This window comes from Brevibacillus sp. FW301-21C12A, assembly GCF_058788915.1.
The window spans coordinates 1-55,357 of record NZ_JBYTBG010000022.1; the positions used below are offsets into that span (position 1 = coordinate 1).

Genomic DNA, 55,357 nt, shown 5'->3' on the forward strand with positions numbered 1-55,357 from the left:
TCCAAATTGGGGTGAAGTCCCTTTTTTATCCCTAGAAATCCTTGTGTCTCAAGGGCTCAGATTTCTGCAAAATGCTCTGGTATGAAAAGATTAATGCAACGCTAGTGAAACAGGACATAAAAAAAGAATTTCGATCACAGCCACACCAATTCCCCCTATAGGAATAGGTACGGTATGGGGAGGAAATGGTTTCAAAAAGAGGGACGACCGCAACAGAGGCGGCCAAACATACGCTACACTTTCCCATGTGGCGCTTTGACAGCCTGTAGGATACAATGAGAGTGAATCTTGTTGAACCCCTTTGTCATTCAGGAGGAGAACCGGTTGAAGTACAAAAGCGTATTTGATATCATCGGCCCGATCATGGTTGGACCATCCAGCTCCCATACGGCTGGCGCTGCCCGGATTGGCCGGGTGGCACGCAAGCTGTTCGGACGGCAGCCTAAGCGGGCAGACATTACTTTTTACGGCTCATTTGCGAAAACGTATCAGGGTCATGGCTCCGACGTGGCAACGGTGGCCGGGATTCTCGACTTCGATACGTCCGATTTGCGCCTGAAGCACTCGCTCTCGCTTGCGGAACAAGCAGGAATCGAAGTGGTGCTGACGACATCGGACGTGTTGACCGAGCATCCGAACACGGCACGGATCAGGCTGTCCGACGATCAAAAACAGGTGGAACTGGTCGGCGTGTCGATCGGCGGCGGAAAGATCGAGGTGCTGGAGTTAAACGGATTTTCGTTCCAGCTCGGCTTCGATACGCCGACGCTCCTCGTTTTGCATGAAGACCGTTTCGGGATGATTGCTGCCGTGGCCAAAGTGCTGACGGAGCATCGGATCAATGTCGGGTTCATGGAAGTGTCCAGGCACGAGCGCGGCTCGCGGGCCTTGATGGCGATTGAGACGGACTCGACGGTATCCCCGGAAGTGCTGGAGAAAATTCGTCAGATCCCCCATATTTTTGATGTTTCCCTGCTTTCGCTCTAGCTTGTCTTTCAGCCAGATGCGCGAAAAAAGCAGGAGCAGAGGAGTGAATCAACCAGATGTTTCGTAACGTAGCTGAACTGGTAGAATTGGCCGAATCCCAGGGCAAAAAAATCTCCCAGGTGATGATTGAAGCGGAAATGGAAGTGTCCCAGCGGACGAAAGACGCGATTATGCAAGATATGTACGCCAATCTTGACGTGATGGAAAAAGCCGTGCATCGCGGGCTTACCGAAGACATTCGCTCCCATAGCGGACTGACGGGCGGCGATGCGAAAAAGCTGCAAGACTATATGAAGAACAAGCCTTTCCTGTCCGGCCCGACGCTGCTCAACGCCGTTTCGATGTCGGTTGCGGTCAACGAAGTAAACGCGGCGATGGGAACGATCGTGGCGACGCCGACAGCAGGTGCCTGTGGGATTGTGCCGGGAACGCTGTTTGCTGTCTCGGACAAGCTGAAGCCGACGCGCGAGCAGATGGTCAACTACTTGTTCACCGCAGGCGCGATTGGCTATTGCATCGCCAATAACGCGTTCATCTCCGGCGCTGCGGGCGGCTGCCAGGCAGAGGTCGGCTCGGCGACAGCGATGGCGGCGGCCGCGATTGTCGAGATGGCGGGGGGTACCCCGGAGGAATCCGCGCAGGCAGTCGCGATTGCGCTGAAAAATATGCTCGGTCTGGTCTGTGACCCCGTAGCCGGACTGGTGGAAGTGCCGTGTGTCAAACGAAATGCGATGGGAGCCGCGATTGCGACAGTCGCAGCCGACATGGCGCTGGCGGGCATCAAGAGCGTGATCCCGACAGACGAAGTGATTGACGCGATGTATCGGATTGGCTGCTCCATGCCGACTGCGCTCAAGGAAACGGCGCAGGGCGGACTGGCGGCTACCCAGACGGGCCGTATGATCGAAGCGAAAGTATTCGGCGTACGGCTGGAGAAGTAAATGGCCGGGGTGTATCAGTCGCCTGTCTCCCTTTTGCACGGGGTAGGGGAGGAACGGGCGAAGGCATTTGCGGGACTCGGAATTCACAGCATCGGCGACTTGCTGGAGTACTTTCCTTCCCGCTATGAAGACTACCGCGTGCGCGATTTGACAGAAGTAAAAGACGGAGAGAGGGTCACGCTGGCGGGCACGGTGTACGGCGAACCCTCTGTTCGTTTTTATGGAAAACGAAAATCGCGCCTCTCCGTCAAAATGGTCATGGATCGCGTAGTGGTGACGGCGGTCTGGTTCAACCAGACGTTTGTGAAAAGCAGGCTATCGCCCGGCAAGGAAATTCTCGTGACCGGAAAATGGGACAAGCACAAGCTCCAGATTACGGTCAGCGAGATGACCGAGGTCGATTCGGAGCGGGCGACCAAACGCGGCGAGCTGGCTCCGGTCTATCCGCTTGGCGGCGATATGACGCACACGCTGCTGCGCAAGTCGATCCAGCAGGCGCTGCGGCAATACGGCAAGGACATTCCGGAAATTTTGCCGCCGGATATCGTGGAACGCTACCGGCTGATGCCGCGCGTGGCGGCGTTTCATTCGATTCACTTTCCGGAAAACGCCGAGGACGGGCGGCAGGCGCGGCGCCGGATCATGTTCGAGGAACTGTTTTTATTTCAGTTGAAAATCCAGACGCTGCGCCGCATCAATCGGCAGCAGTCGGAAGGCGTGGCCCTCGCCATTCCGATGGACGAGGTGCGGCAGTTTGTCAAAGGGCTGCCGTTTCCGCTGACCGATGCGCAAAAGCGGGTCGTCAAGGAAATACTGGACGACATGCGCGCCCCGCATGCGATGAATCGGCTGTTGCAGGGAGACGTCGGCTCAGGGAAAACCGTAGTGGCTGCGATTGCGCTTTTGGCTGCCGTGAAGGCTGGCTATCAGGGAGCATTGATGGTGCCGACCGAGATTCTCGCCGAGCAGCATGTGCAGTCGCTGACGAAGCTGTTGGCGGACTACGGCATCGAGGTCGCCTTGCTGTCCGGTTCCTTGACGGCCAAGCGCAGACGGGAGGTCATCGGCTCGCTGCAAATGGGGCTGATCGACGTCGTCGTGGGGACGCACGCGCTCATTCAGGAGGACGTGTTCTTTTCGCGGCTGGGACTGGTGATTACAGACGAGCAGCACCGCTTCGGCGTCGAGCAGCGGCGCATTTTGCGCAACAAGGGACTCACTCCCGACGTCCTGTTCATGACCGCCACGCCGATTCCCCGCACGTTGGCGATTACGGCGTTTGGCGATATGGACGTCTCGACGATCGACCAGATGCCGGCAGGCCGCAAGCCGATTGAGACGACGTGGAAAAAGCACGACCAGTTCCCGGCTGTCCTCGAGCAAATGCGCAACGAGCTGCGCAAAGGGCGGCAGGCGTACGTCATTTGCGCGCTCATCGAAGAATCGGAAAAGCTCGACGTGCAAAACGCGATTGATGTTCACGCGCAGCTTTCCCACGTCTTCCCGGAGTTCGGCGTCGGGCTCATGCACGGCCGCCTGCCTGCGAAGGAAAAAGATGCGGTGATGCAAGCTTTTCTCGCCGGGGAGCACGCCGTTCTCGTCTCGACGACGGTGGTCGAGGTCGGCGTCAACGTGCCGAACGCTACCTACATGGTCATTTACGACGCGGAGCGGTTCGGGCTTGCCCAGTTGCACCAGTTGCGCGGGCGGGTCGGGCGCGGCTCGGAGCAGTCGTACTGCGTCCTGATTGCCGATCCGAAGTCCGAGATCGGCAAAGAGCGGATGCGCGTCATGTGCGAGACGACGGACGGCTTTGAGCTGTCGCAGCGCGATTTGGAATTGCGCGGACCGGGTGACTTTTTCGGCACGAAGCAGAGCGGCTTGCCCGAGTTCAAAGTCGCTGACCTGTTGTCCGACTACAAGGCGCTGGAGGTTGCCAGACAGGAGACGGCGCGGCTGGTGGCCGACGACTCGTTTTGGCGAGACCCGGCGTACCAGTGGTTGCGCGACTATTTGCAGCGCGAAGGCGTACTCGATGGCATCGTGTTCGATTAAGGCAGCATCGAGAGGGACCTCTTGCCGCACCTGTGTGTGCGAAGGAGGTCTTTTCGCTTTTTTGTGCAAAACGACCCTCGAAAAAACGTGACGAAACGACAGCGAAAAACGTCTTTCTTCTATCAGGATGGAAAAAATTACTGGGAGAGAGGCGAGTTTTGTGTTTTTGCGAAATCTTCGAGGAATGAGCATCGCGTTGGGCTTCTCTTTGCTTGTCATGTCAGGCTGCAGCACCGCTGCAGCCGCTTCGGGAGAAAAACAAACAGGCGCAGGGCAGGCCGTGCGCGCTGCGTCCGGTCAGATTGCACCAGCGAGCGCGTCGACGAAGGCAGCGAGTGACTGGAAGCAGCCGGAGCGGCCTTTTGACTATGCGGCCATGAAAGAAGACGTGGTCATTCAACTGAACGAGGAGCCGCGCCTGCAGTCGCCACTGCGTACAGTCGTCGGCGCTGCTCCGCAAGCGTACACGCTGTTTTTCCGCGAGGAGATGGACCGGGGAAGCGTAGAGGCGGCGATTCGCAAGCATGCGAAGGAAGAAGCGGCGAGAGAGGGCCTCGGCTTCATCGAGCCAGCGTTCGCTTTTCATTGGGCGAGCAACCGCCAACTGCAAGTTCTGGTGACGCTTCCGGAACAGGAGACAAAGGAGCGGGACTGGACGGAATACGTGCTTAGCGCGGCCGGAGCCAAGTCGGCAAAAGGCGCGGTCGTCGGCGATTCCAACGCCTTTCACGCCGTCGTGCTGCCGCCTGCGCAAATTTGGCGCGTTTCCGTAGACGGCAAAGTGCGCGAAAAGCTGACTGACTTTTCCGTCATGACCAATATGGAGCTGCTCGACCGCGAGCAACGGTACGTGCTGCAGAGCCGCTTTACGAAGTATTGCGAGTGCGACGCCCGCTATCCGATGCTCTACTCGATTTACGATACGAAAACAAAGCAGCGGACTCCGTATCCGGTCGAGCTGACAGACAACTACCGCGGAGAGGGCGTATTTTTTGCCGATCGGCGCGGGTTCTTTTACGCCCAGCCGGAGCAAGGAACAACCGTTCCGAACAGCGACAGCGTCACCCGTGTCCAGGTGCAAGGGTATGTGCACGGAGCCAGCTTTAGCCACGATCAGAATCAGTTGCTGATGGCGGTGGGGCGAGCGGACCAGAAAAAAGACCTGGATCTGGTCGTGTACGACTTGGGAAAAGGAACAGAGAAGCGGATTGCCGGGGCGATCAAAGGCTGGATTCCGACGAGCGAGTTCAACGGGGAAGTGCTGCCTGTCTCCTTCCATGACGACGGCCGCTACGCCACGTTTGCCATGAGAAGCGAGGAAGCGGGCTTTGTGGAGATTCGCCAGCGCTACGACTGGAAGAGCGGCAAGGTCATCGACTGGCATCCCCCGGTTCCGGCTGATTTCTGGTCCGGGTATGTCCAGTCGACAGACGGGGAGTACCAAATGTACTGGAATGCAGGGCTGTTCAAGGGCAACGTGCAGTTGATGGACATGCGCGGCCAGGGCCTGTGGCTGCCTGGCACGCACCGCTATTTGTTTACCGAATGGGAAAAAGCCGCGCAGGAAACCGACTTGAAGCAGTCGCTGTACTTGTTTGACGCCGATACGAAGCAGCAGTCTGTGCTCGTGTCGGGCCTTCCTGCGGGGCTTTCCCTCCTGGGAGCGAGCGCGGACGGCAAATGGCTGTACGTGATGACGGATCGGACGCTGGCTTTCTAGCTTGTGACGGCTGGCCAGACCTGACGCTAGGCTTCGTACTCGTCGGCCAGCATGGATAAAACAACCAGCGATTCGTAAGTGTCCCCTGTTTTCAGGCAGTCGCGCAAGATTCCTTCTTCGCGGAAGCCTTCGGACAGGTAGAGCGCGCGGGCTACGCCGTTTGTTTCCTTGACGTCCAGCCACAGCCGATGGGCTTTTTGTTCGCGAAAAGCCCACTCTTTAATCTGGCGCAGGACACGACGGCCGTAGCCGTGCCTTTTTACTGCCATCGTAATGCGCAAGAGCTCAATCGAATGGTGCGGACTGGCCAGCCCGGCGATGATGACGTAGCCGACGGGGTGGCCTGTTTCTGTTTTCTCGGCGATCATGTGCAAGATGTCGGGATCATCCAAAGCCTCGCGGTGGCGCTCTTCCGGCCACGGAAGGATGAACGGGGCATTTTCTGGCGCTTGCTCCACGTCGCAGACGAACGGGAGGTCTGTCGGTACAGTCAGTCGCAGGCGGACGGTCATGCGGGTCACCTCTTCTTTTTTGCTAACATTTGGCTGCCATCAACGCATTTCCGTCGGGATCTTTGAAGGTGAACCAGTGCCCGTGCTGGATGGGGCTGGTCAGCTCCACGCCAAGCTCCTCCAGAAAGCGATAAGCGGCGTCGATGTCGCGGACAGCGACGAAAATGCCTCCGATTTCGGCGTGCAAGGGAGAAGCGGTCATGGGCAACAATCCCTTTCGGTGCGGTATGGTATGCTTGTTAGGAATGCCAGCCGAAGCGAGCCTGCATAATCGGGCACGAAATGTCGGATGGCTTCGTTTGGCGTCTGCTATTCTGTGGTGGTGAGGGAGGTCGTTTTCATGGATTTGCTGCAAAAGCTGAATGAAGCTTTGGACTACATCGAGGAACATCTCGCTGGCGAGATCGACTTCAAGGAAGTCGCCCGGGTGGCGTGCTGCTCGGAATACCACTTCAAAAGAATGTTCTCGTCCTTGGCGGGCATTCCGCTCTCGGAGTACATCCGGCGCAGGCGCATTACACTCGCGGCTTTCGACCTGAAAGACAGCAAGCTGAAGGTGATCGACATCGCCGTCAAGTACGGGTACAACTCGCCTGACTCGTTCGCTCGCGCCTTTGCCCAGATGCACGGGGTGACGCCCAGCGAAGCGAGAGCCAGCGGGCAGTCCTTGAAAGCCTATCCGCGAATGACCTTTCATCTATCCATCAAAGGAGGCAGTGCCATGAATTACCGCATGGAAGAAAAAGAGGCATTTCGCATCGTCGGCTTGAAGAAAAGGGTTCCGCTGATCTACAACGGGGTGAATCCCGAGATTGCCGCCATGTGGGCGTCACTCGACGCCGAGAAGATCCGCCTGCTCAAGTCGCTTTCCAATGTAGAGCCGCTCGGGATGTTGAGCGCATCCACGAACTTTTCCGACGGCCGCCTGGACAACGGCGAGCTGGACCATTACATCGGAGTGGCGACTACGCTGGACTGCCCGGAGAGCCTGGCGAAGCTGGAAGTCCCGGCCTCTACGTGGGCCGTCTTCGAAGCCGTAGGGCCTTTTCCGGATACGCTGCAGGACGTCTGGGGGCGCATCTACTCCGAGTGGTTTTTGTCTTCCGGCTACGAGCTGGCCGAAGGGCCGGAGATGCTGTGGAATGCTGACAAAGACACGACATCGCCGACGTTTCGCAGTGAAATCTGGATTCCGGTTGTCAAAAAATAACATATCATATGGGATTCGCACACGCTCGGCCAAACACCTGCCAGCGTGTGCTTGTCTTTGCAGAAATAATTACCATGTTTTTTTTCGGAGGGACAGGTATAAAAACGAACATACGTTTGCTATAATGAGAACAAAGTTCATATAGGAACACAAGTTCTTGTTCAGGGGATGATGGTGATGCCTAATGCGGGCAAACGGATTGTTTTTTTGATCGATATGCAAAGCTTTTATGCCAGCATTGAAAAAGCGGCGAATCCGGCGCTGCGCAATCAGCCGATCGTGGTCGCCGGCGATCCGCAGCGGCGCAGTGGAGTGGTGCTGGCCGCGTGTCCGATTGCGAAATCATACGGAGTGATAACGGCAGAAGCGCTGTGGCAAGCGCAACAAAAATGTCGACAGCTCGTGGTAGTGCGCCCGCGCATGGAGCACTACCTTCAGGTGTCGATGCAGATCACGCGCATCTTCCAGTCGTTTACCGATCAGGTGGAGCCGTACTCGGTCGACGAGCAGTTTCTCGATGTGACAGGCAGCGTCCACTTGTTTGGCGATCCGCTGGAGCTGGCTGCCCAGATTCGGCAGCGCGTCTGGCTGGAGACGGGAGTCAACTGCCGGGTCGGAATTGGAGAGAATAAGGTCCTCGCGAAAATGGCCTGTGACAACTTCGCCAAAAAGCAGGAAAGCGGGATATTTTGGCTCAAGCGGGCAGAGCTGGCCGACACGCTGTGGCGGCTGCCCATCGAAAAACTGTTCGGGGTAGGCTCGCGCATGAAGCGCCATTTTCACCGGATGGGCGTCTATCAGATCGGCCAGCTCGCTGCGCTCAGCCCCGCCGTGCTCATCCGCCACTGGGGCGTGAATGGCGAGGTGCTGTGGCGCACAGCGCACGGCCTGGACGACTCGCCGGTTTCGTTGAACGAATACGGGACACAAAAAGGGATCGGCCACCATATGACGTTGCCGCGCGATTACCATACGGCAAAAGAAATCAAGGTCGTGCTGTTGGAATTGTGCGAGGAAGTGTGCCGACGGGCGCGGCAAAAAGAACGGATGGGCTCGGTGCTCTCCATCGGCTGTCGCGGCGCGAATCTGGCGGCTGGCGAAGGTTTTGGCCGCCAGATGAAGCTTGCGGAAGCGACGAATGACGCCATGGCGCTGTACGAAGCGGCTTGTCGCCTGTTTGAGCGGCACTGGACAGGGGGGCCTGTGCGCAGCATTGGCGTCACGCTAGGGCAGCTCGTGCCTGATAATATCGTGCAACTGAATTTGTTTACAGACACGCACAAGCGCCGCTCGCTTGCCCAGGCGATGGACGACATTCGGGCGCGCTTTGGCCAGGATGCGATTTTGCGAGCGGCCTCAGCCTTGGAGGCGGGGCAGGCCAAGGAGCGTGCCCGCAAGATCGGAGGGCATTACAAGTGACAGAGCCGATGCCGTCAGGAGAAGCGAGGGAGCAAGAGCTGGTGCGTCAATATATTTTGTTTGGCATCCTGTTTCACGCGGTGATGGCGGATGCGGGGCAGATGGGAGTTGTACCGCTGAAGCTGTCTTATCAGGACGTGTTCCAGGAGCTCTCCCGCTGGGCAGAGCGTAAGCATCAGCAATTGCGCCGTCATTTGCGGCAACTCGGATGCACGATTGTCAGCGCTCGCCGCGAGGATTATGCGTACGTGGTTCATTACCGGCAGCGCGGGTACTTGCGGGAAGCGAGCTATATCATTGAGGTGTTGCGCGCCGAGTGCCAGGAGCTTGTCGGCGCATGGGTACGAGATCATCACCAAGGAGAGAAGCGAGCATGAGAGAGACACGCGTATCCAAAAAGGAAAATTTGTTCGTCTCGAGCCGGTTTGTGTTGCCGGAGCATCGGGAAATGTACGTGCGCATGAAGGAAGAGGAGCGCCGCTACGTGCCGCCCGAGCTGGACCAGGAGCAACTGGGAGCGCTAAGCGAGCTGGTGTGGCAGGCGTTCCAGACAAAGAGCGTTTTGACGTTGACGTACTATGACGGGCAGGCGCCGCGCCGCTTGTCGGCACAGGTCGTGCACATAGATCAGGCAGCGCGGCGATTGAAGCTGCGGGCCGGCTCCGAGATGCACTGGCTTTCGTTTGCCCGCTTGCTGCATGCGGAGCTGGCAGCGCCTTTCTAAAACTAACCATTCATGCGCGACTGTCTGGCCGGGCCACCCTGTGGGTAAAAGACAAAGGAGTGGCGTGAACGTTGAGTTGGGCAAGGAACATTACATGGGCAGCCGCGTTTGCCATGCTGGCGGGCTGCACACTTCCGCAGGAACAGGCGGACCCGGCACGTGACCCTGTCGCGCCCGCGCGTGTGCAGCAGGAGAAGCTGTTCGACCTGTCGCCGCAGCAAGCACCGCGACCAGCCAAAATGATGCTGGATGTCCCGATTATTAGCCAGAAGCCGGAGCTGCACAACGGCTGTGAAGTAACGAGCCTGGCGATGCTGCTGAGGCATGCCGGACAAAACGTCGACAAACGGGTGCTGGCCGAGCAAGTGCCCAAAGATCCTGAGCCGTTGGTGAAGGAACAAGGGGACATCAAGGAATGGGGAGATCCGAACATCGGGTTTGTCGGCGACATGACAGGGGTGCGCAAAGGCTTCGCCGTTTACAACAAGCCGCTGGAAAAGCTGCTGCGCCGCTACATGGGCGAGCGGACGGTCAATTTGACCGGGGCATCCTACCAGGCGCTTTTGGACCAGGTGGCAGCGGGGCGTCCGGTCGTGATCTGGGCGACCGGAGATTTTCAACTGCCTACCGAGTGGGAGAGCTGGTACAAGGACGGGAAAAAAGTGGTAGCTCCTTTTGACGAGCACGCTGTCTTGCTGGTGGGCTATGACGAGACTTACGCGTACGTCAACGATCCGCTTACGGGAGCAAAGCAGCAGAAGGTCGCGCACAAGGCTTTGGAGTCGAGCTGGACAGCGCTGGGCAAACAGGCGATCAGCTATCAATGAAGCAAAAAAGGGCTCTTGGCAAAAAGGCAAGCCGCAAAAAACAGCGTGCCGCGCTGAAACGGTGTGTGTGAAGAAGATGCGGGATTCCTGAAACGAAAAGCGGTCAAAAACAACCGTTTTTCGTCTTTTTTTGGCCGAAACGCTTTTTGCCAGAACGGACTGTTTCCCTGTATTGTTAGGATATCTTTTTTGAAGCAGATATCTGATGGATAGGACAAAGGAGATTTTACATGCTAGCACAAGAAATGGGTGTCATGTTCACCAAGCATGCCGATCAAATTACTTCCAAACGTTGGGGGGATTTTATTCAGCAGTTGGAGGAAAAAGGCTTGTACGTGCTTATCGAGACGGACACGATCGGACGGGTAATGAGCCCTTTGGGCGGATTGATGCCCATGCCCTGTAAGAGCGAAACGCTCCACATTGTGACAGCGGATGAGCTGGAACAGCGCGGTTTGCCGCTCGGTCACCACATCGTGACCAAGCCAAAAGAAAAAACAACGACTGCGTAATTGTAAAGCGAACGGACGAAACCTTTTCTGCCCGGTGAATTTCTGGGCGGCAAAGGTTTTTTTGTGCATGCCGATTAGTGGCAAAGAAGCGAATTTCATTGATAATGAGAATCAAAATCAATATAATGGAAGAAAATGTGCAAGCCAGCGACGGTTGTTCGCTTACCATACATGCCGGACTAAAAAGAGGATGGGACAGATGCGTATTCAAGCCGAATTTTCACAGTTTACGGAGTCGGCTGGAAAAGGCCAAGCTGCTCCTGGAAAGAGAGCGGATCAGCGTCAGCGAGGCGGCGTTGCTCGTGGGCTACAGCAATTTCAGCCATTTTGCCTCGATTTTTCGCAAAACGTACGGCATCAACCCGAGCTGTACGGCAAACGGGTCGAGAAACGATAAACCAGCGAGAAAGGCGCTCTGTTGCATGTTGCAGGGCGTCTTTTTTGTACAGACAAGAAGGGAGAAGATTCTGAGCAGTATAAGGGCGACATCGCGAGGCTGCGAACAAAGGGAGAAAGCGAGACTTGTGTCCTTTGCCATTTGGGGACGAAAAGCTCGCAGCCCAGTGTTCTAGTGAATGGGGCGCGGCGTTTTGCCCCGAAAAACAGGGCCGACTGCTTGCGTTGCGCGCAACTCACCGTCAGCGCATGACCGTGAGAAATGGGCAATTTCTCCGTCCAGGGGCAGCGTCTCTCCGTGAAATGGCGGTAAAGGCCAGGGCCTTCCCCTTATGATGAAGAGGGAAAACAGAAAGCAGCAAGCGCTAGAGAGGGGAACCCAATGAAAACAGGCTTGGAGAAGGCGGGACGCGTCCAGCGATATTGGAGGACAAAGGACCTGCTGATGGCAGGACTGCTCGGTGTCGTCTTTGCCATCGTCATCATTGGCGTGAATTACGTTTACATGCTGGCGGCATGGCTCTCCCGGGCGTTGTGCCACGCGCTTTTGCAGGCAGGCTTGCTCGCGGACTATCGCGTGAACCTGGCGAACCGGACAGGACGGTAGCCGATGGTAAGCGGCGTACTGGAAGCGCGGAATGTCTGCTTTGGCTACGACGACGCGGAGCAGCTTGTCATCCGCAACGTGACTTTTCGCGTGCAAACAGGCGAGCTGCTGCTCGTCATAGGAGCATCGGGCGCGGGCAAAAGCACGCTGGTTCTCGCGCTGAACGGCTTGATTCCCCACGCGCTCCAAGGCAGCTATGACGGCGAGGTCCGGGTCGCCGGGCGAAACACGCGGGAGGCGACAGTAGGCGAGCTGGCGATGCACGTCGGGATGGTGTTTCAGGACCCGGAAGCCCAACTGGTTGCGTTTACGGTGGAGGACGAGGTGGCGTTCGGTCTGGAAAACCTGTGCCTGGAGCGGGCAGAGATGGAGCAGCGCATCACGCGGGCCTTGCGCGAAGTCGGGCTTGCCGACCAGCGGCAAAAAGCAGAAAAGTGAATTTCACCGGGCAGACTGGCAGTTTATCCTGCTGCACTGGCTGTTGTCCGGGCTGCTGGTTGTCGGGCTTGCCGCATCCGGTTTGCTCGGGGACATCTCGTTTCTCAAAATGTTTGCATAGGCCTGCTTGCTTGCCAAAAAAGCAGGCCGCATAACTTCGCTGGAAAGGAGTGGAGTAGGATGAGCGAGAAAAAAGGAGTGCTTCGTCTGTTGGAAATCGCAGACGAAAAACGCAGCCTGCTGGTTGTCTCGGGGATTTTGTCGTCCTTGAGCGCGATCTGCATGCTGATTCCTTACGCATCCGTCTATTTTATTTTGCAGGAGCTATTGCTCCATGCCTCGGCTCCGGCGAATGCCGACGGGGCGTACATGGTCCGCTGGGGAGTGAGCGCGCTGGCCGGACTGGTCGGCAGTCTCATTCTGATGTACGCAGGCGGGATGGTTTCGCATATCGCTGCTTTTCGCATTTTGTACGGCTTGCGCGTCAAGCTGGCTTCGCATATTGGCCGACTGCCGCTGGGCTGGCTGAACGGAACGTCGACGGGGGCCGTGAAAAAGACGCTGGAGCAAAACGTGGAAAAAGTAGAGACGTTTGTCGCGCACCAATTGCCCGATCTGGTGCAGGTGATCGTGACGACGGTTGTGATGATCGGCGTCATGTTTTACCTGAATGTGTGGCTGGCGCTCGCCTGCGTAGTGCCAATCGTCCTCGCGCTGCTGGTGCAGGTCCTGTCGTTTGCCAGTACGAGAACAAAAGAAAATGTCAGGAAGTACTACGACTCGCTGGAGCGGATGAACGGATCGGCCGTCCAGTACGTGCGTGGCATGCCGGCGATTAAAGTGTTCGGGCAAACCGTTCACTCTTTTCGGCGTTTTTACGCGGACATGATTGCGTATCGAGACTACTGTGTCAAGCATACGAACGCTTTTCAAACCGGCTATTTGACGTTCAAGGTGATTTTGGGCTCGTTCGCCGCCTTCATTTTGCCTGTGGGCGTGTTTTTGTTGAGCCGCGACCCGCAAAACGTCGCTTTTGCGTCTGTCCTGCTCTTTTTCCTCGTCATGGCGCCCGGCATTTCCGCGCCGATGTTCAAGATCATGTTTTTGACCTCGACTTTGCGCGACATTGGCGAAGGGGTGGAGCGGATGGATCGGATTTTCGCCGAGCCGCCTGTCGCCGAGCCGCTTGCTTCCAGGCAGCCCGAGCATTTTGATGTGCAGTTTGACGACGTCTCGTTTGCTTACTCCACGGAGGGCGAGGCAGGCAAAGAAGCTCTTTCCCGCGTGTCCTTTCTCGCTCGCCACGGGCAGGTGACGGCGCTCGTCGGTCCGTCCGGGGCAGGCAAGTCTACGGTGGCGAACCTCATCCCGCGCTTTTGGGATGTGCAGGAAGGGGCAATCCGCATCGGCGGCGTAGACACTCGGGAAATGTCCAGCTCTGATTTGATGAATACCGTCGCGTTTGTGTTCCAGGAGACGTTTTTGTTTTACGACACGGTGTACAACAACATCGCGGTCGGGATGCCGGACGCGGCGCCCGAGGCGGTCTATACCGCAGCCAAGGCCGCGCAGTGCCACGCGTTTATTCAAAAGCTCCCGCAAGGCTACGACACGCTGATCGGGGAAGACGGCGTCTATTTGTCGGGAGGAGAGGAGCAGCGCGTGGCGGTAGCCCGGGCGATTTTGAAAAACGCTCCGATTCTCGTGCTCGATGAAGCGACCGCTTTTGCCGACCCGGAAAACGAGTACGAAATGCAGTTGGCGCTGGCCGAGCTGGTAAAAGGCAAAACCGTCATCGTCATTGCGCACCGTCTGTCGACGATCCGCGAGGCCGACCAGATTTTGGTCATGCAAAAAGGCAAGGTCGTCGAGCAAGGACGGCACGAAGCGCTGCTTCAGGCAAACGGCTTGTACGCGCGGATGTGGGCGGCGTACACAGATGCCCAGAACTGGCAGATCGGGAAACAGAGAGGGAGGGTGGATACCGATGAGCATGCTCAGCAATATTACAGCCGGTAAACCGCGGGCGCTGCTAAAGCCGGTTATCTATACGACGCTGGCCAACCTCGCAAGCATTGTGCCGTTTGCCTTGCTGGTCGAGGCGACGCGCCTGGTTTTCGAGCCGTTTGTCCATCCGGACGCGCCGCTTGACACGACGAGGCAATGGTGGGTATGCGTTTGGCTCGTCGTCTCGCTATTGCTTTTGTTTGCGGCGGAGATGCCCGCTTACCGCACGCAGTTTCGCGGTGCCTACAGCGTGGCGGCAGAAGGGCGGGCCAGGCTCGCCGAGCATTTGCGCAAGCTGTCGCTCGGCTATTTGAACAAACGCGACCCGGGCGATTTGGCGAACATGATGATGGGCGATTTCACGATGGTCGAGCACGGGATTTCCCACCTCGTGCCGCAAATGATCGGGGCGCTGCTCATGCCTGTCATCGCCATTACCGGGCTGTCCTTTATCGACTGGCGCATGGCGCTGGCCTTGTTTGCTGCCTTTCCAGTCGCGATCCTGCTCGTGCTCGCGACGTCCGGGCTGCAGCGAAAGCTGGGCGCCCAGCATATGCGGGCCAAAATCGACGCAGCCAACCGCTTGCAGGAATATTTGAACGGCATCCGCGTCATCAAGGCGTACAACTTGACGGGTGAGCGCTTCGTGCGGCTGGAGCGGTCGTTTCGCGAGTTCATGCGGCAAAGCATTCGCATCGAAGGCTTGCTCGGCCCGATTGTGCTCTGTGCTATCGCCTTCATCCGGGCCGGACTCACGCTCATGGTCATGACAGGAGTGTACTTGCTGGTGGGAGGCAGCCTCGACCTGATTACATTCGTCCTATTCCTTCTGGTCGGCACGCGCATTTTCGACCCGTTGACTACCGCGCTTGTCAACTATGCCGAATTTCGTTACCACGAGCAGGCCGGGGAGCGGATTGTGCAACTGCTGGGGGAGCCGATCATGCCAGGCGAGCTGCAGCCGCCGGAGGAAAACGACGTGACGCTCGAACGTGTCTCGTTCGGGTACAACGAAAACATGGCGCTGAACAACGTCAGCATGCGCATGCCAACCGGCTCGTTTACAGCTTTGGTCGGGCCGTCCGGCAGCGGAAAAAGCACGGTGCTGCGCCTGATCGCCCGCTTTTACGACCCGACTGAGGGCCAGGTGCTGCTGGGGCAAAAGCCGCTGGCGAGCATGGACCCGGAGGCGCTCCTGTCCCGCATATCCATGGTGTTTCAGGACGTCTATTTGTTCCAGGACACGATTGCCAACAACATTCGCTTCGGAAAAAGGGACGCGACGCAGGAGGAGATCGAAGCGGCGGCCAGGCAAGCGTGCTGCCACGACTTCATCGTGCAGCTTCCGAACGGCTACGAGACGATGGTAGGCGAGGGCGGCAGCACGCTGTCCGGCGGGGAAAAGCAACGAATTTCCATCGCGCGGGCGATTCTGAAAAATGCGCCAATCGTCCTGCTGGATGAGGCGACTGCCTCGCTCGATCCGGAAAACGAAGCGCAGATTCAAAAAGCGATTGATACGCTGATTGAGGGCCGAACCGTGATTGCGATTGCGCATCGGCTGAAAACGATTCGTCACGCCGACAACATCTACGTGCTGGACAAAGGCCGCGTCGTCGAAGCAGGGACGCACGACGAGCTGGTTGAGCGGCAAGGTCTGTATGCCAGGTTGTGGCGGCTGCAGCAGGAGTCGAGCGGCTGGCGCATTTCTTCCTGAACGGGAAAAGACAAAACCCGCCTGGCACACGTCGTCCAGGCGGGTTTTTCTCGGGCGCCAAAAAGCGAGGCGCAGCCGCGTTTTCTAATGCGCGGGCTGATCGTCAATGACAATCTGCACGCGGGTGCCGTCCGGGTAATCCTCAAGCTGGTTGGCAATCCACGAGCCTGCTCCGCGGTTGTCGGAAGGGGAGACGTAAGCGATATCGGCGCCCTTGCCGCCTTCCTTGCACATCGCCATCGGCCACTCGTCCCGATCGTAGCCGCGCTTCGTCGGAATGCCGGAAAGCGATTCCTCGCGATGCTTGTCCGCCGCTTTGCGGTCGATGGTACAGACGGCAGGCTGGCCTTTTTCGATGGCGGAGCGAATGTGCTGCGCCGTCTCGGGATACCGTTCGCGGGGAAAATGCAAAATGACATCCGCCTGCGTCGCAGCGCTGTCGGTCGGGACGCCCTGCTGCTCGGCAAACAGGCCGAAGTAGCCGAGGCCGAGCAAAAACGCGAGGATGAATAAAATGCGTTTGACTTTCACGGTTTCTCTCCTTCATCCATTTATGTACGCGCCAAAAAGGGCAGTTGATCTCACGGGCGATAACCGTGGAGATCGACTGCCCTTTGGTTCATTATACCAATGGCTGGTCAGCGTGCTAAGTAAAAACTTTGCGAATCAACAGCCCCGTGCTTTTTGCCAGGAGCCGGGGCTACGCGCGGCTCTGCTTTGCGTTTGCCGCAGAAAACAGTCTGGTCATGCACAGCCAGGCGATCAGCGGTCCTGTGCCGATGGCGAATACGAGCCAGTTCAGCGTGAGCGCAGAGACGCTGAACGAGGTAACCAACAAAAACAGCGAGATTCCCAGCAGCCTGCCGACATCGAGCGCGAACTCGCGCAGGACGACGTATTCGACCCGGTTGCGCGCACTTTGTTCATTGGTGCCGATCAAGTCAAAGACAGTCGAGATCATCGGCATCGAAAACAGCGGGTAGGCGATCGAGACGGCGATTCCGAAAGCGAGCAGCGTCACATAGCTCACCTGCCAGAAAAATAGGAGCAAGATGCCGGACATCACGATCGCTCCGATGAGCATGCCCCATTTGCGGTAGCGCGGAGCGTACCATTTGGCCGCAGCATAGTAGCTGCACAGCCCGACCGCCGATGTAATCAGCCAGAAGTTGCCGAGCGTCATCTCGCTTTTGGTGGCAATGTACACGAACAGCCCGATGATGAAGCCGAACACGCCCTCGCGCATCCCTTGCGCGGCCAGTGCGGCGGCAGCCCAGCGCCACTCCGGCTGTTCGCGCAGACAGCGAAAGGAGAAGCCCCAGGCGTACAACCCTTCCGATTGGCGCTTTTTCAGAAAAAAGCTGATGATGCCGCCGACGACAAACAAAGCGAGCGAGAGGGCGAAGATCAGGCGGTAGCCACTGCTGCCAGGCAGCCGGGAAATGAGCCAGCCCGACAGCCACGGAGCAAGCATGCCGCCGACAGAAGCGAGCAAGCCTGCCCAGCCGTTGAAACGGTCGCGGTTGTCCGGTCCGGTAATCTCGAAGTAGACGACATTGAAGGCAAGCCAAAAAAAGCCGACCGCCATCCCTTGCACCAGCCCGAGCGGGACAGCGTACGAGACGGCTAAAGGACCTGCCAGCAGCACGAGCATGTAAAAAAGCGCCGAGCCTGCCATCCCTGCCCGCAAGATGTTCATTTTGTTGAACCGTTTGACGTAGGCGCCCGCGATCCAAAAGGTCAGGGCGCCAGCCAGATGGGTAGCAAATGTGAACCAGGCGATAGGGGCAAACTGGCTTTTTACCTTCCATAAATAGACGTTCACGAACGTGCCGGAGAGCGAGCCTGCGGCGATGAACAGTCCGTTCACCAGCAGCAGGAGCCGGGCCTGGCTGTCCAGCTCCCCCGGCTTGTGCTGCTCGGGAGAAGCGGTGCCCGCCGATTTCGCAAAGCTGTTGTTCTGCGGCTGGAAAAGAGCAGAAAGGCGGTTCTTCGTTTTTTGCTGCATACGATCACCCCGCTTCGTTAGTGGGCCATGAACATAACGTGCCCCACCTGGCAAGCTTTCAACAGGATGCAAAGCAAGTACCAGATTTTCCTTGATTTAGAAAAGGCTTTCAGCTATTGGCGGCCCAGGAAGCAGAAAGCCGAAGTTTTTTTCAGAATAGGAAGGAAAAAGGTGATTGGCAAACAAATAAGGAGAGGGGATAGCGAAGGATCGCAATTCACAAGGGGGAACCAACATGGCGACGACCATTTTCAAAAACGGCCGCATCTACACGGGAGATTCGAGACATTTGTTTGTGGAGGCTGTTGTCGTGCGGGACGGGCTGGTCCACGATCTGGGCAGCGACGCGGACATGCTGCTGCAATACGGGCGAAGCGATGCGCAGGTGATTGACTTGCATGGCTGCACGGCAACGCCGGGTCTGATTGACAGTCACCTGCATCTCGGCTGGCTCGGACTGACCTTTTTGCAGCTAGATTTGCGGACAGCGTGCTCCAAGGACGAGATGTTGTCCCTCATCAGACAAAAGGCGGAGCAAACTGCCGCGAACGAATGGGTACAAGGCTTTGGCTGGGATGAGAACCTGTTTGTCGACGGCGGCGGCATCCCGACGATCGAGGAGCTGGACGCAGTAGCGCCGCATTGCCCGATTTTCTTGCCGCGCATTTGTGGACATGCGAACCTGGTCAATTCCCGGGCATTGGAGCTGTGCGGCTACCACCCGGACATCGAGGTTCCGGCCGGGGGCGTGATCGTGCGCGATTCGGCCACAGGAAAACCGACAGGCATGCTCTTGGAGACGGCGTCCAACCTGATTACGAAGCACATCCCCAAGCCTGGCTACGAGACGCTGAAAAACAGCTTGCGCAGCTCGATTCGCTACGCGATGGAGCACGGCCTGACAGGGGCGCATACCGAAGACTTGCGCGAGCTGAACGGGCTGGCGCAAACGTACCGGCTGTACGACGAGCTGGTCAACGGGGAGGGGCTTGGACTGCGCAGCCATTTGCTGGTCTACTACCCGCACATGCACGAACTGCGTGATTTGAACATGACGGCAGGCTCCGGCAATAGCCACGTGCAGATTGGCGCGGTGAAAATTTTTGCGGACGGGGCATTGGGCCGCAGAACCGCTTACTTGTCCGCGCCGTATGCGGACGATCCGACGACGAGCGGCTATCCCGTGCACGAGCAGGAGGAGCTGACCGAGCTGGTGCGGCAAGCCCGCGAGCTGGGGATGCCGATTGCCGTACATACGATTGGCGACAAGGCGCTGGAAATGGTACTCGACAGCCTCGACCAGTTCCCGGCTGTAGCCTATCGCGACCGGCTGATTCACACGCAGATTTTGCGCCCGGACTTGCTGGCGCGGCTGAACCATCCTAACCGGATCGCCGACATCCAGCCGCGTTTTCTCGCCGGAGACTTCCCGTGGGTCATCGACCGGGTGGGAGAGGAACGCATCCAGCATTCGTACATCTGGAAAACGATGATGAAACAAGGGATTATATGCGCGGCAGGCTCCGACACGCCAGTCGAGCCGATCAACCCGCTGCTCGGCATCCATGCCGCCGTGACGCGCAAGGCTCCGGGCGAGATGCACGACGGCTATCTCCCGCAGGAAAAGCTGACGATGGAGGAAGCGCTCCATCTGTTTACGCTGGGCGGAGCGCAAGTCACCAACGAAGACCACGTAAAAGGAACGCTGTCGCGCGGCAAATACGCGGACATGACGGTTTACTCCCGCGATTTGTTTGCCATCGACCCGGATGAGCTGCTCGACACAAAGGTCGTGATGACCGTCATCGGCGGCAAGGTCGTCTACAACAAATAGGAAAAACAGGTCGCGCCATCCAAACGACAAGAAAACCGGCTTTCGCATACGGAGCCGGTTTTTTTGACTGTTTTCCCATGCGCCCAATGTTGCGCCAGACGACGCGTCAGGCCGACAGCCTCGTCTGCCGCTTGCTCCGCAGCCATTTGACTACGTCGATTTCGGCAATCAGCACGCTGACTAAGACGAGCGCTGCGCCGATATACCCGCGCACGGTAAGGATTTCGCCCGCGAACAAAAACGCAAACAGGGCGGCGAAGACAGGCTCCAGCGAAAAAATCAGCCCGGTATGCGTCGGCGTCGTATATTTTTGCGCGACAGTCTGGACGACGAAGCCGATCGCACTGCACAGGACGCTGAGAGCGAGCACGGCGACCCAGCCTTCTGCGGAATGCGGCAGGGCAGGCGATTCGAACAAACAGGAAAACAGCAGGCCAAGCAAGGCAGTAAAACCGAGCTGGTAAATGCCGAGTTGAATCGTGTCCGAAAACGAAGCCCATCTGCCCGTCACGGTGATGTGCGTCGCGTAGCAGAGCGCTCCGGCGATGCACAGCAAATCCCCCTGGCTGATGTGCAACTCGGAACTGAGCGTCAACAGGCCGATCCCGACCATCGCCAGTCCGGCGCCGACAAATACGCGCTTTTCCGGCCGATTGCGCAGCAGGATGGACAGCAGCGGGACGAAGATCACCGTCAGGCTGACCAAAAATCCGGCTTGCGAAGCGGTCGTCGATTTGACGCCGTTTGTGACCGTGGCAAACACGCCGAACAAAATCGTGCCGAGAATAAAGGCGTGGCCGAGCGTCTTGCGACTGGTGCCGCGCAGCCGCCTGTGAAAAATGGCAGCCGCGAGAACGAAGGCAATGCCGAAGCGGATGGCGATCAGGTTGAAGGTTTCCAAATCCTTCAGCCCCATTTGCATGAACAAATAAGAAGATCCCCAAAAAAGGGTAACCAGAAGCATTGCCAGATCGGCTTTTACTTGCGGTTTCATTTCCAGCCTCCTTGCCCGCATGAAACAGGCTAACCATGAAGAAATCGCGTTGCGTCATACTCAGTATAAGAGTATTGTTTGAATAAGAAAAATGAATGTTTATCATGCTTTTCATGAAAGGATTTAATGAAAAAGAAAGGAGGCAAAGCGACGTGAGTCTCGGCAAGTACGAAGTGTTTGTCACCGTCATCGAATCGGGGAGTCTGACAAAAGCAGGAGAAATGCTCGGCTTGACGCAGTCCGCCATCAGCCACGCCCTCGCCAGCCTGGAGCGGGAGTTCGGTTTCTCGATCCTGACGCGCGGGCGCTCCGGTATCAGCCTGACGAGCAACGGCGAGCGGCTGCTGCCGTACATGCGGGAAATGTTGCGGGCGCAGGAGCGGATGCAGCAGGAAGTGTACGCGATCAATGGCATGGAGGTGGGGACGGTGCGGATCGGGACGTTCACCAGCGTATCCACGCAATGGCTGCCAGGCATCCTCAAACGGTTTCAGGACTTGTATCCCGCCATCGAGGTCAAGCTGTTCGAAGGCTACTACGACGGAATCGAGAGCTGGATTCAGACGGGCGAAGTGGACATGGGCTTCGTCTCGCTGCCGACGACAGAAGACCTGGAGTCGATTCCGTTGAAAGAAGACCAGCTATACTTGCTCGTCACAGACGAACACCCGCTCTATCAGGAAGAGCGGGTGCATGTGAGCCGCCTGGCCGAAGAAACGTTCATCATGCCGAAAGAAGGCTGCGACAACGACATTCAGCGCTTGCTTGCGCAGTATCAGCTACAGCCGCGCGTCAAGTACGAGGTAGGGGACGACCACGCGATTATCGCCATGGTGCAAAACGGGCTGGGCATCAGCATCCTCCCGGAAATGATCCTGTTTTGCCTGCCGCCCAACATCCGCATGATTCCGCTCGCGGGCGAGCATTACCGTTCGCTCGGCGTGGCGGCGACGTCGTTTAGCAAGCAGTCGCCCGCAGCCAAACGCTTTTTGCAAGTCGTGACCGAGTGGGTGCGCGAGCAAGGGTAGAAAGACGCGGGTCACGACGACAAATCCCGCTCGGCAGGGACGGAGGCGGGCGTTTTCCGCCAAAACGGCACGTACAAAAGCGAAAAGAGCGCGACAGCAACCCCTTCCAGCGAGAGGATGTACCACGGATACGGCCCCAAAAAGTCGATGAGGCTCGGATTGTCCGGCTTGCGCGAGACGAAGAGATAGTTGCCGCCTGTCCAGGCGTTCGCGACGAGCGCCACAACCAGAAGCGCGTTGAGAAACCCCATCGTTTTCAGCACGGAGCGAAAAGTCGGGCGACAGCCTTCCACCCACGTCATGTACAGGCAGGCGAGAATAATCCCGGCATGGGCGACAAAAAAATGCACAAAGCGAAAGTGCGGGAACGGATAAAACAACTCGGGCGTAAGCAGTGCCTGGGCTGCGCCGCCGATCCCGGCAAAAAAAGCGATCTCGTACACGCGATAGCTTCTGGCAAGCAGCATGATGACAGACAGCAGGAGCGTGACGCTGCACAGTTGCAAAGGCAGCGTATAGGCAGCCGACCAGCTATCCGTCAGCACATGCCAGAGTTGAAAAGCCACCTCGGACAAGAGCAGCACGCCAGCCAAAGCAAACCGAAAGGCGCGCTTGGCCGCAGGTGCTTGCAACTGGCGGCGAAACAGGTACAAAAGCAGCAGCAGGCCAAGGGTAACCGCGAGAGCCAGCAGGTGCGGGAGCGAGAAAGGCTGAAAAGGCTCCCCGGAAATGGTCAACGAAAAAGAAGGCGAGTTCATCTGATCCTCCCTGGGGGATGTTTGTTCGGCGCAAGCTGTAGGGGCCTGGCGGAAAGGCTTTCGCAAGCTTCTATGTATAATTGAGAGAATTCACGAAATTTTAACACAAGCTTGCTTGGCGGATATCAATCATCGGTTATAATGTAACTAGACTAACGTACATCATTGAGAGGAGATATAGTCTTGAACTTGGTGCTCACGGAAAAACAGTGCAAATCTTGCCAGGCTCGCTTGACAGATTACGAGATCGAGAACAATGGTGCCCTTTGCATGGATTGCTACAAGGAAGAACAAAGCGAGCAAAAGTAGCAGCACGACGCAAGTCAGCATGTTGCCACACACTATAGATAGAAGTCTGACGCATCATGACCCTCTCCAAGCGAGAGGGTTATGATTTTTCGAAAAAACCATTGGAGTCATCGCCCCAATGGTTTTTTTCGTGGCCAAAAAAGCTACGCTTCCCAAACCGATGCGGAATCTTTGCCCCTAATGGTATGCTGCGGGGTGCCAAAGCCGTGCAAAGTCGTATTGTGATGGGCGATGATGTCGGCTGCCTTGAGGGCGGGGGAGTCTACGGTGGAGTGGCAATCGCTGACGAGTGTCACATCGTAGTTCAAAGAAATGGCGCTTCTGCACGTCGTATCCACACAGTAGTCGGTTTGAAAGCCAACGACGATCAGCTTTTCAATGGACATCGATTGGAGCTTGTCGTGCAGGCCTGTTTCGTAGAAAAGAGTCTGGCGCTGTTTTGTGAACCACCGGATCGGTTTCTTCCGGCTTGATGGAAGCGGGAATTTCCCAGCCTGGCGATCCGAAAACCAGTTCATCCGCTTCATGATGCTGCACGTAGATAACGGGAAGTTCGCGTTCTCTCGCCTCCGCGATCAGGCGTTTGATCCGCTCGACGATTTGTTGTCCCTGGTAGCAGTGTTCTACGAGCAAGTTTTGTACATCGACGACGAGCAAGGCAGTTTTCTTCATCCGACAGTCATCCTCCCCACGTATCATGAATCTCTCTCATTATAACGGACAGGCATGAACATGGAAGAGAGGGAATGAAAAAACTGGAAAAAAATCTCGCGTCGGCGAAGCGTCTATTCCTCTGGCAACGGAATGATTAGCTCCATCCGGCGGCTGCCGTCCTTCGCGCTCACTTCAAACAGGATCAGCATGAGCGTGCTGTTCGGTTCGGCTTTTTTCACCTTCACGGTTTGCGTGAAGTCGCCCCATTCCGGAGCTCCGGCAGAGGTTTGGAAAAAGCCTTCCGTCAGCTCGTTGTGCCCGTCTTCCACGACGTAGTTGACGACGGCTTCGAACACTTGCGCCTGCCCTTTTACTTCAAATGTATCCTCCCCTGTTTTTTTCACGGTGACATTGCGAAAAATATCATTGGCATAGACGGTTTCTTTCGTTTCCGGCTGCTCGGCAGGCGGCTGTTCTGCCGGAGTCTGCGGCTGGGCAGGGGCTGGCGTTTCCGGCTGCGTGACAGGCGGATTTTCCTGCGCAGGCGGAGCGCTCGTGCAGCCTTGCAACAGACCGACTGTCAACAAGACGAAAAGAAGCTTTTTCATAGTATCCCTCGATTCTGTCGAGATTGTGGGTGGAGCTGTTCACTTGGTAAGACGTAAAAAAGCCGTACGGTGTTACAAACTACTGGTCATACCACTTCGAATCTGTGCTAAAATGGGGAGGTAGCAGTAACCACTATTCCTAGAAAGCTGGTCTGATAAGAATGGTACAACAAACATTTCGCACGGAAAAAGACTTTCTCGGTGAAAAGGAAATTCCCGTAGATGCCTACTATGGCGTGCAAACGATGCGGGCGACAGAAAACTTCCCGATTACCGGGTATCGTCTTCATTCTTCCCTGATTATCGCAATGGCAATGGTCAAAAAAGCGGCGGCCCTTGCGAACATGGAGGTTTCCCGTCTGAATCCGCGACTCGGCAATGCGATTGTGGCAGCCGCGCAGGAGATCATTGACGGAAAATGGCACGATCAATTCATCGTGGACCCCATTCAGGGCGGTGCGGGAACATCCATTAACATGAATGCGAACGAAGTGATCGCCAACCGCGGTCTGGAGCTTATCGGAGAGAAAAAAGGAGATTACTTCCATCTCAGTCCAAATACACACGTCAACATGTCGCAGTCGACCAACGACGCTTTCCCGACGGCGATCCACATCGCGACGCTCGATTTGCTGGAAAAGCTGCTCGTGACCATGGAGACAATGCATGACGCTTTTGGCCAAAAAGCAAAAGAGTTCGATGACGTCATCAAGATGGGGCGCACGCATTTGCAGGATGCCGTTCCGATCCGTCTCGGCCAGGAGTTCGAAGCGTATCGTCGCGTGCTGGAGCGCGATATCAAGCGGATCAAGCAATCCCGCCAGCACCTGTACGAAGTGAACATGGGGGCGACTGCTGTCGGGACAGGCCTGAACGCCGACCCGCGCTACATTACCACCGTGGTCAAGCATCTGGCGGAAATCAGCGGCTTCCCGCTCGTCGGGGCGGAGCATCTCGTAGACGCTACGCAAAACACGGACGCGTACACAGAAGTATCCGCAGCGCTGAAAGTATGCATGATGAACATGTCCAAAATCGCCAACGACCTGCGTCTGATGGCATCCGGACCGCGTGCGGGACTGGGCGAGATTTCGCTGCCAGCGCGCCAGCCAGGCTCTTCGATCATGCCGGGCAAAGTCAATCCGGTCATGGCAGAGGTCATTAACCAGGTGGCATTCCAGGTAATCGGAAACGACCACACCATTTGCCTCGCTTCCGAAGCAGGTCAACTGGAGCTGAACGTAATGGAGCCGGTGCTGGTCTTCAACCTGCTGCAGTCGATCAGCATCATGGACAACGCATTCCGCGCCTTTACGCGCTATTGCCTGGAAGGAATCGAGGCAAACCGCGAGCGGATGAAAGAATACGTAGAAAAAAGCGTAGGCGTCATCACAGCTGTCAACCCGCATCTCGGCTATGAAACGGCTGCCCGCATTGCGCGCGAAGCGATTTTGACCGGAAAATCGGTGCGCGAGCTGTGCTTGCAGTACAACGTCCTGACGGAAGAAGAGCTGGACCTGATTCTCGATCCGTTCGAGATGACTCATCCGGGTATTGCTGGCGCTTCCCTGTTGGATCGCGAATAATCGTAAAACGGAATGTGTGCAAAAACTCCCGCCCTTGTCTGAAACTGACGAGGCAGCGGGAGTTTTTTTGTACAGATAAGAATGGATAAGATTGTTGTCCAGTATAAAGGCAACTAAAGCTGCGCCAATCGCTTGGCACAGCCAAGTTTTCTAGTCGACACACAATTGTTTCGCGGGAGAGCTTGCGACCCGCCCTTTGTCAAAGCTTACGGAGTGCCAGCCTGCTTTTGCGGCAACTGGTCCAGGCTTTTAAATTCGTAGCCGCGCTTGCGGGCCTCGTCGATGATGGACCCGAGCGCATCTGCGTTGTCCTTGGAAACAGAGTGCAAGAGAATCACGGCTCCCGGATGCAACTGGCTCATGACGCTGTCAAATGCGTACTTCGCCCCGCGCTGCACTTTTGTATCCCAGTCCTTGTAGGCGATCGACCAAAATACGTTCGTATAGCCCAGCTCCTTGCTGACGGCGAGTGTGCGGTCGCTGAAAATGCCTCTGGGCGGACGCAGGTAACGCATGTTCGCCTGTCCGGTCACTTTGGCGACTGCCTCGCTGACCCGTGTCAGCTCCTCCTTGATTTTTTCGTTGGACACGGTCGTCATGTCCGGATGGCTCCAGGAGTGGTTGCCGATGAGATGGCCTTCTTGCGTCATCCGCTTCAACAGTTCAGGCTGTTCCTTGACGTAATGGCCCGTCACAAAAAAAATCGCGGGCACTTTTTTCGCTTGCAGCGTGTCCAGGATCGCCGGGGTAAAGCCGTTTTCATACCCGTTGTCAAATGTCAAATACAGCTCTTTTTTCGACGTGTCTCCCAAAAAAACAGCGCCGTGCCGATCTACAATGCTTTTGAAGCCTTCTTCGTTGATCGAAGGAAGCTGTCCATTCTTGCTTTTTTTGAAGCCGAAATGGTATGGATGGTCCTGATGGGCGACAGCCGCATGCAGCGGCAGGGTGAACGCCAAAAGCAGAATGGCGCCAACGTGAAGCAGCTTTTTGTAGCGTGGTTTCATCATTCTGGCACTCCTTTCCTATCCCAAGTCATGACGGTAGCACGGACGTTTCCATCCAAAGTTTGTCCAGTCCCCTTGCAAATATGTAACGAGCAGGGCGGGAAACGGGGACGGCAAGTTGGGTAAAACTTGCGCGGCGGAAAGGGACAGTGAACCATGCCAGGCAAAAGACGTTTGTCATATAGTATCAATGTCGACGGAAAAGCCGCTGACGACAGGCATGTCATCATCCGTTACCAGGAGGTGTAGTCATGGATTGGTTGAGGTATTTGCGTGACGCTGTTGGTGAGGACGAATATATTGAAGAGATCGAAGTCAAGGTAGAGTACGAGGACGGCACCAAGAAAAAGTGGATCTTCTCCAAAAATCAGGACCCGGTCCTGGAAGACGACGACGATGAAGAGGACGAAGACTGATTTCTTGCTAAATACGAAAAAAAGATACGCTCGCCAAGGAGGCCACTGAAGAACTTAGGTTTTGCCGGTGATCTGAGATTTTTGTAAAAAAATAAGCGACACCTGTTCCGTTTTTCCTGGCAGGTGTCGCTTTTTTGTTACTGCATTTCCCTTTTTTTAGTCCGCCAATTTCAGTATACGCTTGAGATTAACCGCGAATATCGCCATAGCGCCTTGCAGCTCCATACCTAACAAGCCCGAGGATGTAGCTACATCATACCCGTGCCTATGCTTGAGTTCGCTATTCTTGGCTTCAATTCACGTTCATGCCCGCTGCCTTGCTTTTCTCAATGAGTGCCTGGAGTTGCTTGCCGTCGCTTTTTTCTCCTGTCGTAACCACGGCCGCCGTTATGATCCGTTCCTCGGTCAAGGCGAGATGTGTCTTGTATCCAAAGAACGAGGAATCCGCACTTTTGTGGCCAACTCGCGCGTCCTGATCTTCTGAAATTCGCAATTGCTCCACGTCATCTTCGACGGTTTCTTGGAGCAGATTCAACGGCTCCGTAATTTTAGGCAACTGGGCGATGTCAAGCCGTGTCTGTGTGACAGTGGCCTCTCGCCAAGGCGTATCTTTTTGCTTTCCAAATCTGCTATCATGAAACATATTTTACGAAGATGAGGCAGGTAGGGGCAATGAGCTTTTCAATCAGCCAGCAAATGATAAAAGAATGGTGTGGCCGACTCTCCTTTGAACGGGGAAAAGCGTTTTACCGCTCGCAAAAAGTGAGCATCGACCACTTCCAGCCCGAGCCTGCCCGCGTCCGGGCCACCGTGCGGGCGGGCAGCCACGACTATCGGGTGATGCTCGAACTGGATGAGGCAGGGCTCGTGGCGGCGTGTAGCTGTCCGACGCTGCATTCGTATGAACAATACTGCCAGCATATCGCGGCGGCTCTTTTGGCAATGCGCGATCTGTCAGCGGACGATTTGGCGCCACAGGCGAGCCGGGGGACGCGTTTACCGGGTGCGGACGGCTCCGCCGCAAGCGAAGCGCAACTGACGCAGGGCATTTTCGATCTGTTCGGCAAGCCGCGTCCGCACAGCATAGGCACGCGAAAAGCGCTGTTCGACCAGCGAGCGTTGCTGGAGCTGGAAATCATTTGCAAAGTGATACCGTATGGCTTTCGCAAATCGGTAATCGGACTTGAACTGAAGCTGGGGCCGAAGCGGCTGTACGTCGTAAAAAACATTCGCGAGTTTTTGAAGCGGCTGGAGAGCAGGCAGCCGACCGTCTTTTCCGCGCATTTTACTTACGACCCGGAAAGCCACCGCTTTTTGCCCGAGCAGGAGGCGATTCTCCAGGAGCTGATCCGCGTGTTCCAGCATGAAAAGCTGTATCGGGAGACGGCTGGCTACGGCTATCAGGAGCCAAAGCCGGTGGGGACGGAGCGCACGTTGATTTTGCCGCCGTTTGCCTGGGACAAGCTGTTCGATTTGCTCGGGCAGGCTCCCGGTGTGCGCGTCCAGCAGGGCGAGCGCACGTATGAGCAGTTTCAGGCGCAGACGGGAAAGGTGCCGCTGCAGTTCGCCTTCGATGCGGGGGAGCGCGAAAACGAGTATCGGCTGACAGTGGACGGGCTTGCCGAGCTGACCGTGCTGGAGGCGTACGGGTTTGTCCTGCACGGCGGCGTCTGGATGCGGCAGTCCGCTGACGCGTGCAAAAGTCTCGCGCAGCTCAAGCAGATGCTGGAGGCGCATCAGCGCGAGGACATCGCGGTTCCGCAGGAGAAAATGGAGTCGTTCATGACCAGGGTCGTCCCTGGGCTGATGAAGCTGGGCAGCGTGCAGATCGCGCAGGCGGTCGCCGATCGGATCGTCCAGACGCAACTGCAGGCGCGGCTCTATTTGGACCGGGTACGGGAGCGGCTGTTGGCCGGGCTGGAGTTTCAGTATGGCGACATCGTCATCAATCCGCTGGCAAAAGAGACGAATGGGCAACAGCGCCGCAACGATCAGATTTTGCTGCGCGACGGCGAGCGGGAGCAGCGCATTTTGGAGCTGATGGACAACAGCGCGTTCACCCGGACCGAAGAGGGGTATTACCTTGAAGACGAGGAAGCCGAGTTCGAGTTTTTGCACCAGACCGTCTCCGAGCTGGAAAAATGGTGCAAGGTGTATGCGACGACGGGGGTCAAGCTGCGGCTGCACTCCTTGCACGCGCCGCCCAAAGTGAAAGCCGATGTGAACGAGCGGACGAACTGGCTGGAGGTTCGCTTCGATATCGAAGGCTTTCCGCCCTCCGAAATCAAACAACTGCTGCAGGCGCTGGAGGAAAAGCGCAAATATTACCGCTTGCCGACAGGAGCGCTGCTGCCGCTTGATACAAAAGAATTTGAACAGATCAACCGGTTCCTGGATGAGCTGGGGATTCGCCAGGCGGAATGGATCGGGAACGGCTTTGCGCTCCCGGCCTTTCGCGGCTTGCGCTTGCTCGATTCGTCCCAGCCGGGCAAGACGGTGCAGTTGGGCAAGGCGTTGCGGAGCTTTTTGGAAAATATGCGCAACCCGGACAATCTCGACTTCCACGTTCCGGACACGATGCAGCCTGTGCTCCGCGATTACCAGAAGTTCGGCTTCCAGTGGCTGATGACGCTCGCCCACTACGGCTTCGGCGGCATTTTGGCGGACGATATGGGCCTTGGCAAAACGGTGCAAAGCATCGCGTACATCCTCGCCAAGCTGCCGGACATTCGCCGTGAAAAGCAGCCGGTGCTGATCGTCTCGCCTGCGTCGCTTTTGTACAACTGGCGCAACGAGCTGCACAAGTTTGCTCCTGAGCTGAGCGTGCGCGTCGTGGACGGCAGCAAGGAAGAACGGAACCAGGCGCGAAAGGAAGCGGAAGATGCCGATGTGTGGATTACGTCTTATCCGCTGCTGCGCAGAGATTACACGGAGTACGCCCAGCGCACGTTCCATACGCTGATTCTGGACGAGGCGCAGGCGTTCAAAAACTATGCGACACAGACGGCGCAGGTCGTGAAGCGCATTTTTGCCAAGCACCGCTTTGCCTTGACGGGGACGCCGATCGAAAACAGGCTGGAGGAACTGTGGTCGATCTTCGACGTTGTGTTTCCACAACTGTTTCCCGGGCGCAAGGAATTTCAGGATTTGCCCCGAGACGCCATCGCCAGGCGTGCGCGGCCGTTCCTTTTGCGCAGGCTGAAAACCGAGGTGCTGCGTGAGCTGCCGGAAAAAATCGAATCGCTGCAAGCCACCGAGCTTTTGCCGGAGCAAAAAAAGCTGTACATCGCGTACTTGGCGCAGTTGCAGCAGGAGGCCGCCAAACATTTGCACGAGCGCACCTTTGACAAAAACCGGATCAAAATATTGGCCGGCTTGACCCGGCTTCGCCAGCTTTGCTGCCATCCTGGCCTGTTCGTGGAAGGCTACGAAGGCAGCTCGGCCAAATTCGAGCAACTGCTGGAAGTGCTGGAGGAATGCCGGAGCGCGGGGCGGAGGGTGCTTTTGTTCTCGCAATTTACGGAAATGCTTTCGATCATCGGACGAGAGCTTGGGGCTTACGGCGTCCCGTTTTTTTACCTGGACGGCAACACGCCAGCCGCCCGGCGCATCGAGTTGTGCAACCGATTTAACGACGGAGAGGGCGACTTGTTTCTCCTGTCTTTAAAAGCCGGGGGAACAGGCTTGAACCTGACCGGAGCCGACACCGTCATTTTGTACGATCTGTGGTGGAATCCGGCTGTAGAGGAGCAGGCGGCGGACAGGGCGCACCGCATCGGGCAAAAAAACGTCGTCCAGGTCATTCGGCTGGTCGCGCAGGGGACGGTAGAGGAAAAAATGTACGAGCTTCAGCAAAAGAAAAAGCATTTGATTGAGGAAGTCATAGCGCCAGGCGAGGAAGCGATCTCCTCCATGAGCGAAGAGGACATCCGGGAAATATTGATGATCGGCTAAAGCGGCCCGACTTGCGTCCTTTGTGCGCAGGTCCGGCCGCTTTTTCGCGCGTGGAATTGGCAAGTTCCCAAGGGTATTTGTCCGTTTCGTCAACCTGCGCGCATGAATATTTTAGGAAGAAGGTGAGCGCTTTAACAAGGAACATGGGGGGGGGGAAGGAAATGGAACAATACGTCATCAAGCCATGGGACACCCGGGACGACGGCCAACCTGCGCCTGTCGACTGGGATATGCAAGTACCTCCGGAAGTCGATGCGATCGCGGAGCTCGTCATGAAAGAATACGAGATGTCCGTCAGCAGCAAGACGCTGATTACCTCGAAGCCGGACAAAGGCGGCGCGATCTGGCGGATCGAGACAGACAAAGGGCCGCGCAGTCTGAAAGTGCTGCACCGCACACCGGAGCGGAGTCTTTACAGTGTTGGCTTGCAGGAATACGTCGTCAGACAGGGGGCCAGAGTTCCCGCGCTCATTCCGGCCAGAGACGGAAAGCTCTTCGTGGAAAAGGGCGGAAAGCTGTGGATTGTCACGGACTGGATTGCCCTTACGCAAGCGACCAAAGTAGACTTGGCAGGAGCGCAGGAGCTGTGCTTCGGCCTGGGAGAATTTCATCGACATTCGAAAGGATACGTGCCGCCACAAGGGGCGAAAAATTCTTCCCGCCTGTACCGTTGGCCCAACTACTATCAAAAGATTGCCAAAAAAATCGGCTGGATGCGTGAGATGGCAAAAGCCTATGGGGAGACGACCGCAAGCAACTCGATTTTATCTGTCGTAGACAAGTATGAGCGACAAGCATTGGATGCGCTGGAGCGTCTGAAGGCATCTGCCTATCCAAGAATGGTGCAGATGGGTGAACCGCACTGGGGGGTAGTTCATCAGGACTATGGCTGGTCCAATGGACAGAATGGACCAGGCGGGCTTTGGGTCATCGACCTGGACGGTGTGGCTTACGATTTGCCGTTCCGCGACCTGCGCAAGCTGATTACAAGCACAATGGACGACATGGGTGTCTGGGATTTGACGTGGATGAGAGGAATGATCGAGGCGTATCACCGGGCTAACCCGCTCGATCGGGAGTCATTTGAGGTGCTTTTGATCGACCTGGCGGCGCCAAATGAATTTTACAAGCATCTGAAGGAAATGTTTTACGATCCTGTCACGTTCTTGAACACGGAAGCAGAGGCCATCCTGCAGCGAATCCTCTCCACCGACCAGACAAAAGACCAGGCATTGGCGGAGCTGGCGAAAGACATCAGCCAGTACCAGCCCGGCGATTACACCCAGGCTGCCGTCCCGGCCACGACCGTGCGCCAAGCGCCTGCGAGTGCATCAGATCAGGCAAACTGGCAGCTCGCTTCGCCAAATCCGGCGGCAAAAGGTGAGAGCAAGCCAGTCGATGTGGAACCCGGAAAGCTTATTCGTCTCCCCGAAAAAGAAAGTAAGCCTGTTCGAACTGCTGTGGCCGCGAAAAAGCCGCCAGATGTCGTGCTCTTCCCTAATCCCGAGCTGCCTTTCGCAGAGACAACGACGTCAGCGAGCAGGCAGAGCGAGCGCCTGAAGCCGATAGTAGCTACTGTGAAAAAAGCCGGGAGCAAGCCAGTGAAGAAAAAGGCAGCGTCAACCGGCTCGGTAAAAACAGCAAGCAAAACGGGCAAGAAAACCGTTCTGAACAAAAGTTCGGTCGCCAAAAAAGCAAGCGCCAAGCTGCCCGCAGGAAAAGCGCTCAAAAAGACTGGCAAGTCGAACGAAAAAGCAAAAACAGGAACCCAACTTGCAAAACGGTCCAGTTCTCCCCGAGGCACTCAGCATGCAGCCGTCAAGCATCCTTACAAAAAGGCAGCAGCTCCAAGCCGCAAATTGACCAGTAATCAGGCAAAGAAGCCGCGCGCGGTGAAAGCAAAAAAAACAGGCAGAAGCATGCGATGAGTAGTGTCAGGAAAGGAGAATTCGGATGAAGGTAGTCATGATCTGTACGGAAAAGCTGCCCGTTCCCCCGGTGCGGGGCGGTGCCATCCAGACGTATATAGCCGGGATCGCGGATACGCTCGGGAAGCATCACGACCTTACCATTTTAGGGACGTCGGACCCAACGCTCGCCATGGACGAACGTGTGCGAAATGTTCGCTATGCGCGTGTGAATGGACACGGTGTCTTCGAAATCTACGCCCAGGAAGTTCTCGCGTTTTTGCGAGCGAATGCATACGATGTGATTCACGTGTTCAACCGACCGCGGCTGGTTCCCTTGATTCGCGAAGTATGCCCGAACGCACGGATCGTACTGAGCATGCACAACGACATGTTCGATGCGGCGAAAATTCCCCCGGCGGAAGCGGCGAGCGCCATCGCCAACACGTCGACGATCATCACGATCAGCGATTATGTAGGACGCGTCCTTGCGTCGCTCTACCCGGAAACGCAAGGGAAACTGCGCACGATCTATTCCGGTGTCGATCTACAGACGTTCGTCCCGTGGGAGAGCTCGCAGGCTGCACGAAAAATTCGCCAGGAGCTGCGGGCTGCCCACAACATCGGGAACAGGCAGGTCATTTTGTTCGTCGGCAGACTGACCCCGAAAAAAGGGGCGGACATCCTCGTGCGGGCGATGAACGAGCTTTCGGCCTACAAATCCGACATCGCGCTTGTGCTGGTCGGAGGCTCCTGGTACGGCGTCGATAAAATCAGCGACTATGTCGCCTATGTGCGCGCGCTGGCGGATCGTTCGCCGATTCCTGTCATCACGACAGGCTATGTGGCAGCAGAGAACATCCACCACTGGTTTTGGGCAGGCGATATCTTTGTCTGTCCTTCGCAATGGGAGGAGCCGCTCGCCCGCGTCCACTACGAAGCGATGGCTGCAGGGCTGCCGTTTGTGACGACAAAACGCGGGGGCAATGCGGAAGTGATTATCGGCGGAAACGGCCTGCTCGTCGAAGAGCCGGAAAACCCGCAGTCTTTTGCCACTCAACTGAAGCAGCTTCTGTCCAGCCGCGACCTGCAGCGCAGAATGGGGAACAGCGGCCGACAGTTGGCGGAACAGCGGTTTACGTGGGAGCGCGTGGCCCGGGAAGTGCTGGACGTATGGAGGAACTTGTAGCGTGAGCTGACAGGACGCAAATACCCACTTTTTTCGAGAGAGAGGGGAGAAGTGGGTGTTTGGTCCGTTTTTCTTGCGGGGGAGAAAGGGACAAGCCTGCGGCAGGCAGGCGCACAAGCTCGCCACAAGCTTGTCCAAAAGCTGTGCAAGCAAAGACGGAAAAAAGCGGCTCCCCCACTCCCGGCTTTTTAAGCGGAAGCGCCAATGTCTTTTGGCGCATGGTGAAAACCAAGCAGGAGTGGGAGGACGAAGCGAGGCGAAGAAATCAAAGTACTTTGGCTGAACCTTCGATTACTTTCAGGGTGACGGGCGCGGTCTCTTCCGCTTCGTCTGTGGGGGCGGCTGCTTCCGGCGGAGGGGCGTCGGGAATGATGGCGGCAATGCGGTTGAGCGGGATGAGAATACAACTGCCGTAGCTTCCGCCAAGCTTCAGCTCGATGATGCCGTCGTCGACTCTTGTGAGCTGCCCCACCCGGTAAGGGCGGCTGCCTGGTCCCCAATCGGAAGTGAGAATGACTTCGACTGTCCTGTTTTGCCTCATGCATTTGTACAGCTCTTTTCGCAGCCCTTCCACGCTTTCCTGCTCGGGCGTGTCTTCTGCTTCTACGTCCACGTTGACAATCGGGGCGGGGATGACGAGCGGTTTCGGTGCTTCAAACTGGACGATCGGCGCCTCGACCTGGACGGTGGGCGTGGCGCTCGTGACAGACACGTGGGGAGCGGGCGTGGTGACTTTTACATTCGGGGCGCGCACATGGAGGCGGACGACCCGGTTCAGCCTGTCGAGCAAGCGCCTGGTCGCCTGGCCAGACGAGCGGCGTCTGCTGCGGGAGACTGACTTCGCCCGTGTCTTCTTTTTCGCAGATCCCAAGACAATGCACCTCCTACTGTCATGCTTTATCATATTCAGCGCGGAACGGAGAGAAATAGACAAATACCCTTGCCAAGAAAAATCAGGCAGGAAATGATTAGGGAATTTAGCGGAAATTTTTAAAAACAAATGGAAAATCGTGTATACTATTCAGGTAATCTCAAAAAGAGAGATGGAGGTTTCACCATGAATCAAATGCCAATGACCCCAATGGGAGTGGGGAAGCTATTGGACAAAAGCTTTAACGTATATCGCCAGCATTTTGGGGCGTACTTTTTTCTGGCTCTTATTTGGTTTGGCCCGTTTTTGCTTTTACAACAGCTACTCCTGGTCGACCTTAGCAGTGTGCCGCTACTCATGCAAGATACCGAAGGACTGGAATTTTGGGAATCGATGGGGGAAAAGTTTGGAGGGCAGGAAGAGATGGTCACCCAAAACGTCGGCCTGCTCTTGCTGTATGTGTTTTTGGTCGCGCCTCTGACGATGGTCGTGGCCTATCCGCAGTTGATTGCGGGCGCCACCTTGCTGACGAAATCTGTATGGGAGCAGCAAACGGTTGATTTGAAGGCCGCGCTGAAAGGCGCATTGGGACGCTTTTGGCCGCTTGTCGGAAGCACCCTCGTCTACGGACTGCTCATACTCGCGGTGACGTTCGGGTTTGCCCTCGTGTTTTTGTTCATCGGCTTTTTGTTCGTGATGGCTACCGGCAATTCGATTGACACGTTTTTTGACTCGGGAAGCGAGTTCAATCCGTTCCTCTTCATCATTGTCTTTTTGTTTGGCTACATTTTGTTTTTGATCGGCATGCTTCTAGTGCCGGGCTACTTCCTGCTCAGATGGAGCTTTTACTTGCCGCTTGTCCTGTTTGAAAAGGGCGGCGTCGGCATCGGGAAAAGCTGGCATTTGACAAAAGGAAATTTTTGGAGGCTATTTGCGATTTTCATTGTTTTGAGCCTTCTGTATTCGATCTTTTCCGGCGGCATCCAGGTGGCCATCATGGGAATTTTGGGGACGTCGATCATTTCGCAGATCATCATGGTCGTGTTGAGTTGCCTGCTGATGCCGTGGATCGCGATTGTTTATGCGCTCGCTTACTTCGACTTGCGCGTCCGAAAAGATGGAACAGACCTGCAGGAACTGATGAACAGGCAGTTGGAGCAGGCAGCAGACCGTCCTTCTACACAGGAGCCGGGAGCAGCGCATGAATAGCACAAATCCTTGGGCAGCCGACAAGGAGCATTTGCAGGAAATTTTGCAGCGCGACGAATTTCAAGCCCTGCACACGGAAGGGGAGAGCTGGCTTGCGCGAGTGAGCGATTTTTTGCTCGAATGGCTTGCCAGGCTGTTTTCGTGGTCGGACATTCCTTCGGGTGCGGCGACGACGGCATCGACGGTCGTGCTGGTCGTCGCGGCGCTTTTGCTGGTGATGGTCATTTTCTGGCTGTTCCGCCGAATGGTATGGGAGCAAAAGCGGAAGGCGTCCCTGTTTGTCCACGGTGAAAAAATCCGCTCTCATGCCGATTACTTGCGGGAGGCACAGGAGTGTGCCGATCGCGGAGAATGGCGTGAGGGCGAACGTTCCTTGTTTTTGGCGTTGCTCGTCTACATGCAAAAACAGTCGTGGATTCGCATTGAACAGTGGAAGACGAACTGGGAGTACGCAGACGAAATCGAGGCCAACCACCCGGAGGCGAAGGCGCTGTTTCGCCGCTATGCCCGGGCGTTCGAGCAAGCTTGGTACGGGCAGGTAGCTGTGGACAAAGCAGACTATCTGGAGCGCATCCGCGAGCTTGCGCAGATTTTGGACGGGGAGGGACAGCATGAATAGCCTGAGAACGTATCGCGTGGGCATCAGCGTGGCGATCGTGCTGCTCGTCGTCGTCGGATGGTTTATCGTCAAGCCTGTAGCCACGAAACTGCCTCCTTATCTGGCATCGTCGGCACAGCCGGACGGAATCAAGGCGGTGCTGCTTCTGCTGGAGGAAAAAGGCAGCCAGGTTAAGGAGTGGCGGCAGCCGATGCATTTGCTGCCGAAGCCAGCGGGCCAGGCGCTGCTTGTCGTCGAGCCGGACAACCTGAGCGCGAACGAGCAGGATGACTTGCTCGCATGGGCCAGCGGCGGAAACGACCTGTTTGTTTTCTCCGAGCGGCCGATCTTGTGGGCCGGCTTGCCGCTTGAAGCGAAGTATATGGAAGAGAAGGGCAACCAGGAACGAAATGTGCAGGGGCAGTTGCTCGCTGAAGGGCTGCTGGGCCAGGCAAAAACACAGGCCAGATGGAAAGAGGCGGAGGGGCTGGAGCCGCTTTTTTACGACGACCAAGGAATCCTTGCGGGAAAAGTCCAGGTAGGAGCCGGAAGCATCTCGTACTTTTTGGTCCCGGATTGGTTGACGAATCGAAAAATTGGCGAGCTGTCTCACTTCGAGGCGGTGTGGCCGCATTTGCAAAAAAACTGGTCCGCGATCTGGGTGGACGAATACCATCACGGGCTGCAGGAGAAGCCAGGGCTTTTGGCGATCTATCCCGGCTGGCTGGTGGCAGCGCTCGTCCAGTTGGCCGTCGTGCTGCTTTTGTTCGTCTGGTGGAAAGGGAAGCGGTTTGGCCCTGTCTACACATTGCGCGAGTGGACGGTTCGCCGGGGGGACGAGACGCTTTTAGCCGTGTCGAGCTGGTATGAGCGCCGGGGACTTGCGCGTGACGCGCTGGCGCATAGGGAAGCGTATATGCGCCAACTGATGCACGATCGCTGGGGCGTTCACCAAAAAGCGGACCGCGCCGAGATTTTGCGCTGTGCCCGGCTACGCTGGAGCGAGCAGGCAGTCACCAGGCTTGCCGAGCTGCTGGATCGGCTGGAGCAAGCACGCAGCGGAACCGGATATTCGGCGAAGCGGCTTTTGGCAGACAGTCTTTTGCTGGATGAGATCATTACGCAACTGATGAAGGAGTGACATAACAATCGTGGAGCAATTGTTGCAACAGATGGAAAAAGAACTGGTCGGACAGCGGCAAAACATTCGGCTGCTCGTGGCCGCCTTGCTCGCTGGCGGTCACGTACTGCTGGAGGGAGTGCCAGGGATCGGAAAGACCAAAATGGTCCGCACCTTGTCGGGGCTGATCGGGGGAGAGAGCAGGCGCATCCAGTTTACGCCTGACATGATGCCTTCGGATATTATCGGCCATGTCGTTTTCAACATGCAGGACAACCGCTTTGAGACGATCAAAGGCCCTGTATTCGCGAATTTGCTGCTGGCGGACGAGATCAACCGCACGCCGCCGAAAACGCAGGCGGCTCTCCTGGAAGCGATGGAGGAAGGCCAGGTGACGATTCACGGAGTCACGTACCCGTTGCCCGAGCCATTTTTCGTCGTCGCCACGCAAAACCCGGTCGAGTACGAAGGAACTTACGTGCTGCCGGAGGCGCAACTCGACCGCTTTTTGTTCAAGCTGACGATGCAGTATCCGTCGCATGAGAGCGAAAAGCAGATTCTGGTCCAGCACGTCCGGCACACAGGCGGGCAGGAGGCGAAGCAAGCGCCGATCTGCAGCCTGGACGACATTTTGGAGCAGCGGCGCAAATTGCAGGACGTCGTCGTGGACGATTCGATTTTTGAGTACATTACGACCTTGATTCGCAAGACGCGGGAAACGAAACGACTTCTGCTCGGGGCAAGTTCCCGTGCCGGGATTGCGGTTCTCTTGGCCAGCAAGGCTTGGGCGCTTTTGGACGGCCGCGAGTACGTGACGCCGGATGATGTGAAAATGGTGGCCCGGCCTGCGCTGCGGCACCGTCTCATCCTGTCACCCCAGGTAGAATTGGAGGGGGGCACCAGTGACCACATCATCGAAGAGACGTTGGCCGCTATTCCGGTTCCTCGCTGATTTTTTGGCAGATCGCTTCGTTTTGCCGACGAAGCGGCTGCTCGTACTGCTGCTGCTCGGCACCCCGATTGCCGTCATCGGCTTTTTCATGGGCACCGGGTACGGGGCTTTCTGGCTGTACAACGGCCTCGTCTGTGTGGCGAGCGTGCTCGACTGGCTGACGCTGCCCAAGCGCAAAGACCTGGAGCTGCGCCGCGTGCTTCCCGAGCAGAGCGACATCGGCCAGTCGTTTTTGGTCGAGGTAGAAATGACGAACAGAAGCGGCCAGACGGTTTCCTACGTGCTCATGGACGATTTGCCGCACTCTTTTGCGGAAGCAGGGCCGATCTCGGGCAGGATGGAAAGCGGCGAGTCGCGCATCGCCTATCAGACGCGCGGATGCGAGCGGGGGAACTATTCATTTGCCTGGCTGTATTTGCGCTGGAGCGGCAAAATCGGCTTGTGGTACCGCCAGAGCCGCTTTTCCTTTCCGCAGACGATCAAAATTTACCCCGATTTGTCGCAAGTTCGCGGCTATTTGAACTCGTTGCAGGAGAGCCTGATTGTCGACGGCAAAAAAATATTGCGCCGGGCCAAGGCTGGCTCTGAGTTCCACGCGATCCGCGAGTACGTCCCGGACGACGATCCGCGCACGATCAACTGGTCGGCGTCGGCACGCTCCCGGCGGCTGATGACGAACCAGTATCGGCCCGAGCACGGCAAAGTCATTACGATTCTCGTCGATTGCGGCAGGCTGATGGGCGTCGAGCTGAACAACCAGAGCAGGCTCGATCAGTCGCTGGAGTCGGCGCTCACTCTGGCTGCGGTCGCTTTGCGCCAGGGAGATCAGGTGGCGTTTATGGCCTATTCCCACGAGATCAAGACGTACATACCGCCAGGGCGCGGGATGGGACATTTGCACACGATTTTGGAAGCCACCTACGATTTGTCCCATGACTTCGTCGAGGCCGATCCGGCCAAGGCACTGGAATTTATGCATCGCCAGCAAAAGCGGCGCAGCCTGATGGTGCTGTTCTCGGACATGGAAAATTACTTGGTGGAAGACTTGCTCGCCAGCTATTTGTGGAAAATGCGCCGCTCGCACCTGTTTTTGCTGCTCTCGCAGGCGGACCCGCTGCTGCACGAATGGACGCGGGTTCCGGTCGAAAACAGCCGCCTGGCCTACATCAAATCGGTGGCGCAGCGCTTCCAGCTCGACCGCAGGGCGTTTCAACAAAAAATGACCGGCGCGGGCATCCAGGTGCTCGATGTGCCGGCCGATCAGTTGACGCTGACAGTGATAAATGCTTATTTGGAAATAAAGGCGAGAGAGGCATTGTGAGCCTGGCGCCTTCGCCCGATAACATACCAAAGGCACAAAAGCAGCAACGTGGCCGCCGCCACGAGGTACTTCGTTTCCAGGGAGAGCGTCGAAGGCGTGATGTAGCCTTCGATGGCTCCCGCCACGAACAACAGCGGCAGGGTCGCAAGCAGCAACTGGGCCGATTCTTTCGCCGCCTCCAAAAACTGATACTTGCGGGCGTAGCGCCCGGGCACGAGCAGACGGTAGCCCATGTGCAAGCCGGCCCCTCCGGCAATGAAGATCGCCGTCAGCTCGATGACGCCGTGCGGGAGGATGTACGCCCAAAAAGCGTAGCTGCTGTCTGCCTGATAGTAGACAGCGGCCAATGCCCCGACCAGCAGCCCGTTGAACAGCAGGATGTAGATCGGCACGAGGCCGAATGTAATCCCGCTGACAAAAGCGAGAATGGCTACTTTCATGTTATTGGTCATAATCATCGTAGAGATGACAGGGCTGTTGATGGCATCGTGCCCTTCCCCCAGTCGCGAAGGATCAATCTGTTCGGCCATGCCTTGGGGCAGCACGTAGTACAGGTTGAGCGGGTCGGCGAGCACGGCCGCAAAGCCGGATATGCCGCCAATGATGAAGAGCAGGGCGGCCATGCCGATAAATCCGATCCGCTTTTGCATCAGCCCGATCAGATGGACGCCGAAAAAGTGCCGCAGTTGCTGCCAGCTTCCCGACTGCTGCTTGTACGTCAGGTTGTGGGCGCGGGATACGAGCTGGTTGAGGTAGAGCGTGATTTCATCCATCGGGTGATACGAGCGGACGAGCGCCAGATGGGCGGAAGCTTTTTTATACAAATGGGTCAGACGGTCAATGTCTGCGGCTGTAATCTGCCGCTCTTGCCGGGTGAACCGTTCGACCAGTTGTTCCAGTTCGGCCCAAGAGGCTTTATGCTTGTGCCAAAATGAAGTGATATCCATGGATAAGGCCTCCTTATCTACTAGAATTGCGAGAGGGAGAAGCGAACCGACATGAATGAAAATCCATCCGTGAATCAGGCAGGTCGCGAAGCGTCCGTTGTCACCCCTGAGCATGTGATGCTGCGGTTCCAGACAGCGGGATTGGGCAGTCGGGCCGCTGCCCAGTTGATCGACAGCGTCATTTTGCTCCTGGTTAATCTTACTGTATTTATTGTAATCGGTATAGTTTTATTTGGGAAAGAAGATATTTTTTTCCTGGATAGTGACGGCTATGCCATCGCCGTTGTCATCCTCCTGCTCTTCGTGCTCAACTTCGGCTACTTTTTGCTGCTGGAAGCGCTCTGGTCGGGTCAGACCGTCGGGAAAAAGTGGATGGGGATTCGCGTCATCCGCGACAACGGTCAGCCGGCGACGTTTTTGTCCTCCACGATCCGCAATCTGTTCCGCATCGTGGACACTCTCCCGTCCGGCTACTTTTTGGGAGCGCTCGTCTCTTTTTTTCATCCTCGCGACAAGCGCATCGGCGACCTCGTCGCAGGAACGATCGTCGTAGTCGAAGGCGGGGGCCGCACCGCTCTGTTCCAGAACAGAAAGGCGAAAAAACAGGGAGCGGCACTGGCAGAGCCGCTTGCTTTGAGCGAGCAGCAAAAGCAGGCGTTCACCCGCGAGGACTGGCAGTTGCTTTCGACTTTTATCGCGCGGCAGTCCTCGCTGGCGGAAGCCAAAAAGCTTGAGTTGGCGGGAGAAATCGCCCGCCTGTTGCAAAAAAAGCTGGAATACAGCGAGGAACAGGCGCGGCAGGAAGAGCCGATTCTGTTTTTGCAGCGGCTGCACCGCACGCTGCAAAGCGAGTGGAGCCTGGGGAAATAGCCTTGGAAGATACCGTCAAGGGCACGAAGCGGCGGTATCTTCTTTTTTTCGAGCAAAATTTCCACTATTTTCGCAAAAGCCTTGCCGAAAAATAAACTATGATATAATAAAACCTCACTCTATGTCACAGAAAGGAGGAGGGAGCCGATGAACGACAAATACATGGGAGCGTCATCGACTTCGTCTACTACTCTGCCACTCCCGGCAAACGGGAAGCAGGCGAACAGACGCAAACGAGGCAGCCTGTTTCAGGCATTGTTTCCCTCCCAAACAGAAGGCAAGCGGCCTCTATTGCCAATCGTACTGGCTGTACTGGTTTGGGCGGGACTTGCTTATGCCGGGTACGCCTATGCTGCCCATACGCTGGACAAGCAGCAGCAACTTGTGAACCTGCGCATCGATCAGATACAGGAAGACAATCAGAAGCAGATGAAAGCGTTGGGCGAACAACTGGCTTTGGTGCAGGAAGAGATGAAAGACGTGCAGGCGGGTCTTGGCAATCTGGAAGAAGACCTGCAATTGACGGGTGAGACGATTGGCGGGACGAACAAGACAAAAGAAGCTCTCCAGGATCGGATCGACCAGTTGAACAAGCAACTGGTCGATTTGAAGGCATCGCTGAAAAAACTGGAGGATGCAGCCCGTGCTTGGTAAAGTCAATCGCTTTTTCCTGTTCCTGCTGGCGCCAGCGCTCGGCTTTTTGCTTGCCCTCACCCTGACCAATCCCGCGGACAAGCTGCAGGCGGAAGGCTTGAAGCTCGCTTCCGAACAGTCGAAACAACTGGCGGACGAGCTGGGACAGCAGTTGGACGACACGAAGAAAACGCTGCGCGATGTAGAAGCGGTCGTAGCGGACATCCGCGACCGCGCCAAGAAGGAGCAAAAAGAGTACGAAGAGCAAAACAAGCACATCAACAACCTGCTGGTGACGAGCCGATCGCAGACGCAAAAGTCGGCAGATGTGCTGGATGCGATCTTGTCCAACATGCTCGGCGACCCGATCGGGCAGTCCTTCGGCAACAAATCAATAGTGAAAGTGTACTCGCTGCAGGAAGCGGGCTATCGCGGGTACATGGCGAAGGTCCGGCTGAAAGACCCAAGCGCACTGAAGATGGTGCTTGCCAACAACTCGGTCAAAAGCAAAGGCGAGACGACGAGCCATGCCGGGAAGCGCACCGGAGCTGTCCTGGCGATCAACGCAGGCGGCTTCATGAGCGACAGCAAGGGCAATCTGACGCCGCTTGGCATTACTGTTGTCGACGGCAAGATTCGCACGTTTTCCAACAATTCGAATCTGAGCTTCGTCGGATTCAACAACAAAGGCCACCTGGTGGGAACCCAAATTACTACCCAGGCGCAAATTACCCAGCAAGGCATTTTGCAAGGGGCCAGCTTTTTGCCAAGACTGCTGCAGGACGGGAAACGGCTGCCGATTCCTCGCGACTGGGCCAACACTCGCCAGCCGCGCACGCTCATCGGGCACTTTGACAACGGCGACTTGCTGCTCATCGTCATCGACGGCAGAAGAGAAGGCTGGAGCAAAGGCGTTACTTTGGAAGAAGCGCAACGCAAGCTGCAGGAATTCCACGTCGTCGACGCGTACAATCTCGATGGCGGCGGCTCCAGCGCGTTTTACTACAACGGCAAGCTTTTGAACAAGCCTTCGGACGGCAAAGAAAGACCAGTCGTGAGCAATCTGGTCATCTTGCCGTAAGCGGTAAGCGAATGCTTTTGAATAGAGACACTCTTCCAGCGGGGAACCTGGCTTCGCTGCGGAAGAGTGTTTTTTCGTCTGTCAGAGAGCAGATGGGTTGACCTGGAAAAATGCTGAAAATTATAATAATAAGGATAGGAAGAAAAAAACAGGGGGGATCTTATGAACAAAAAGATGATGGTAGCCCTCTCGTTCGTTTCGGTTTTTTCGCTGACCCAATTGGCATGGGCAAAGGTGCCCGGTGTTCCGGCTGGCGTAGATGGCGCCACGAAAGGCATTGTGGCGGTCTCCCACCCTGCGGCCGCGCAGGTTGGACGGGACATTTTGGCCAAGGGGGGAAATGCTGTGGACGCCGCCGCCGGAATCCAGTTGGCTCTCAATGTGGCAGAGCCGTACATGTCGGGAATCGGCGGCGGAGGCTTTATGATGATCTATTTGAAGGACCAGAACAAAATCACGGTGATCGACAGTCGGGAAGTAGCCCCGGCAAATGTGACAGCCGACATGTTTTTACAGGCCGACGGGCAGCCGATTCCTTTTGAACAGCGGCACACCAGCGGTCAGGCAGTAGGCGTGCCGGGGACGTTGCTCGGCGTGGCAGAGGCGCTTGAGGAGTACGGCACGTGGGAGCTGGCAGACGTGCTTGCGCCAGCGATCGAGCTGGCCGAAAAAGGCGTTCGTGTCAACTGGGTGACGGCGGACTACATCGCCAAGTCGCGCGACAAGCTGGAAAAGCACAAGACAGCCGCGCAAGTGTTCTTGCCGGAAGGCCGTCCGCTGGAGGAAGGGCAAATGCTCGTCCAGCCCGATTTGGCCAAGACGCTGAAGCTGATCCGCGACGAAGGGCCGGATGTTTTGTACAAAGGCGAGATTGGCCGCGCGCTCGTCGAAGAGGTGCAGCGCACAGGCGGCAAAATGACGATGGACGACCTCAAGGCTTACCAGGTCAAGGAACGAGAGCCGGTGCGCGGGATGTTTCGCGGCTACGAGGTGATTTCCATGGCGCCTCCCAGTTCGGGCGGCTTGACCATGATCCAGATTTTGAAGCTGATGGAAGGCTACGACAACCAGAAGGACGGATTCGGCTCCGTAGCGTATTTGCACCATCTGATTGAAGCCAACCACCTCGCCTATGCCGACCGGGCGGCGTACATGGCGGACGAGGACGTCTATCCGGTGCCCAAGCAAGGCCTGCTCCACGACGATTACATAAAAGAACGGCGCAAGCTGATCGACGACAACCGGGCCAACGCGAACATCACGGCTGGCGACCCGTGGAAGTACGACACGGGACAAAAGCCGGCGGCCGCGATCAAAATGCTCGACAGCTCGCCCGTGAAACAGACGACCCATTTTGCCGTCATGGACAAATGGGGCAATCTCGTCTCTTATACGACCACGATTGAGGACATTTTTGGAAGCGGCGTGATGGTGCCGGGCTACGGCTTCATGCTCAACAACGAGCTGACGGATTTTGACGCGGTTCCGGGCGGCGTCAATCAGGTGGAGCCAGGCAAGCGCCCCCGCTCGAGCATGACGCCGACGATCGTGCTCAAAGACGGGCAGCCGTTTTTGGCCGTTGGCTCGCCGGGCGGCTCGACGATTATCGCCTCTGTGTCGCAAACGATTCTCAACGTGATCGACCACGGCATGAACATCGAGGACGCTATTCGCGCTCCCCGCATTTTTTCCAGCGGCTATCCGAACGTCTCCTGGGAGGCGGGGATTGACCAGGACGTCATCTTGCAGTTGATGGCAAAAGGCCACGTCTTTGCCGAGCAGCCTGCGGATATCGGCAATGTTCAGGCGATCGTCTACGATTTTGAAACAGGCAAGATGTACGGAGGGGCAGACGATACGCGAGAAGGCACGGTGCTTGGCGTCGACGCGATCGCCTACACGGCTGCCGAGCCGGAGGAAGTGCCGTATGAGCCGGGTGAGCCTTTTGCCATTGCCGTAAACGGGCAGACGTACCCGTTTTTGGCGGAACAGAAGCTGGTCGTGGATGGCATTGCCTATGTGCAGGCGGAGAAGCTGCTGCTCGGTTTGGGCAAAAGCAGCGCCGACTTCCGGGCAGATGCGATTACCGTACGCGGAGTGGCGTACCTCCCTGTGAAAAAAGTCGCGGAAAAGCTCGGGTTCACCGTCACCTGGGATGAAAGCGAACGGGTCATCGAGTTGAAGAAGTAAACAAAACCAATTTGGAAGGTGGAAGCTTCAATGAAAAAGGTACTGGTACTCGGAGGAACCCGTTTTTTTGGCAAACGTCTCGTGCAACTGCTCGCTGATTCTGGCGCAGAGGTAACGGTAGCGACAAGGGGCTTGGCGGAGGCGGATTTGCCGCCGCAGGTGAAGCGGCTTACGCTTGACCGCGACGACAAAAGCGCGCTTGCTACAGCCGGGGAGCAACAGTGGGACATCGTCTACGACAACATTTGCTACTCTTATCAAAATGCCGTGGACGCCTGCGAAGTTTTCCGCGGCAAAGTAGGCAAATACGTGCTGACCTCGACGCTGTCGGTGTACGATTTTTCCGATCAGGCGTTAAAAGAGGAAGCGTTTGACCCGTACACGTACCCGCTCCGTCCGGGAACGCGGGAAGGCGTCAGCTACCAGGAAGGAAAGCGGCAAGCCGAAGCCGTATTTTTCCAGACCGCTGCTTTTCCGGTGGCAGCCGTCCGCTTTCCGATCGTGCTCGCGGAGGACGATTATACGCGCCGCCTGCATTTTCACGTAGAGCACGTACAACAGGAGCAGCCGATCGGGCTTGTGAACCCGGAAGCTGTCATGTGCTTTATTCACGCCGGGGAGGCGGCCAAATTTTTGGCCTGGGTCGGCACGGACGCCTTTACTGGCCCCGTCAACGCCAACTCGCAAGGCACGATTACGCTGCAAGCTTTGCTGGACACGATTTCGCAAGCCGTGGGCAAACCAGCGCGCATTGAGGCAGAGACCGACCCGGCTCACCAGTCGCCATTCGGATTCCCGCATTCTTTTTTCATGGACACGAGCAAGGCAGCGGCGGCAGGCTATGCGTTCGCGGCCCTCGATTCGTGGCTGCCGGAGCTGATTCAATCGATCGCAAAAGAAACTGTACAAGCAAAAGCGTGACTATCCGTCCTTTTTTTTCGTCTAACTCCATGGTAAGGTAAAGCAGAACATATGTGTCTGTATGGAACCAGGAGGATCAATGATGAAAAAGAATCGCACCAATGGTCTTGCGATCGTCGCCGCACTATCAGTAGCCCTGCTCAGTGGATGTGAAGCCCCTTCGTTGGATGGGTTGCTCGCTTCCCACCAACCGTCTCAGCCGACGGGAAATACGGCAACAGCGAAAGACGGTACGCAAACAAATACAACAGAGCCGGCGCAGGGAGAATCCCCTCGCGCGAAGCAGGCATCCCTGGCCGAAACGATCCAAGACGTCAACGGGGTCCCGACGGTGACAAACCCGACCGATCTCGCCGTTGTTGTGAACAAGAAGCGGGCGCTGCCTGCTGACTATATTCCGCCTGATCTGGTGGAGCCTGACGTGCCGTTTCCGTTCGATGAAAAAGTGGAAAAACGGTTGATGCGCCAAGAAGCCGCACAAGCGTTGGAAGAGTTGTTCGCAGCCGCCAAGCAGGACGGCATCGAGCTGTACGCCGTGTCCGGCTACCGCTCGTACAAGACGCAAAAATCGCTGTACGAGACATATGTGCGAACACAAGGCGCAGAGCATGCTGCTGCGTACAGCGCTGTTCCAGGAAAAAGCGAGCATCAGACCGGATTGGCTATGGACGTGTCGGGGGCCGATGCGAAAACAAGGCTGGAAGAGTCGTTTGGCGAAATGCCAGAAGGAAAATGGCTGGCGGAGCATTGCGCGGAATACGGCTTCATCATCCGCTATCTGAAAGGCAAGGAAGACACGACCGGATACGCCTATGAGCCGTGGCATCTGCGCTACGTCGGAAAAGAAATGGCGCGAGAGATCACGGCGGCAGGGCTTACCCTGGAGGATTACTTGTCCGCAACCGCCACGGCGCAAAAATAAAAGGGGAAAAGAAAAAGCCGCTCACGTGCAAGAGCGGCTTTTTCGTATGCGACTGCCCAGCTAGGTAGCAGGCGGTTATTTTGGCAGACGGATGTCCGACAACGGCCAGTAGACCGCTTCCGCGCGACCGACTACATGATCGAGCTTGACAGGGCCAATGACCCGGCTGTCCATACTGTTGTTGCGATTGTCTCCCATTACAAAAACGCTGCCTTCCGGAATGGTGATCGGCCCGAAGTCTTCGGTCAGGGTCACGCCAGCCGCCGAAGCTTGCAGCTTGTTGTTGGCCAAATACTCTTCGCTGAGCGGTTGGCCGTTGACGTACACCTGGTCGTTTTTCGCTTCTACCGTATCGCCTGCGACAGCGATGACGCGCTTGATCCAGTTGTCGCCGCTCGCATCCGGGTGAATAATGACGATGTCGCCCGGTTTCGGCTCCTTGAGATAGTAAATCGCTTTGTTGACGATGACCCGTTCGCGGTCGTGCAGCGTGCTCTCCATCGACCGTCCTTGCACGACGTAGGGCGCCATGACGAACACGTAGATGAAGGCAGTCAAACCGCCAATCAAAACAAACGATTTCAACCAGTCGAGCAATTCGGTTTTCCATTTCGCTGTGCTTTTGGTTTGTTCCATCAACTTGATCTCCTATGTACATGGTTTCGCTGGCAACAGATTGCCGTGGGCAAAAGAACGCCCTGCGCTTGGGACTGCCTTTCTATTATACATGCAATACGATTGGATACGGAATAAGATTCAAGGAAATTAATGGAGGGCGCGCCCAAAAGCTGCTGTCACGATTTTGCCATCTTCGCCTATTGTCAGTTTTTCCTGTTTGCGGTAAGATGATGTTGCATATAAGTTTTACAGTAAAAATATTAAGTAGTAAACACTTTGTTCCGGCTCATACATATCTTTCGAGGAAAGAAATAATTTTGGAAGGTCTATTGATCTTCATGTACTTAGGCTATATAGTTTTATAGTAAAAGTACTTATATTATTTACTTTCTGAAAATAGGTGATGTTGTGAGCGACATGTCCCGCGCCAGTAAAATTGAGGAACTGGATCGAGCATTTGTCGAGATGGCTCGCTTCTTCATCAGCCACTGGCTGGAAGAGGAAGAGCTGATTAGTCCCAAGCAATTTATTTTGCTGCGAGTGCTTCATCAAAAAGGAAGAAGCACAGTTTCCGAACTGGCGACCATTCTGAAGCAATCCAACAGTGCGACTACGATTGCTCTCAATCGGCTGGTGAAAGCCGGTTACATCGACCGGGTCCGCGACGAGCTGGACCGGAGAGTCGTATGGGTCACGCTGTCGCAAAAGGCAGTCCCTATGCTGGAGGGGCTTTTGTGCCAGAGAAGAGCACTGGTGGGCAAACTGCTGGAAAACCTGAGCGACGAAGAATTGGAGCAGTTTACGTACTTCTTGCGGAAAATGAAGCAATGCATGTAGCGTTGCCATCAGGGTAGCAGGTGGGGGACATTTCAGCGGACAATGTGTGTACTACGCGAATGGGAGTGTACACATATGAAAAAAAGCAGCACATTGATGATGGGTTCTTTGATTCTCGGAGCGGCGCTGTTTGCACAGTCGGCCTGTGCAGAAGAAGCTTCCGCTAATGCAACTGAAGCTTCCGCGACAACTCCTGCGCCAGCAGTTGAAACGACGACAACAACAACTCCAACGGCTGCACCCGTAGCTGAACAGCCACAACCTGGAAACGGCGTTCAAGGAGCTTGGGTCAAGCTTCCTGGGGAAGACGAATACGTTTTCGTGAGCGGCCAATTTGTTCCTGACGCATCCTCGACGTCCGGTTGGTCCCTCTTGCCAGCAGAAGACCAGTTTGTCTCCACCAATCGTTTCCAAGTCGTGCAAACGGCAAATGGCGGCTGGATGGGAATGCCGGCTGAAGATCAATTCATTTCGACAAACCGCTACCAAGTGGTGCAAACGTCCAACGGTGGCTGGATGGCAATGCCAGTAGAAGACGAGTTCGTTTCCACGAACAACTACCAGGTCGTGCAAGCGCCAAACAGCGGTTGGACCGCATTGCCAAAAGAAGATGAGAGCATCGTCATCGGACGCAACTCTACGCAAGATGTGACCAACAGAACCGGCTGGTCCTTGATGGTTCCAGATGTTTCGGCTGACAAAGACAAGTAAGAATAAAGGTGGAAGACGCTTTGCCGCAACGGGCAAGGCGTTTTTTTTTTCGTCTGTTCGCGAAAGCGGCTTCTTCTTTTCTGCGATGGCTAAATGGCTAAATCGGGAGCGCCTGACGCACACTATACCGAAAATCAGCTAGAAGGAGGAAGAAAGCGATGGCAGAACGTGAAAACCGCCCCACGCAGCAACTGAGTGAGACGGGGCAGATGGAAAGCGCCGTGTATCAGGTAGAGGAAGAAGCAGGAGGACTCGCGGCTACACAGGAACAGGTGAGCGACATGTACAAGATGGGGACGATCGAGGACAGCGAGCAGAGCGAATAGCACCGCGCTGGACCACGGGAGCAAGCCAGCTTTTGTCTAGGGGAAAAAGCTGGCTTGTTATTTTGTGCTTTTGATAAAATAAATTTTATTGACTTACAGAGATTTATCGGCAAGAATACAATTGGAATCAGAAAATTAAAAAAGGGTGTGTCACGCATGAGAGACTCTCGTTTGGAGCAATTGGCCTATAACCTGGTGAACTATTCCGTCCGCGTACAGCCAGGGGAAAACATCCTGATTAACGCCAAAGGGAAGACGCCTGAACTGGTATCTGCCCTCGTCCGTGAGATTTACAAGGCGGGAGGCAGCCCGTTCGTCCAGCAGATTGATCCGGCGATCAGCCGTGAAATCGCGATGAACTGCAACGAGGAGCAACTGAAGGTCATGGCGGAAAGCGAAGTGGCCCTCATGGAAAAAATGCAAGGCTATATCGGCATCCGCGCAGCCGACAACATCAATGAGATGGCAGATGTTCCCGGAGACAAGCTCGGTCTGTACTCCCGTTTGTACGAGCTGCCAGTCATGAACGTCCGCGTGCCCAAAACAAAATGGGTGGTGCTTCGCTACCCGAACCCGTCCATGGCTCAATTGGCGAACATGTCGACGGCGGCGTTTGAAGACTTTTACTTCCAGGTGTGCAATCTGGATTACGGAAAAATGGACAAGGCGATGGACAGCCTGGTCGACCTGATGAACCGCACCGACGAAGTCCGTCTGGTCGGGCCGGATACAGACCTGACTTTCTCGATCAAGGACATCCCGGCGGTCAAATGTGCGGGTCTGCGCAACATCCCGGACGGCGAAGTGTACACCGCTCCGGTGAAAAACTCTGTCAACGGCACAATTACACACAATGCGCCTACGCCGTACCACGGCTTTACGTTTGAAAACGTTCGCCTGACTTTCAAGGACGGCAAAATCGTCGAGGCGACCGCAAACGATAGCAAGCGGCTGAACGAAATTCTCGACACGGACGAGGGCGCGCGCTACATCGGCGAGTTTGCGATCGGGGTCAATCCGTTCATCCGCAACCCGATGAAAGACATTTTGTTCGACGAAAAAATCGACGGCAGCTTCCACTTCACGCCTGGTCAATGTTACGATGAGGCGTACAACGGAAACAAGTCGTCGGTTCACTGGGACATGGTTTCCATCCAGCGTCCGGAGTGGGGCGGGGGAGAAATCTGGTTTGATGGCGTCCTGATCCGCAAAGACGGCCGCTTTGTCATTCCCGAGCTGGAGTGCCTCAATCCGGAAAACTTGAAGTAGAACCCCGGCAGCCCGATTATTTATCGTACTGAGACAGTCTCTCCTGTGCCAGCTCAACATCCATTTCGATCTGGAAAAGCATGTGCAAATTGCTGGAGGACATGATGGAGCGACGAGCGGAATGATAGAGGATCGGCTTGTCCGTTTTGATGAGCGTCAGGATTTCGACCACCGGCGGGATGACCTGCTTGATTCTGAGCAAGCTTTGCAGGTAGCGGAGAAATGTCTGAACGCTGGCGGCATCGTCCTGATTGGGCAAGGTCTTCATCAGGCTGAGGAAGTCACGCACGATGATGCGCTTTGCTTCCAGAGGCTCTACGATATTTGTACGGTTCACGCTGGCTCCACCTCACGGGACTTATAGTAACGTATTCCTTGTTCTTTTCCTCCATTCGTCCCATCGTAAACCTGTAAACAGGAAAAAAGTCTGTGGTTTGTGCCATAGACTTTTTTTATGACGATTCTTCGCCTTCGTACACGCCTTTTTCTTCCAGCGGAATGCGCACGCGCAGCAGTAGCCAGGCATTCAGGAGCGTAAAGGCGACAGCGGTATTCACGGCGGAAAACGTCAGCGGGAGAGTGAACAGCTCGATCGCCACGACGACGTAGTTCGGATGGCGAAGCCAGCGGTACGGACCGCGCCGGAGCGGCGCTTCCCCTGGAATGACCAGAATCCGCGTATTCCAACGCCTGCCCAGGCTCTGGATGCACCAGTAGCGGAGCAGTTGGGCCGCCAAAAACAGGCCGAAGCTGTACCCCCACCACGGAGGCAGCGCCGAAGCACTGCCTGTCGCGAGCACTTCTACCATCAAGCTGACAAAAAAGCAAACATGCATCAGCACGATGTATTTGTAATGGCCCGCGCCGATCTCGACGCCTCCCAGGGCGCACACGTAGCGGGCGTTTCGCGCGGCCAGCACCAATTCGCAGAAGCGTTGCAGGCAGACGGCAGCCATGACTGTGACGAAAAAGAGCATCGCGCCTACCTCGCTTCCAAGAGGAGCAGCTCAGAGCTGAACCCCGGCCCAAGCGCCGCAACCAGTCCGCGGTCGCCCGGCTGCCACGCTTGCTCCATGCTTTTTTCCAGCACAAACAGCACCGTCGGCGAAGACATGTTGCCAAAATGGCGCAGCACCTCTTCGGAGTGGCGCGTCGCCTCGGCATCAATGCCGAGCGAAGACTGGTACGCGTTCAAGACTTTTGCGCCGCCCGGATGAAAAATAAAGTGGCGCAGACGGTCCACGGTCGTCTGGTGCGACGTCAAAAAGCTTTCCACGTTTTCGCGCATGTATGTCTGAATCAACGTAGGAATGTCGCGGGAAAAAATCACCTTCAACCCCGGCTCTGTCAGCTCCCAGCCCATCACGTCGAGCGTATCCGGCCACGTCGTGGTGCGGGCATCGCGAAACTGGATCCGGGGCGCGCCTTCCTCTGCCGAGGCTTGGACATGGTCGCCGCTGACCACGACGGCTGCTGCTCCATCCCCGAACAGACAAGTCGCCACGAGATTGCTTTTGGACAAATCCTGGCGAATAAAGGTCAGCCCGCACAGCTCTACGCTGATGAGCAGCACCCTGCGCCCGGGGTAGGCTCCGGCGTACTCGCACGAGCGGGACAAGCCCATCGCTCCCCCGGCACAGCCCAGTCCCCACAGCGGAATCCGCGTAATATCGGAGCGAAGCCCGAGACTGTTGACCAGGCGGGAATCCATGCTCGGCGTGGCAATCCCTGTGCTGGAGACGAATACGAGACAATCGATTTCGGTTGGCGCAAGCCCGGCTTTTTGCAGGCATTTTCGCGCAGCCGCAAGCGACAACGCTTCTGCGTGCTGAATGTACAGCCTGTTTTTTTCGGCAAACGGCTGGTCGCTGGAAAACCAGTCCAGCGGCATGCAAAAGTGCCGTTTTTCGATATGGCTGTGGGCAAAAACGTTCAGGAGCCGATCGATATCGGGAAAAGCATCCTGAAAAAAATGACGGGCGAGTTGCATGGAAGCTTCCGTGGAAACTTCATGCGGCGGTACTGCTGTCGCAACGGATTCGATACGGGGCATACACTTTTTCACTCCCGTTGTTTCATAATGTACAACTATGTTTCCCCTTCCAATTGATTCCAATTCATCGCATCCGCCCATCTGCTGGTGTTTACGTTTGCACTGCCGCAATTTAGCGATACACAGGAGCGGATTGCCGTCGTGCTCGCCTCTGTGGAGGGCGGCTGCGAAATGACGTTTTCCCAGGAGATCGTCGTACCGCATGAAAACGGCTGGACAACAGAAGCCGTTGAAAAGGCCGAGCGGGAGTACTACGAAGGCTTGGAGCATGGCGGGAGCCGCATGCTTGCCGGATTGCAGCAATCGGCGAATATCCTTAGCAGCGTAGCCGTTTATCTCGAAAAAAAGAAAAAGCCTGCATGCGAGTCGTTGGCAACCCCACCGTTTGGCAGACAGGCTGGAATGGACACAGTGCTCTAGCTCGAAAGCGACTGGACACTTTCGGCAGGCTCCGTCTGCGTCGCTTTTTTGACAAAGCGGTATTGGAACAGGCCGCCGACGAGCAGCAGCAGGCTGAGGATGGAGAACCAGAGAGCGCCCCCGATCCCTTTGAACGCGACGGCGCCGACGCTCGGGCCGATCGTGCCCGTGATGCCCCAGTTCGCGCCGAAGATCGCAAAATAACGTCCGCGATATTCTTCCGGGGCCATGACGGAGATCGCTTTTTGAATTTGCGGCCCGTAGAGCATCTCGCCGATCGTAAACAGGACTTCGGCGAGCACGAGAATGAGAAAGCCAGGCGCCCAGCCGTAGCCGAAACCGACACAGGCGAGAAACAGGTAGGCGGTGAGAATGACCCAATGAGCAGGAAAGCGCTCGGCGTACTTGGCAATCGCAATCTGGCAACAGACGACCAAGACGCCGTTGATCGTCATCAAAGTAGCGAAGACGCTGAGAAAGTCGGTGTACTGGGTGCGCAAATGCTGCGGCAAAATGATCTCTACTTGCGAGTACAAAAGCGACACAGGCACCGCGGCAAGCGTCATCCAGATCAGCGTAGGATGCTCGGCCAGCTTCAGCCGGGGAGCCTGGTCCGTCTTGGCAGAACGGCTCGCCTGTGCCCGGATGTGGTCGGGCAGCGTCTCCGGGACCTTCCAGAAGAGGAGCAGCGCGTAGACGAACAGCATACAGGAGCAGATGCCAAACGCAATCGCCGGGTTGACTTTATAGATGGCGACACCGATCAGCGGGCCAGCGGCGGCCCCGAGATTCAGCGCGGTGTGCAGAAGCGCGAATACTTCGCTGCGTTTTTCCTCCGGCACGACATCGGTAATTTGGGCGCTTGCGGCTGGCCAGAACAACGAGGCTCCGATCCCGTTCAAGACGGTAAGCGTGGCAAAGGCAAAAATAGATTCCGCCCAAATATAACCGGCCATGGAGATCGCTTCAATGGCCAGTGCGGCGATCATCAGCGGCTTTCGGCCATAGCGGTCGGAGAGGCTCCCGGCAAAATAGCCGGAGATGATGCTCGTCAGCGGTTGCAGGCTGGTGACCATCGCCGCCACGAGCAGATTTCCGTCCATCCTGTCGTACAGATAGAAGGCGAGGAACGGCCGAAGCATGAAGCCTGCAAAAGTTGTAAGG

The 55,357-nt window shown here is 56.3% G+C and carries 56 protein-coding genes and 1 pseudogene (1 of these 57 cut by a window edge); 39 read left to right on the top strand and 18 right to left on the bottom strand.

All coding sequences use genetic code 11. The annotated features are described in order from the left end of the window. Window positions 1-324: 324 nt before the first annotated feature. From sdaAB to AC3WQH_RS14705, 4 genes are all read left to right on the top strand, one after another. Window positions 325-987, top strand: coding sequence for an L-serine ammonia-lyase, iron-sulfur-dependent subunit beta (gene sdaAB, locus AC3WQH_RS14690; RefSeq protein WP_007779162.1), 663 nt, complete (start codon window positions 325-327; stop codon window positions 985-987). Between the two features lie 56 nt (window positions 988-1,043). Then, window positions 1,044-1,928, top strand: coding sequence for an L-serine ammonia-lyase, iron-sulfur-dependent, subunit alpha (gene sdaAA / locus AC3WQH_RS14695; RefSeq protein WP_005835912.1), 885 nt, complete (start codon window positions 1,044-1,046; stop codon window positions 1,926-1,928). Then, window positions 1,929-3,983: an ATP-dependent DNA helicase RecG gene (recG, locus tag AC3WQH_RS14700; protein WP_483072773.1), complete on the top strand. Its 2,055-nt coding sequence runs from the start codon at window positions 1,929-1,931 to the stop codon at window positions 3,981-3,983. A 184-nt stretch (window positions 3,984-4,167) separates the two neighbouring features. Then, a complete protein-coding gene (locus AC3WQH_RS14705) occupies window positions 4,168-5,703 on the top strand; it encodes a hypothetical protein (protein ID WP_483072772.1) in 1,536 nt (511 codons plus the stop codon). A 26-nt stretch (window positions 5,704-5,729) separates the two neighbouring features. Here AC3WQH_RS14705 and AC3WQH_RS14710 read toward each other — a convergent pair whose 3' ends face one another. Next, the gene (locus tag AC3WQH_RS14710; protein ID WP_007779148.1) at window positions 5,730-6,215 is read right to left on the bottom strand and encodes a GNAT family N-acetyltransferase; all 486 of its coding nucleotides are present in this window, start codon (window positions 6,213-6,215) and stop codon (window positions 5,730-5,732) included. Window positions 6,216-6,237: 22 nt separating this feature from the next. Continuing rightward, on the bottom strand, window positions 6,238-6,606 hold the full coding sequence (locus tag AC3WQH_RS14715) for a VOC family protein (protein WP_327953462.1): 369 nt from the start codon (window positions 6,604-6,606) through the stop codon (window positions 6,238-6,240). Here AC3WQH_RS14715 and AC3WQH_RS14720 point away from each other — a divergent pair. The 12 genes from AC3WQH_RS14720 (at window position 6,556) to AC3WQH_RS14775 (ending at window position 16,072) form a co-directional block, all read left to right on the top strand. Continuing rightward, the gene (locus tag AC3WQH_RS14720; RefSeq protein WP_025846253.1) at window positions 6,556-7,425 is read left to right on the top strand and encodes an AraC family transcriptional regulator; all 870 of its coding nucleotides are present in this window, start codon (window positions 6,556-6,558) and stop codon (window positions 7,423-7,425) included. The genes AC3WQH_RS14715 and AC3WQH_RS14720 overlap by 51 nt on opposite strands. 177 nt (window positions 7,426-7,602) lie before the next feature. Next, window positions 7,603-8,844: a DNA polymerase IV gene (locus tag AC3WQH_RS14725; protein WP_005835925.1), complete on the top strand. Its 1,242-nt coding sequence runs from the start codon at window positions 7,603-7,605 to the stop codon at window positions 8,842-8,844. Continuing rightward, window positions 8,841-9,221 carry a YhjD family protein gene (locus AC3WQH_RS14730; RefSeq protein WP_005835926.1) on the top strand — a complete coding sequence of 127 codons (381 nt, stop codon included), beginning with the start codon at window positions 8,841-8,843 and terminating at the stop codon, window positions 9,219-9,221. Before AC3WQH_RS14725 ends, AC3WQH_RS14730 begins: the two co-directional genes overlap by 4 nt. Further along, a complete protein-coding gene (locus AC3WQH_RS14735; protein WP_005835928.1) occupies window positions 9,218-9,568 on the top strand; it encodes a YolD-like family protein in 351 nt (116 codons plus the stop codon). The genes AC3WQH_RS14730 and AC3WQH_RS14735 overlap by 4 nt, the downstream gene beginning before the upstream one ends. 71 nt (window positions 9,569-9,639) lie before the next feature. After that, window positions 9,640-10,395 carry a C39 family peptidase gene (locus AC3WQH_RS14740; RefSeq protein WP_007779137.1) on the top strand — a complete coding sequence of 252 codons (756 nt, stop codon included), beginning with the start codon at window positions 9,640-9,642 and terminating at the stop codon, window positions 10,393-10,395. Between the two features lie 230 nt (window positions 10,396-10,625). Further along, window positions 10,626-10,907 carry a hypothetical protein gene (locus AC3WQH_RS14745; RefSeq protein ID WP_005835932.1) on the top strand — a complete coding sequence of 94 codons (282 nt, stop codon included), beginning with the start codon at window positions 10,626-10,628 and terminating at the stop codon, window positions 10,905-10,907. A 125-nt stretch (window positions 10,908-11,032) separates the two neighbouring features. Continuing rightward, window positions 11,033-11,479, top strand: a complete 447-nt coding sequence (locus AC3WQH_RS14750) for a helix-turn-helix domain-containing protein (RefSeq protein ID WP_005835933.1) — start codon at window positions 11,033-11,035, stop codon at window positions 11,477-11,479. A 206-nt stretch (window positions 11,480-11,685) separates the two neighbouring features. Next, window positions 11,686-11,910, top strand: a complete 225-nt coding sequence (locus AC3WQH_RS14755; RefSeq protein WP_122952781.1) for a hypothetical protein — start codon at window positions 11,686-11,688, stop codon at window positions 11,908-11,910. Window positions 11,911-11,913: 3 nt separating this feature from the next. Beyond that, complete coding sequence (locus AC3WQH_RS14760; RefSeq protein WP_005835936.1) at window positions 11,914-12,348, top strand: energy-coupling factor ABC transporter ATP-binding protein; 435 nt, start codon at window positions 11,914-11,916, stop codon at window positions 12,346-12,348. Continuing rightward, entirely contained in the window at window positions 12,317-12,469 is a 153-nt protein-coding gene (locus AC3WQH_RS14765; protein WP_155808594.1) for a hypothetical protein, read from the top strand. The genes AC3WQH_RS14760 and AC3WQH_RS14765 overlap by 32 nt, the downstream gene beginning before the upstream one ends. 59 nt (window positions 12,470-12,528) lie before the next feature. Beyond that, window positions 12,529-14,367 carry an ABC transporter ATP-binding protein gene (locus AC3WQH_RS14770; RefSeq protein WP_492332115.1) on the top strand — a complete coding sequence of 613 codons (1,839 nt, stop codon included), beginning with the start codon at window positions 12,529-12,531 and terminating at the stop codon, window positions 14,365-14,367. After that, on the top strand, window positions 14,336-16,072 hold the full coding sequence (locus tag AC3WQH_RS14775; protein ID WP_492332116.1) for an ABC transporter ATP-binding protein: 1,737 nt from the start codon (window positions 14,336-14,338) through the stop codon (window positions 16,070-16,072). The genes AC3WQH_RS14770 and AC3WQH_RS14775 overlap by 32 nt, the downstream gene beginning before the upstream one ends. A gap of 84 nt (window positions 16,073-16,156) precedes the next feature. Here AC3WQH_RS14775 and AC3WQH_RS14780 read toward each other — a convergent pair whose 3' ends face one another. Further along, window positions 16,157-16,603 (bottom strand): NucA/NucB deoxyribonuclease domain-containing protein, encoded by a 447-nt coding sequence (locus AC3WQH_RS14780; RefSeq protein WP_007779117.1) that lies wholly within the window; start codon window positions 16,601-16,603, stop codon window positions 16,157-16,159. 169 nt (window positions 16,604-16,772) lie between these two features. Beyond that, entirely contained in the window at window positions 16,773-18,080 is a 1,308-nt protein-coding gene (locus AC3WQH_RS14785; RefSeq protein WP_005831067.1) for an MFS transporter, read from the bottom strand. A gap of 235 nt (window positions 18,081-18,315) precedes the next feature. Here AC3WQH_RS14785 and AC3WQH_RS14790 point away from each other — a divergent pair, with 235 nt between their 5' ends. Continuing rightward, a complete protein-coding gene (locus AC3WQH_RS14790) occupies window positions 18,316-19,914 on the top strand; it encodes an amidohydrolase (protein WP_327990583.1) in 1,599 nt (532 codons plus the stop codon). Window positions 19,915-20,020: 106 nt separating this feature from the next. Here the strand turns inward: AC3WQH_RS14790 and AC3WQH_RS14795 are convergent, their stop codons facing one another. Continuing rightward, the gene (locus tag AC3WQH_RS14795; protein WP_005831071.1) at window positions 20,021-20,908 is read right to left on the bottom strand and encodes a DMT family transporter; all 888 of its coding nucleotides are present in this window, start codon (window positions 20,906-20,908) and stop codon (window positions 20,021-20,023) included. 152 nt (window positions 20,909-21,060) lie between these two features. On the opposite strand from AC3WQH_RS14795, the gene AC3WQH_RS14800 reads away from it, so the two are divergent. Beyond that, on the top strand, window positions 21,061-21,936 hold the full coding sequence (locus tag AC3WQH_RS14800; RefSeq protein ID WP_492332117.1) for a LysR family transcriptional regulator: 876 nt from the start codon (window positions 21,061-21,063) through the stop codon (window positions 21,934-21,936). 11 nt (window positions 21,937-21,947) lie between these two features. On the opposite strand, the gene AC3WQH_RS14805 is transcribed toward AC3WQH_RS14800, so the two are convergent. The 4 genes from AC3WQH_RS14805 to AC3WQH_RS14820 form a co-directional block, all read right to left on the bottom strand. Next, entirely contained in the window at window positions 21,948-22,694 is a 747-nt protein-coding gene (locus AC3WQH_RS14805; protein ID WP_025846233.1) for a YwaF family protein, read from the bottom strand. Window positions 22,695-23,146: 452 nt separating this feature from the next. Next, a complete protein-coding gene (locus AC3WQH_RS14810; RefSeq protein ID WP_492332118.1) occupies window positions 23,147-23,389 on the bottom strand; it encodes an isochorismatase family protein in 243 nt (80 codons plus the stop codon). Continuing rightward, complete coding sequence (locus AC3WQH_RS14815; RefSeq protein ID WP_492332119.1) at window positions 23,379-23,675, bottom strand: cysteine hydrolase family protein; 297 nt, start codon at window positions 23,673-23,675, stop codon at window positions 23,379-23,381. Before AC3WQH_RS14815 ends, AC3WQH_RS14810 begins: the two co-directional genes overlap by 11 nt. 113 nt (window positions 23,676-23,788) lie before the next feature. After that, entirely contained in the window at window positions 23,789-24,265 is a 477-nt protein-coding gene (locus tag AC3WQH_RS14820; protein ID WP_007779095.1) for a Gmad2 immunoglobulin-like domain-containing protein, read from the bottom strand. Window positions 24,266-24,426: 161 nt separating this feature from the next. Here AC3WQH_RS14820 and aspA point away from each other — a divergent pair, with 161 nt between their 5' ends. Then, window positions 24,427-25,851, top strand: a complete 1,425-nt coding sequence (gene aspA / locus AC3WQH_RS14825; protein WP_007779092.1) for an aspartate ammonia-lyase — start codon at window positions 24,427-24,429, stop codon at window positions 25,849-25,851. Between the two features lie 206 nt (window positions 25,852-26,057). Here the strand turns inward: aspA and pdaA are convergent, their stop codons facing one another. Next, the gene (gene pdaA / locus AC3WQH_RS14830; protein WP_005831081.1) at window positions 26,058-26,858 is read right to left on the bottom strand and encodes a delta-lactam-biosynthetic de-N-acetylase; all 801 of its coding nucleotides are present in this window, start codon (window positions 26,856-26,858) and stop codon (window positions 26,058-26,060) included. A 251-nt stretch (window positions 26,859-27,109) separates the two neighbouring features. Here pdaA and AC3WQH_RS14835 point away from each other — a divergent pair, with 251 nt between their 5' ends. Next, the gene (locus AC3WQH_RS14835) at window positions 27,110-27,274 is read left to right on the top strand and encodes a hypothetical protein (protein ID WP_007779087.1); all 165 of its coding nucleotides are present in this window, start codon (window positions 27,110-27,112) and stop codon (window positions 27,272-27,274) included. Between the two features lie 156 nt (window positions 27,275-27,430). Here the strand turns inward: AC3WQH_RS14835 and AC3WQH_RS14840 are convergent. Further along, window positions 27,431-27,839 (bottom strand): annotated as a pseudogene (locus tag AC3WQH_RS14840) (transposase); the annotation flags it as partial. A 107-nt stretch (window positions 27,840-27,946) separates the two neighbouring features. Here AC3WQH_RS14840 and AC3WQH_RS14845 point away from each other — a divergent pair. The 3 genes from AC3WQH_RS14845 (at window position 27,947) to AC3WQH_RS14855 (ending at window position 34,324) form a co-directional block, all read left to right on the top strand. Further along, window positions 27,947-31,228, top strand: a complete 3,282-nt coding sequence (locus AC3WQH_RS14845; RefSeq protein ID WP_429788752.1) for a DEAD/DEAH box helicase — start codon at window positions 27,947-27,949, stop codon at window positions 31,226-31,228. A 161-nt stretch (window positions 31,229-31,389) separates the two neighbouring features. Beyond that, complete coding sequence (locus tag AC3WQH_RS14850; RefSeq protein ID WP_005831084.1) at window positions 31,390-33,156, top strand: CotS family spore coat protein; 1,767 nt, start codon at window positions 31,390-31,392, stop codon at window positions 33,154-33,156. 25 nt (window positions 33,157-33,181) lie between these two features. Beyond that, on the top strand, window positions 33,182-34,324 hold the full coding sequence (locus AC3WQH_RS14855; RefSeq protein WP_005831085.1) for a glycosyltransferase family 4 protein: 1,143 nt from the start codon (window positions 33,182-33,184) through the stop codon (window positions 34,322-34,324). Window positions 34,325-34,589: 265 nt separating this feature from the next. Here the strand turns inward: AC3WQH_RS14855 and AC3WQH_RS14860 are convergent, their stop codons facing one another. Further along, complete coding sequence (locus AC3WQH_RS14860; protein ID WP_122952772.1) at window positions 34,590-35,195, bottom strand: hypothetical protein; 606 nt, start codon at window positions 35,193-35,195, stop codon at window positions 34,590-34,592. Between the two features lie 186 nt (window positions 35,196-35,381). Here AC3WQH_RS14860 and AC3WQH_RS14865 point away from each other — a divergent pair, with 186 nt between their 5' ends. Genes AC3WQH_RS14865 through AC3WQH_RS14885 form a run of 5 tightly spaced genes read left to right on the top strand, consistent with a single transcriptional unit; the run spans window position 35,382 to window position 40,395 of the window. After that, window positions 35,382-36,404 carry a hypothetical protein gene (locus AC3WQH_RS14865; protein ID WP_026557347.1) on the top strand — a complete coding sequence of 341 codons (1,023 nt, stop codon included), beginning with the start codon at window positions 35,382-35,384 and terminating at the stop codon, window positions 36,402-36,404. After that, complete coding sequence (locus AC3WQH_RS14870) at window positions 36,397-37,023, top strand: DUF4129 domain-containing protein (protein WP_005831089.1); 627 nt, start codon at window positions 36,397-36,399, stop codon at window positions 37,021-37,023. The genes AC3WQH_RS14865 and AC3WQH_RS14870 overlap by 8 nt, the downstream gene beginning before the upstream one ends. Further along, window positions 37,016-38,143 carry a DUF4350 domain-containing protein gene (locus AC3WQH_RS14875; protein ID WP_005831090.1) on the top strand — a complete coding sequence of 376 codons (1,128 nt, stop codon included), beginning with the start codon at window positions 37,016-37,018 and terminating at the stop codon, window positions 38,141-38,143. The genes AC3WQH_RS14870 and AC3WQH_RS14875 overlap by 8 nt, the downstream gene beginning before the upstream one ends. 10 nt (window positions 38,144-38,153) lie before the next feature. Further along, window positions 38,154-39,074, top strand: coding sequence for an AAA family ATPase (locus AC3WQH_RS14880; protein ID WP_007777648.1), 921 nt, complete (start codon window positions 38,154-38,156; stop codon window positions 39,072-39,074). Further along, complete coding sequence (locus AC3WQH_RS14885) at window positions 39,025-40,395, top strand: DUF58 domain-containing protein (protein ID WP_492332120.1); 1,371 nt, start codon at window positions 39,025-39,027, stop codon at window positions 40,393-40,395. Before AC3WQH_RS14880 ends, AC3WQH_RS14885 begins: the two co-directional genes overlap by 50 nt. Here AC3WQH_RS14885 and AC3WQH_RS14890 read toward each other — a convergent pair. Next, the gene (locus AC3WQH_RS14890; protein ID WP_005831092.1) at window positions 40,362-41,342 is read right to left on the bottom strand and encodes a stage II sporulation protein M; all 981 of its coding nucleotides are present in this window, start codon (window positions 41,340-41,342) and stop codon (window positions 40,362-40,364) included. The genes AC3WQH_RS14885 and AC3WQH_RS14890 overlap by 34 nt on opposite strands. A 51-nt stretch (window positions 41,343-41,393) precedes the next feature. On the opposite strand from AC3WQH_RS14890, the gene AC3WQH_RS14895 reads away from it, so the two are divergent. The 6 genes from AC3WQH_RS14895 to AC3WQH_RS14920 all read left to right on the top strand — a co-directional run bounded on the left by AC3WQH_RS14895 (window position 41,394) and on the right by AC3WQH_RS14920 (window position 47,959). Further along, window positions 41,394-42,212: an RDD family protein gene (locus AC3WQH_RS14895; RefSeq protein WP_005831093.1), complete on the top strand. Its 819-nt coding sequence runs from the start codon at window positions 41,394-41,396 to the stop codon at window positions 42,210-42,212. Window positions 42,213-42,359: 147 nt separating this feature from the next. Continuing rightward, window positions 42,360-42,866 carry a hypothetical protein gene (locus AC3WQH_RS14900; RefSeq protein ID WP_005831094.1) on the top strand — a complete coding sequence of 169 codons (507 nt, stop codon included), beginning with the start codon at window positions 42,360-42,362 and terminating at the stop codon, window positions 42,864-42,866. After that, entirely contained in the window at window positions 42,847-43,926 is a 1,080-nt protein-coding gene (locus AC3WQH_RS14905) for a phosphodiester glycosidase family protein (protein ID WP_174435219.1), read from the top strand. The genes AC3WQH_RS14900 and AC3WQH_RS14905 overlap by 20 nt, the downstream gene beginning before the upstream one ends. A gap of 162 nt (window positions 43,927-44,088) precedes the next feature. Further along, entirely contained in the window at window positions 44,089-46,116 is a 2,028-nt protein-coding gene (gene ggt, locus AC3WQH_RS14910; RefSeq protein WP_310669788.1) for a gamma-glutamyltransferase, read from the top strand. 30 nt (window positions 46,117-46,146) lie between these two features. Next, on the top strand, window positions 46,147-47,037 hold the full coding sequence (locus AC3WQH_RS14915; RefSeq protein WP_025846207.1) for an NAD-dependent epimerase/dehydratase family protein: 891 nt from the start codon (window positions 46,147-46,149) through the stop codon (window positions 47,035-47,037). A gap of 82 nt (window positions 47,038-47,119) precedes the next feature. Beyond that, window positions 47,120-47,959 (top strand): M15 family metallopeptidase, encoded by an 840-nt coding sequence (locus AC3WQH_RS14920; RefSeq protein ID WP_005831097.1) that lies wholly within the window; start codon window positions 47,120-47,122, stop codon window positions 47,957-47,959. 75 nt (window positions 47,960-48,034) lie between these two features. Here the strand turns inward: AC3WQH_RS14920 and lepB are convergent, their stop codons facing one another. Next, the gene (gene lepB / locus AC3WQH_RS14925; RefSeq protein ID WP_005831859.1) at window positions 48,035-48,595 is read right to left on the bottom strand and encodes a signal peptidase I; all 561 of its coding nucleotides are present in this window, start codon (window positions 48,593-48,595) and stop codon (window positions 48,035-48,037) included. A 390-nt stretch (window positions 48,596-48,985) separates the two neighbouring features. On the opposite strand from lepB, the gene AC3WQH_RS14930 reads away from it, so the two are divergent. The 4 genes from AC3WQH_RS14930 to AC3WQH_RS14945 all read left to right on the top strand — a co-directional run bounded on the left by AC3WQH_RS14930 (window position 48,986) and on the right by AC3WQH_RS14945 (window position 51,720). Then, window positions 48,986-49,414 carry a MarR family winged helix-turn-helix transcriptional regulator gene (locus AC3WQH_RS14930; RefSeq protein ID WP_007777678.1) on the top strand — a complete coding sequence of 143 codons (429 nt, stop codon included), beginning with the start codon at window positions 48,986-48,988 and terminating at the stop codon, window positions 49,412-49,414. Window positions 49,415-49,489: 75 nt separating this feature from the next. Continuing rightward, on the top strand, window positions 49,490-50,125 hold the full coding sequence (locus AC3WQH_RS14935; RefSeq protein ID WP_005831856.1) for a hypothetical protein: 636 nt from the start codon (window positions 49,490-49,492) through the stop codon (window positions 50,123-50,125). A gap of 158 nt (window positions 50,126-50,283) precedes the next feature. Continuing rightward, on the top strand, window positions 50,284-50,451 hold the full coding sequence (locus tag AC3WQH_RS14940) for a DUF4025 domain-containing protein (RefSeq protein ID WP_005831854.1): 168 nt from the start codon (window positions 50,284-50,286) through the stop codon (window positions 50,449-50,451). A 156-nt stretch (window positions 50,452-50,607) separates the two neighbouring features. Then, window positions 50,608-51,720, top strand: a complete 1,113-nt coding sequence (locus AC3WQH_RS14945) for an aminopeptidase (RefSeq protein WP_122952770.1) — start codon at window positions 50,608-50,610, stop codon at window positions 51,718-51,720. Window positions 51,721-51,736: 16 nt separating this feature from the next. On the opposite strand, the gene AC3WQH_RS14950 is transcribed toward AC3WQH_RS14945, so the two are convergent. From AC3WQH_RS14950 to AC3WQH_RS14960, 3 genes are all read right to left on the bottom strand, one after another. Then, the gene (locus tag AC3WQH_RS14950) at window positions 51,737-52,057 is read right to left on the bottom strand and encodes a hypothetical protein (RefSeq protein ID WP_005831850.1); all 321 of its coding nucleotides are present in this window, start codon (window positions 52,055-52,057) and stop codon (window positions 51,737-51,739) included. Between the two features lie 115 nt (window positions 52,058-52,172). Next, window positions 52,173-52,697, bottom strand: a complete 525-nt coding sequence (locus tag AC3WQH_RS14955) for an isoprenylcysteine carboxyl methyltransferase family protein (RefSeq protein ID WP_005831849.1) — start codon at window positions 52,695-52,697, stop codon at window positions 52,173-52,175. 5 nt (window positions 52,698-52,702) lie between these two features. Continuing rightward, the gene (locus AC3WQH_RS14960) at window positions 52,703-53,773 is read right to left on the bottom strand and encodes a type III polyketide synthase (protein ID WP_005831847.1); all 1,071 of its coding nucleotides are present in this window, start codon (window positions 53,771-53,773) and stop codon (window positions 52,703-52,705) included. 141 nt (window positions 53,774-53,914) lie between these two features. Here AC3WQH_RS14960 and AC3WQH_RS14965 point away from each other — a divergent pair, with 141 nt between their 5' ends. After that, window positions 53,915-54,193: a hypothetical protein gene (locus AC3WQH_RS14965; RefSeq protein ID WP_005831845.1), complete on the top strand. Its 279-nt coding sequence runs from the start codon at window positions 53,915-53,917 to the stop codon at window positions 54,191-54,193. Here AC3WQH_RS14965 and AC3WQH_RS14970 read toward each other — a convergent pair. Further along, window positions 54,190-55,357, bottom strand: partial view of an MDR family MFS transporter gene (locus tag AC3WQH_RS14970; RefSeq protein WP_005831844.1) — the 3' portion only. It continues 68 nt past the right edge of the window; only the last 1,168 of its 1,236 coding nucleotides appear in the window; the start codon falls outside the window, past its right edge — the gene reads right to left on this strand; its stop codon occupies window positions 54,190-54,192. The two genes, AC3WQH_RS14965 and AC3WQH_RS14970, sit on opposite strands and share 4 nt — an antisense overlap.

What these genes read in the sequence shown, in the direction of transcription:
- sdaAA (WP_005835912.1), top strand. Translation starts at nt 1,044, where the DNA reads ATGTTTCGTAACGTAGCTGAACTGGTAGAATTGGCCGAATCCCAGGGC.
- recG (WP_483072773.1), top strand. Translation starts at nt 1,929, where the DNA reads ATGGCCGGGGTGTATCAGTCGCCTGTCTCCCTTTTGCACGGGGTAGGG.
- AC3WQH_RS14705 (WP_483072772.1), top strand. Translation starts at nt 4,168, where the DNA reads ATGAGCATCGCGTTGGGCTTCTCTTTGCTTGTCATGTCAGGCTGCAGC.
- AC3WQH_RS14710 (WP_007779148.1), bottom strand. Translation starts at nt 6,215, where the DNA reads ATGACCGTCCGCCTGCGACTGACTGTACCGACAGACCTCCCGTTCGTC.
- AC3WQH_RS14720 (WP_025846253.1), top strand. Translation starts at nt 6,556, where the DNA reads ATGGATTTGCTGCAAAAGCTGAATGAAGCTTTGGACTACATCGAGGAA.
- AC3WQH_RS14715 (WP_327953462.1), bottom strand. Translation starts at nt 6,606, where the DNA reads ATGTTCCTCGATGTAGTCCAAAGCTTCATTCAGCTTTTGCAGCAAATC.
- AC3WQH_RS14725 (WP_005835925.1), top strand. Translation starts at nt 7,603, where the DNA reads ATGCCTAATGCGGGCAAACGGATTGTTTTTTTGATCGATATGCAAAGC.
- AC3WQH_RS14735 (WP_005835928.1), top strand. Translation starts at nt 9,218, where the DNA reads ATGAGAGAGACACGCGTATCCAAAAAGGAAAATTTGTTCGTCTCGAGC.
- AC3WQH_RS14745 (WP_005835932.1), top strand. Translation starts at nt 10,626, where the DNA reads ATGCTAGCACAAGAAATGGGTGTCATGTTCACCAAGCATGCCGATCAA.
- AC3WQH_RS14750 (WP_005835933.1), top strand. Translation starts at nt 11,033, where the DNA reads ATGGAAGAAAATGTGCAAGCCAGCGACGGTTGTTCGCTTACCATACAT.
- AC3WQH_RS14755 (WP_122952781.1), top strand. Translation starts at nt 11,686, where the DNA reads ATGAAAACAGGCTTGGAGAAGGCGGGACGCGTCCAGCGATATTGGAGG.
- AC3WQH_RS14760 (WP_005835936.1), top strand. Translation starts at nt 11,914, where the DNA reads ATGGTAAGCGGCGTACTGGAAGCGCGGAATGTCTGCTTTGGCTACGAC.
- AC3WQH_RS14770 (WP_492332115.1), top strand. Translation starts at nt 12,529, where the DNA reads ATGAGCGAGAAAAAAGGAGTGCTTCGTCTGTTGGAAATCGCAGACGAA.
- AC3WQH_RS14775 (WP_492332116.1), top strand. Translation starts at nt 14,336, where the DNA reads ATGAGCATGCTCAGCAATATTACAGCCGGTAAACCGCGGGCGCTGCTA.
- AC3WQH_RS14785 (WP_005831067.1), bottom strand. Translation starts at nt 18,080, where the DNA reads ATGCAGCAAAAAACGAAGAACCGCCTTTCTGCTCTTTTCCAGCCGCAG.
- AC3WQH_RS14790 (WP_327990583.1), top strand. Translation starts at nt 18,316, where the DNA reads ATGGCGACGACCATTTTCAAAAACGGCCGCATCTACACGGGAGATTCG.
- AC3WQH_RS14795 (WP_005831071.1), bottom strand. Translation starts at nt 20,908, where the DNA reads ATGAAACCGCAAGTAAAAGCCGATCTGGCAATGCTTCTGGTTACCCTT.
- AC3WQH_RS14805 (WP_025846233.1), bottom strand. Translation starts at nt 22,694, where the DNA reads ATGAACTCGCCTTCTTTTTCGTTGACCATTTCCGGGGAGCCTTTTCAG.
- AC3WQH_RS14810 (WP_492332118.1), bottom strand. Translation starts at nt 23,389, where the DNA reads ATGTCCATTGAAAAGCTGATCGTCGTTGGCTTTCAAACCGACTACTGT.
- AC3WQH_RS14815 (WP_492332119.1), bottom strand. Translation starts at nt 23,675, where the DNA reads ATGAAGAAAACTGCCTTGCTCGTCGTCGATGTACAAAACTTGCTCGTA.
- AC3WQH_RS14820 (WP_007779095.1), bottom strand. Translation starts at nt 24,265, where the DNA reads ATGAAAAAGCTTCTTTTCGTCTTGTTGACAGTCGGTCTGTTGCAAGGC.
- aspA (WP_007779092.1), top strand. Translation starts at nt 24,427, where the DNA reads ATGGTACAACAAACATTTCGCACGGAAAAAGACTTTCTCGGTGAAAAG.
- pdaA (WP_005831081.1), bottom strand. Translation starts at nt 26,858, where the DNA reads ATGAAACCACGCTACAAAAAGCTGCTTCACGTTGGCGCCATTCTGCTT.
- AC3WQH_RS14835 (WP_007779087.1), top strand. Translation starts at nt 27,110, where the DNA reads ATGGATTGGTTGAGGTATTTGCGTGACGCTGTTGGTGAGGACGAATAT.
- AC3WQH_RS14845 (WP_429788752.1), top strand. Translation starts at nt 27,947, where the DNA reads ATGAGCTTTTCAATCAGCCAGCAAATGATAAAAGAATGGTGTGGCCGA.
- AC3WQH_RS14850 (WP_005831084.1), top strand. Translation starts at nt 31,390, where the DNA reads ATGGAACAATACGTCATCAAGCCATGGGACACCCGGGACGACGGCCAA.
- AC3WQH_RS14855 (WP_005831085.1), top strand. Translation starts at nt 33,182, where the DNA reads ATGAAGGTAGTCATGATCTGTACGGAAAAGCTGCCCGTTCCCCCGGTG.
- AC3WQH_RS14865 (WP_026557347.1), top strand. Translation starts at nt 35,382, where the DNA reads ATGAATCAAATGCCAATGACCCCAATGGGAGTGGGGAAGCTATTGGAC.
- AC3WQH_RS14870 (WP_005831089.1), top strand. Translation starts at nt 36,397, where the DNA reads ATGAATAGCACAAATCCTTGGGCAGCCGACAAGGAGCATTTGCAGGAA.
- AC3WQH_RS14875 (WP_005831090.1), top strand. Translation starts at nt 37,016, where the DNA reads ATGAATAGCCTGAGAACGTATCGCGTGGGCATCAGCGTGGCGATCGTG.
- AC3WQH_RS14890 (WP_005831092.1), bottom strand. Translation starts at nt 41,342, where the DNA reads ATGGATATCACTTCATTTTGGCACAAGCATAAAGCCTCTTGGGCCGAA.
- AC3WQH_RS14895 (WP_005831093.1), top strand. Translation starts at nt 41,394, where the DNA reads ATGAATGAAAATCCATCCGTGAATCAGGCAGGTCGCGAAGCGTCCGTT.
- AC3WQH_RS14900 (WP_005831094.1), top strand. Translation starts at nt 42,360, where the DNA reads ATGAACGACAAATACATGGGAGCGTCATCGACTTCGTCTACTACTCTG.
- AC3WQH_RS14905 (WP_174435219.1), top strand. Translation starts at nt 42,847, where the DNA reads ATGCAGCCCGTGCTTGGTAAAGTCAATCGCTTTTTCCTGTTCCTGCTG.
- ggt (WP_310669788.1), top strand. Translation starts at nt 44,089, where the DNA reads ATGAACAAAAAGATGATGGTAGCCCTCTCGTTCGTTTCGGTTTTTTCG.
- AC3WQH_RS14915 (WP_025846207.1), top strand. Translation starts at nt 46,147, where the DNA reads ATGAAAAAGGTACTGGTACTCGGAGGAACCCGTTTTTTTGGCAAACGT.
- AC3WQH_RS14920 (WP_005831097.1), top strand. Translation starts at nt 47,120, where the DNA reads ATGAAAAAGAATCGCACCAATGGTCTTGCGATCGTCGCCGCACTATCA.
- lepB (WP_005831859.1), bottom strand. Translation starts at nt 48,595, where the DNA reads ATGGAACAAACCAAAAGCACAGCGAAATGGAAAACCGAATTGCTCGAC.
- AC3WQH_RS14935 (WP_005831856.1), top strand. Translation starts at nt 49,490, where the DNA reads ATGAAAAAAAGCAGCACATTGATGATGGGTTCTTTGATTCTCGGAGCG.
- AC3WQH_RS14940 (WP_005831854.1), top strand. Translation starts at nt 50,284, where the DNA reads ATGGCAGAACGTGAAAACCGCCCCACGCAGCAACTGAGTGAGACGGGG.
- AC3WQH_RS14945 (WP_122952770.1), top strand. Translation starts at nt 50,608, where the DNA reads ATGAGAGACTCTCGTTTGGAGCAATTGGCCTATAACCTGGTGAACTAT.
- AC3WQH_RS14955 (WP_005831849.1), bottom strand. Translation starts at nt 52,697, where the DNA reads ATGCTCTTTTTCGTCACAGTCATGGCTGCCGTCTGCCTGCAACGCTTC.
- AC3WQH_RS14960 (WP_005831847.1), bottom strand. Translation starts at nt 53,773, where the DNA reads ATGCCCCGTATCGAATCCGTTGCGACAGCAGTACCGCCGCATGAAGTT.